At 70.2% G+C, this 57,370-nt stretch carries 52 protein-coding genes, 1 tRNA gene and 1 pseudogene (1 of these 54 cut by a window edge); 19 read left to right on the top strand and 35 right to left on the bottom strand.

The annotated features are described in order from the left end of the window. Positions 1–373, bottom strand: partial view of a glycerophosphodiester phosphodiesterase family protein gene (locus tag AB0C33_RS46525; RefSeq protein ID WP_358300709.1) — the 5' portion only. 650 nt of this gene lie to the left of the window's left edge; the window shows 373 of its 1,023 coding nt (coding positions 1–373); it begins with the start codon at positions 371–373; its stop codon lies beyond the left edge, outside the window. 230 nt (positions 374–603) lie between these two features. Between AB0C33_RS46525 and AB0C33_RS46520 the strand changes: the two genes are divergently transcribed. Continuing rightward, positions 604–945: an integrase core domain-containing protein gene (locus AB0C33_RS46520; protein ID WP_358300707.1), complete on the top strand. Its 342-nt coding sequence runs from the start codon at positions 604–606 to the stop codon at positions 943–945. A gap of 137 nt (positions 946–1,082) precedes the next feature. Here AB0C33_RS46520 and AB0C33_RS46515 read toward each other — a convergent pair whose 3' ends face one another. Next, the gene (locus tag AB0C33_RS46515) at positions 1,083–2,138 is read right to left on the bottom strand and encodes an FAD-dependent monooxygenase (RefSeq protein ID WP_358300705.1); all 1,056 of its coding nucleotides are present in this window, start codon (positions 2,136–2,138) and stop codon (positions 1,083–1,085) included. A 281-nt stretch (positions 2,139–2,419) separates the two neighbouring features. Beyond that, the gene (locus AB0C33_RS46510; protein ID WP_358300702.1) at positions 2,420–2,689 is read right to left on the bottom strand and encodes a hypothetical protein; all 270 of its coding nucleotides are present in this window, start codon (positions 2,687–2,689) and stop codon (positions 2,420–2,422) included. Between AB0C33_RS46510 and AB0C33_RS46505 the strand changes: the two genes are divergently transcribed. After that, a complete protein-coding gene (locus AB0C33_RS46505) occupies positions 2,676–3,299 on the top strand; it encodes a hypothetical protein (RefSeq protein ID WP_358300699.1) in 624 nt (207 codons plus the stop codon). The genes AB0C33_RS46510 and AB0C33_RS46505 overlap by 14 nt on opposite strands. A 74-nt stretch (positions 3,300–3,373) precedes the next feature. On the opposite strand, the gene AB0C33_RS46500 is transcribed toward AB0C33_RS46505, so the two are convergent. Then, a tRNA-Arg gene (locus tag AB0C33_RS46500) sits at positions 3,374–3,441 on the bottom strand. Between the two features lie 89 nt (positions 3,442–3,530). Between AB0C33_RS46500 and AB0C33_RS46495 the strand changes: the two genes are divergently transcribed. The 3 genes from AB0C33_RS46495 (at position 3,531) to AB0C33_RS46485 (ending at position 8,590) form a co-directional block, all read left to right on the top strand. Further along, positions 3,531–4,925, top strand: coding sequence for a DUF4241 domain-containing protein (locus tag AB0C33_RS46495; protein WP_358300697.1), 1,395 nt, complete (start codon positions 3,531–3,533; stop codon positions 4,923–4,925). Positions 4,926–5,885: 960 nt separating this feature from the next. Further along, entirely contained in the window at positions 5,886–7,016 is a 1,131-nt protein-coding gene (locus AB0C33_RS46490; RefSeq protein WP_358300694.1) for a serine hydrolase domain-containing protein, read from the top strand. 275 nt (positions 7,017–7,291) lie between these two features. Then, positions 7,292–8,590, top strand: a complete 1,299-nt coding sequence (locus AB0C33_RS46485; RefSeq protein ID WP_358300691.1) for a serine hydrolase domain-containing protein — start codon at positions 7,292–7,294, stop codon at positions 8,588–8,590. A 73-nt stretch (positions 8,591–8,663) separates the two neighbouring features. On the opposite strand, the gene AB0C33_RS46480 is transcribed toward AB0C33_RS46485, so the two are convergent. The 4 genes from AB0C33_RS46480 to AB0C33_RS46465 all read right to left on the bottom strand — a co-directional run bounded on the left by AB0C33_RS46480 (position 8,664) and on the right by AB0C33_RS46465 (position 12,020). After that, positions 8,664–9,935 carry a GAF domain-containing SpoIIE family protein phosphatase gene (locus AB0C33_RS46480; protein WP_358300688.1) on the bottom strand — a complete coding sequence of 424 codons (1,272 nt, stop codon included), beginning with the start codon at positions 9,933–9,935 and terminating at the stop codon, positions 8,664–8,666. An 85-nt stretch (positions 9,936–10,020) separates the two neighbouring features. Further along, the gene (locus AB0C33_RS46475) at positions 10,021–10,884 is read right to left on the bottom strand and encodes an acyl-CoA desaturase (protein WP_358300685.1); all 864 of its coding nucleotides are present in this window, start codon (positions 10,882–10,884) and stop codon (positions 10,021–10,023) included. 166 nt (positions 10,885–11,050) lie between these two features. Next, positions 11,051–11,374, bottom strand: a complete 324-nt coding sequence (locus AB0C33_RS46470) for an STAS domain-containing protein (protein ID WP_358300683.1) — start codon at positions 11,372–11,374, stop codon at positions 11,051–11,053. Positions 11,375–11,492: 118 nt separating this feature from the next. Then, on the bottom strand, positions 11,493–12,020 hold the full coding sequence (locus AB0C33_RS46465; protein WP_358300840.1) for a DUF5994 family protein: 528 nt from the start codon (positions 12,018–12,020) through the stop codon (positions 11,493–11,495). A 209-nt stretch (positions 12,021–12,229) separates the two neighbouring features. Between AB0C33_RS46465 and AB0C33_RS46460 the strand changes: the two genes are divergently transcribed. Together AB0C33_RS46460 and AB0C33_RS46455 are read left to right on the top strand one after the other, a co-directional pair. After that, entirely contained in the window at positions 12,230–13,234 is a 1,005-nt protein-coding gene (locus AB0C33_RS46460) for a tyrosine-type recombinase/integrase (RefSeq protein WP_358300680.1), read from the top strand. 2 nt (positions 13,235–13,236) lie between these two features. Continuing rightward, positions 13,237–13,512: a hypothetical protein gene (locus AB0C33_RS46455; protein WP_358300677.1), complete on the top strand. Its 276-nt coding sequence runs from the start codon at positions 13,237–13,239 to the stop codon at positions 13,510–13,512. Between the two features lie 118 nt (positions 13,513–13,630). Here the strand turns inward: AB0C33_RS46455 and AB0C33_RS46450 are convergent, their stop codons facing one another. Beyond that, positions 13,631–14,071, bottom strand: a complete 441-nt coding sequence (locus AB0C33_RS46450; RefSeq protein WP_358300837.1) for an ATP-binding protein — start codon at positions 14,069–14,071, stop codon at positions 13,631–13,633. An 892-nt stretch (positions 14,072–14,963) separates the two neighbouring features. Continuing rightward, entirely contained in the window at positions 14,964–15,911 is a 948-nt protein-coding gene (locus AB0C33_RS46445) for a phosphotransferase (protein WP_358300674.1), read from the bottom strand. A 364-nt stretch (positions 15,912–16,275) separates the two neighbouring features. On the opposite strand from AB0C33_RS46445, the gene AB0C33_RS46440 reads away from it, so the two are divergent. Next, positions 16,276–16,416: a hypothetical protein gene (locus AB0C33_RS46440; RefSeq protein ID WP_358300671.1), complete on the top strand. Its 141-nt coding sequence runs from the start codon at positions 16,276–16,278 to the stop codon at positions 16,414–16,416. Between the two features lie 159 nt (positions 16,417–16,575). Next, positions 16,576–17,034: a calmodulin-binding protein gene (locus tag AB0C33_RS46435; protein ID WP_358300668.1), complete on the top strand. Its 459-nt coding sequence runs from the start codon at positions 16,576–16,578 to the stop codon at positions 17,032–17,034. 232 nt (positions 17,035–17,266) lie between these two features. Here AB0C33_RS46435 and AB0C33_RS46430 read toward each other — a convergent pair whose 3' ends face one another. The 8 genes from AB0C33_RS46430 to AB0C33_RS46395 form a co-directional block, all read right to left on the bottom strand. Continuing rightward, a complete protein-coding gene (locus AB0C33_RS46430; RefSeq protein WP_358300665.1) occupies positions 17,267–17,689 on the bottom strand; it encodes a hypothetical protein in 423 nt (140 codons plus the stop codon). A gap of 89 nt (positions 17,690–17,778) precedes the next feature. After that, on the bottom strand, positions 17,779–18,369 hold the full coding sequence (locus tag AB0C33_RS46425; protein WP_358300661.1) for a hypothetical protein: 591 nt from the start codon (positions 18,367–18,369) through the stop codon (positions 17,779–17,781). Between the two features lie 17 nt (positions 18,370–18,386). Then, a complete protein-coding gene (locus AB0C33_RS46420; protein WP_358300833.1) occupies positions 18,387–19,235 on the bottom strand; it encodes an aldo/keto reductase in 849 nt (282 codons plus the stop codon). Positions 19,236–19,285: 50 nt separating this feature from the next. Beyond that, entirely contained in the window at positions 19,286–19,417 is a 132-nt protein-coding gene (locus AB0C33_RS46415; protein WP_358300658.1) for a hypothetical protein, read from the bottom strand. Positions 19,418–20,563: 1,146 nt separating this feature from the next. Continuing rightward, positions 20,564–21,313, bottom strand: a complete 750-nt coding sequence (locus tag AB0C33_RS46410) for an ATP-binding cassette domain-containing protein (protein WP_358300655.1) — start codon at positions 21,311–21,313, stop codon at positions 20,564–20,566. A gap of 1 nt (position 21,314) precedes the next feature. Further along, complete coding sequence (locus AB0C33_RS46405) at positions 21,315–23,198, bottom strand: dipeptide/oligopeptide/nickel ABC transporter permease/ATP-binding protein (protein WP_358300652.1); 1,884 nt, start codon at positions 23,196–23,198, stop codon at positions 21,315–21,317. 1 nt (position 23,199) lies between these two features. Further along, positions 23,200–24,180, bottom strand: coding sequence for an ABC transporter permease (locus AB0C33_RS46400; protein ID WP_358300649.1), 981 nt, complete (start codon positions 24,178–24,180; stop codon positions 23,200–23,202). A 14-nt stretch (positions 24,181–24,194) separates the two neighbouring features. After that, positions 24,195–25,754 (bottom strand): ABC transporter substrate-binding protein, encoded by a 1,560-nt coding sequence (locus AB0C33_RS46395; RefSeq protein ID WP_358300646.1) that lies wholly within the window; start codon positions 25,752–25,754, stop codon positions 24,195–24,197. A 239-nt stretch (positions 25,755–25,993) separates the two neighbouring features. Here AB0C33_RS46395 and AB0C33_RS46390 point away from each other — a divergent pair, with 239 nt between their 5' ends. Then, positions 25,994–27,661, top strand: coding sequence for a DUF885 domain-containing protein (locus tag AB0C33_RS46390; protein WP_358300644.1), 1,668 nt, complete (start codon positions 25,994–25,996; stop codon positions 27,659–27,661). Here AB0C33_RS46390 and AB0C33_RS46385 read toward each other — a convergent pair. The 11 genes from AB0C33_RS46385 to AB0C33_RS46335 all read right to left on the bottom strand — a co-directional run bounded on the left by AB0C33_RS46385 (position 27,641) and on the right by AB0C33_RS46335 (position 42,511). Further along, on the bottom strand, positions 27,641–28,891 hold the full coding sequence (locus AB0C33_RS46385) for an amidase (RefSeq protein ID WP_358300641.1): 1,251 nt from the start codon (positions 28,889–28,891) through the stop codon (positions 27,641–27,643). The two genes, AB0C33_RS46390 and AB0C33_RS46385, sit on opposite strands and share 21 nt — an antisense overlap. Next, positions 28,888–30,090, bottom strand: a complete 1,203-nt coding sequence (locus tag AB0C33_RS46380) for a CoA transferase (protein WP_358300638.1) — start codon at positions 30,088–30,090, stop codon at positions 28,888–28,890. Before AB0C33_RS46380 ends, AB0C33_RS46385 begins: the two co-directional genes overlap by 4 nt. After that, entirely contained in the window at positions 30,074–31,303 is a 1,230-nt protein-coding gene (locus AB0C33_RS46375) for a methylaspartate ammonia-lyase (protein ID WP_358300636.1), read from the bottom strand. The genes AB0C33_RS46380 and AB0C33_RS46375 overlap by 17 nt, the downstream gene beginning before the upstream one ends. Further along, positions 31,303–33,243, bottom strand: a complete 1,941-nt coding sequence (locus AB0C33_RS46370; RefSeq protein WP_358300633.1) for a S9 family peptidase — start codon at positions 33,241–33,243, stop codon at positions 31,303–31,305. Before AB0C33_RS46370 ends, AB0C33_RS46375 begins: the two co-directional genes overlap by 1 nt. A 126-nt stretch (positions 33,244–33,369) precedes the next feature. Beyond that, positions 33,370–35,016: a helix-turn-helix domain-containing protein gene (locus AB0C33_RS46365; protein WP_358300630.1), complete on the bottom strand. Its 1,647-nt coding sequence runs from the start codon at positions 35,014–35,016 to the stop codon at positions 33,370–33,372. 429 nt (positions 35,017–35,445) lie between these two features. Further along, on the bottom strand, positions 35,446–36,561 hold the full coding sequence (gene menC / locus AB0C33_RS46360) for an o-succinylbenzoate synthase (protein ID WP_031169933.1): 1,116 nt from the start codon (positions 36,559–36,561) through the stop codon (positions 35,446–35,448). A 10-nt stretch (positions 36,562–36,571) separates the two neighbouring features. Then, on the bottom strand, positions 36,572–38,086 hold the full coding sequence (locus AB0C33_RS46355) for a serine hydrolase domain-containing protein (protein ID WP_358300627.1): 1,515 nt from the start codon (positions 38,084–38,086) through the stop codon (positions 36,572–36,574). Further along, positions 38,070–39,275, bottom strand: a complete 1,206-nt coding sequence (locus tag AB0C33_RS46350) for a pyridoxal-phosphate dependent enzyme (RefSeq protein ID WP_358300624.1) — start codon at positions 39,273–39,275, stop codon at positions 38,070–38,072. Before AB0C33_RS46350 ends, AB0C33_RS46355 begins: the two co-directional genes overlap by 17 nt. A 1-nt stretch (position 39,276) precedes the next feature. Then, positions 39,277–40,095, bottom strand: a complete 819-nt coding sequence (locus AB0C33_RS46345; RefSeq protein ID WP_357700131.1) for a CoA ester lyase — start codon at positions 40,093–40,095, stop codon at positions 39,277–39,279. Beyond that, positions 40,092–41,072, bottom strand: coding sequence for a MaoC family dehydratase (locus AB0C33_RS46340; protein WP_358300621.1), 981 nt, complete (start codon positions 41,070–41,072; stop codon positions 40,092–40,094). Before AB0C33_RS46340 ends, AB0C33_RS46345 begins: the two co-directional genes overlap by 4 nt. Further along, positions 41,069–42,511, bottom strand: a complete 1,443-nt coding sequence (locus AB0C33_RS46335) for a leucyl aminopeptidase family protein (protein ID WP_358300619.1) — start codon at positions 42,509–42,511, stop codon at positions 41,069–41,071. Before AB0C33_RS46335 ends, AB0C33_RS46340 begins: the two co-directional genes overlap by 4 nt. Before the next feature lie 186 nt (positions 42,512–42,697). On the opposite strand from AB0C33_RS46335, the gene AB0C33_RS46330 reads away from it, so the two are divergent. The 3 genes from AB0C33_RS46330 to AB0C33_RS46320 are packed head-to-tail and all read left to right on the top strand — an operon-like array spanning position 42,698 to position 45,920. Next, on the top strand, positions 42,698–43,825 hold the full coding sequence (locus tag AB0C33_RS46330; protein ID WP_358300616.1) for a M20/M25/M40 family metallo-hydrolase: 1,128 nt from the start codon (positions 42,698–42,700) through the stop codon (positions 43,823–43,825). A 14-nt stretch (positions 43,826–43,839) separates the two neighbouring features. Then, a complete protein-coding gene (locus tag AB0C33_RS46325) occupies positions 43,840–44,604 on the top strand; it encodes a GNAT family N-acetyltransferase (RefSeq protein ID WP_358300613.1) in 765 nt (254 codons plus the stop codon). Then, entirely contained in the window at positions 44,601–45,920 is a 1,320-nt protein-coding gene (locus AB0C33_RS46320; RefSeq protein ID WP_358300610.1) for a M20/M25/M40 family metallo-hydrolase, read from the top strand. Before AB0C33_RS46325 ends, AB0C33_RS46320 begins: the two co-directional genes overlap by 4 nt. Positions 45,921–46,133: 213 nt before the next feature. Here AB0C33_RS46320 and AB0C33_RS46315 read toward each other — a convergent pair whose 3' ends face one another. Continuing rightward, positions 46,134–46,496 (bottom strand): recombinase family protein, encoded by a 363-nt coding sequence (locus AB0C33_RS46315; protein ID WP_358300607.1) that lies wholly within the window; start codon positions 46,494–46,496, stop codon positions 46,134–46,136. A 352-nt stretch (positions 46,497–46,848) separates the two neighbouring features. Here AB0C33_RS46315 and AB0C33_RS46310 point away from each other — a divergent pair, with 352 nt between their 5' ends. Further along, positions 46,849–47,337 (top strand): hypothetical protein, encoded by a 489-nt coding sequence (locus AB0C33_RS46310; RefSeq protein ID WP_358300604.1) that lies wholly within the window; start codon positions 46,849–46,851, stop codon positions 47,335–47,337. A gap of 56 nt (positions 47,338–47,393) precedes the next feature. Continuing rightward, positions 47,394–47,558 carry a LuxR C-terminal-related transcriptional regulator gene (locus AB0C33_RS46305; RefSeq protein WP_358300830.1) on the top strand — a complete coding sequence of 55 codons (165 nt, stop codon included), beginning with the start codon at positions 47,394–47,396 and terminating at the stop codon, positions 47,556–47,558. Here AB0C33_RS46305 and AB0C33_RS46300 read toward each other — a convergent pair. After that, complete coding sequence (locus AB0C33_RS46300; RefSeq protein ID WP_358300601.1) at positions 47,555–49,534, bottom strand: histidine kinase; 1,980 nt, start codon at positions 49,532–49,534, stop codon at positions 47,555–47,557. The two genes, AB0C33_RS46305 and AB0C33_RS46300, sit on opposite strands and share 4 nt — an antisense overlap. Before the next feature lie 35 nt (positions 49,535–49,569). Continuing rightward, the gene (locus AB0C33_RS46295) at positions 49,570–50,154 is read right to left on the bottom strand and encodes a helix-turn-helix domain-containing protein (protein ID WP_358300598.1); all 585 of its coding nucleotides are present in this window, start codon (positions 50,152–50,154) and stop codon (positions 49,570–49,572) included. Between the two features lie 44 nt (positions 50,155–50,198). Between AB0C33_RS46295 and AB0C33_RS46290 the strand changes: the two genes are divergently transcribed. The 3 genes from AB0C33_RS46290 (at position 50,199) to AB0C33_RS46280 (ending at position 53,392) form a co-directional block, all read left to right on the top strand. Further along, the gene (locus AB0C33_RS46290) at positions 50,199–51,131 is read left to right on the top strand and encodes an NmrA/HSCARG family protein (RefSeq protein ID WP_358300595.1); all 933 of its coding nucleotides are present in this window, start codon (positions 50,199–50,201) and stop codon (positions 51,129–51,131) included. Between the two features lie 142 nt (positions 51,132–51,273). After that, a complete protein-coding gene (locus AB0C33_RS46285; protein WP_358300827.1) occupies positions 51,274–51,405 on the top strand; it encodes a helix-turn-helix domain-containing protein in 132 nt (43 codons plus the stop codon). 1,501 nt (positions 51,406–52,906) lie between these two features. Further along, entirely contained in the window at positions 52,907–53,392 is a 486-nt protein-coding gene (locus AB0C33_RS46280; protein ID WP_358300592.1) for a hypothetical protein, read from the top strand. Between the two features lie 133 nt (positions 53,393–53,525). On the opposite strand, the gene AB0C33_RS46275 is transcribed toward AB0C33_RS46280, so the two are convergent. Next, the gene (locus AB0C33_RS46275; protein WP_358300590.1) at positions 53,526–53,987 is read right to left on the bottom strand and encodes a GNAT family N-acetyltransferase; all 462 of its coding nucleotides are present in this window, start codon (positions 53,985–53,987) and stop codon (positions 53,526–53,528) included. Positions 53,988–54,147: 160 nt separating this feature from the next. Between AB0C33_RS46275 and AB0C33_RS46270 the strand changes: the two are divergent. After that, positions 54,148–54,342, top strand: a pseudogene (locus AB0C33_RS46270) (transposase); the annotation flags it as partial. Positions 54,343–54,491: 149 nt separating this feature from the next. On the opposite strand, the gene AB0C33_RS46265 reads toward AB0C33_RS46270, so the two are convergent. Both AB0C33_RS46265 and AB0C33_RS46260 read right to left on the bottom strand, forming a co-directional pair. Continuing rightward, positions 54,492–55,829, bottom strand: coding sequence for a multicopper oxidase domain-containing protein (locus tag AB0C33_RS46265; protein WP_358300588.1), 1,338 nt, complete (start codon positions 55,827–55,829; stop codon positions 54,492–54,494). An 869-nt stretch (positions 55,830–56,698) separates the two neighbouring features. Beyond that, positions 56,699–57,310 (bottom strand): hypothetical protein, encoded by a 612-nt coding sequence (locus tag AB0C33_RS46260; RefSeq protein WP_358300585.1) that lies wholly within the window; start codon positions 57,308–57,310, stop codon positions 56,699–56,701. Positions 57,311–57,370 lie beyond the last annotated feature (60 nt).

The following is a 57,370-nucleotide window of genomic DNA, read 5'->3' as shown; positions in this document are numbered from 1 at the left end:
GCTCGGGGAAGCCGGGCAGCTGTTTGTAGCCGCAGTTCATGGTCTTGATCTGGGCCAGGGTCAGGTCCTTGATGAACTTGCCGACGTACGGGAACATCGGGTCCCCGGGGGTGACGGGAGCGGTGTCCTGGCACTTTTGGGCGCTGATCTGCCGGTCGTGGTTGACCACCACCTTCAGGTCCTTGGTCACATGGGTGTCCAGCTCAAGGGTGGTGACCCCGAGGCGCAACGCCTTGGCGAACCCCTCCAGCGACTCCTCGGTCGTCATACCGAGGCCGCCGCGGTGGGCCTGCAGGTCGAAGTGGGTCTTCTGGGGCAGCACGCCGGGGCCGTCGGCCGTCGACGCGTGGGCGACCGCCGGCGCGGCGAGCACGCAAACGAATGCCAGACTTGCCAGGGCATGGTGATGACGCACGGGGCACTCCGCTGTTAAGGGTCTGAAATGACCTTGGCGAGGCTAAAGGCCCGTCCGCACCCTCGTCTCGGCGCTGGCGTGATGAGGTCATGAACGTTCGCAGAACGCTTCGGACGAGCAGGTCTCCTCCCCGAATGTGACCCCAGCCCCAAATAATCTTTGGATGGTCCCCGTGACGTTGCGCGGCGATGCGAGTGGAGGTCGCCGACGCCGGGCAGCCGGATCCCAAGACGGTGCTCACCGGCATCCGGATGCCGCGAATGAACTCGATCATGGAGCGGCGGGTGCAGTCATGCCGCCACGAGCTTCTCGACCGCTGCCTGATCTGGAACGAACACCGCCTGCGGCACGCCCTGCACGAGTACGAACACTTCTACAACCAGCACCGAGCACATCAAGCCCTGAACCAAGCAGCCCCGCTGCGCACCGTCCCCGATCCGATCACGGCCCCAGAGCGAATCATCGACGCGAACGTACGCCGACGCGACCGGCTCGGCGGCGTACCCCGTGACTACTCACAAGCGGCTTGACCTGCGTGGATGGAATTTTCGGCAGGCGCAGTGTCCGCGGCGGCGGGCTGTGACCCCGCTGATCGGCTCGGATTCGTTCGACGACGGCAGGGTCCACTCCGTCATCGGCCACCTCGTCCGCGACCTGCGCCGCCCCCTCAGCGCGACAACGACTGCAGGGACCCGGCGATCCAGTGCCCGGCCCAGCGCTTGATCTTGCGCAGCGCCTCCGGCCGGCTCGCCGCCCGGTCGAGCCGGTAGTACAGCCGCGGTGGCATGTACGACAGCAGCGGCGAGTGCCGCTGGCCGAGCAGCGCGAACATCTGCGCGGGCTCCAGGCGCAGGTAGCGCGGCAGGTCCTCGTAGAACCGCGCGCTGTAGCGGGCGGCGCTCTGGACCGGCAACAGCGCGGCCTTGCGCTCCCGCTCGTAGGCCGCGAGCGCGGGCGCCAGGGCGGGATGGCGCTCGATCGCGCCGGCCAGCGCGATGGCGTCCTCGATCGCGAGCGTGGTCCCGGCGCCGATGGAGTAGTGCGTGGTGTGCGCCGCGTCGCCGAGCAGGACGAGGTTGCCGCGGTGCCAGGAGCGGTTCCTCACGGTCTGGAAGCGCAGCCACTGCGCGGCGCCCTGCCCGCGCCCGACGAGCCGATGCCCGTCGAGCAGGTCGGCGAACAGCTTGTCCAGCAGCTCCAGGTTGCCCGCCTCGTCGGCGCGGTCGAGCCCGAGCCCGCGCCACGTGGCGGGCGCGCACTCGATCACGCAGGTGCTGCGTTCGTCGTCGAAGGGGTACCCGTAGCACCAGATCCAGCCGTGCTCGGTCTCCACGAAAGCGAAGGTGAAGGCGTCGAAGACCCTGGTGGTCCCGAGCCAGATGTAGGTGTTGCCCCCAGTGGCGACCTCGGTGCCGAAGTCGTGGCGGCCGCGCAGTGGGCTGTTCACCCCGTCGGCGGCCACCACCAGGTCGGCGTCCGGGACCTCGCCGAGGATCTCGCGCTCGAACTCCACCCGCACGCCGAGGGCGATCGCCCGGTCGGCCAGGATGCCGAGCAGCCGGTGGCGGCCGATGCCGAAGCCCTCGTCGCCGCGGTGCGTGGTGGTGCGGCCGCCGACGAGGGCCATCCCGTCATGCCACCGCACGGACGCCTCGCCGATGGCGCGGGCCGACTCGGGATCGCTCTCGTACAGCCGGTCGAGCAGGCTGCCCCAGTACGTCACGCCCCAGCCGTACGTCGAACCCGCCGGATCGCGCTCGAAAACGGATATGTCACACGAAGGATCGCGTAGCTTCATCAGGATCGCGAAATACAGGCCGGCGGGTCCGCCGCCGACACAAACCACCTTCTGTACTTCATTTTGCACAGAGTAGTTATACGCACACAGTGCGCTACCGCGCGCGCTACGCCACGCCGGACCCGAGCCAGCTGTTCGCACGCATCGACGACGCATCAGTCGGGGTGGTGGCGCTCTACGCCTGCCGAAAATCGCATCCATGCAGTTCAGGCGGCATGTGAGTACTCGCGAAGGACGCCGCCGAGCCGGCCTCGTCGCCGTATGTCGAGGTCGATGATTTGCCCTGGGTCCGTGATCGGATCGGGGACAGCGCGCAGCGGCGCCGCTTGGTCCAGGACTTGGCGGGCACGATGGTGGTTGTAGAAGTGTTCATGTTCCCGTAGGGCCTGCCGCAGGTGGTGTTCGTTCCATGCGAGGCAGCGGTCGAGAAGTTCGCGGCGGCACGACTGCACCCACCGCTTCTTGGGCGAGTTCATGCGCGGCATCGGGATACCGGCGAGCACCGTTTTGATGCCGGCCTCCGGCGAGAATCTCGTCCATGAGGGCTGGGAACTTCCCATCCCGATCGCGAAGCACAAGGCGCGCCCGACGGCCCGCATTGTCCAGATCCATCACCAGATTCCTGATCGCCTGGACAAACCAGCTCGCGCTTGGATGAGCGGTGGTACCCAGCACACGGACACGCCTGGCGGCATGCTCGATGACCGCCAGGATGTACTCGCGCTGCCCGTTCAAGTGATGGTGTCTCGCTCGGAAGCGCGGTTTCGTACTGTGAGCTCGGGTTGTGCTGCACGATGGGCGGAAGTCTTCCACGTCACCCCAGCAACGATCTTGCGCTGGCGCCGCAACCTGGTTGCGCGTAAGTGGACCTTCACCGACAGGCGACGCCCGCGGCGGCCCGGCACCCACCAGCTCGCGCACACCGACCTGAAGGTGGTGAAGGCCATGTTGGGGCACGCCAGCATCGTGCTCACCGCCGACACCTACGTCTCGGTGCTGCCGGAAGCGGCCCACGAAGCCGCCCGGGAGACAGCCCGGCTGGTGCTGAACGCGGCGTCCGCACTGGGACGACAGCTCGGCGGCTGACTCAGGATTGCCTCATGTGTGCCCCATGCCGCCGACGGATGCGACAGCGCCTGGAGTTTCCGCAGGCGGAGAAGCGCGCCCTACAGGATTCGAACCTGCGACCGTCGGATCAGAAGTCCGAACACTCCGTCAAGTGAACCGCAGCCTGAGCCCGGGCCGTCCGTTGTCGGTGCCGGTTGCTAGCGTGACGCGCGCAAAGGTCCGATCACGCTGATGCGGGCAGGAGATGGCATGACGACGGCGAACGTCGGCACGGTTGACGTCACGTACTGCGAGGGGTGGGACCCGCAGGCTCGTGCCGCCGTCGCTCCGATTTCGGAGCCAGAGGCCCGTGACAGAGACGCATCAGGTGCGCAATACGCCGTTCTGCTGTCTGTCCAAGGGAGGCCGAAGGCCCTGTTCCAGGTCGACTGGGACCACGGTCATCTCGGGTTGTTCCTGTTCGACGCCTACGAACGGCGCAACAAGGAGCTGGAATACCGGCAACTGGAGCCGGGACGGCTGCACCTGGTGCGCTACCAGGAGTGGCGCCACACCTCCGACACCGACCCGGAGTTCCCTGAGCACGGCTGGCGCTTCACGATGACGATCGCCCCGGACGGACGGGCCAGGCGAGTCCTGAGCAATGCCGACGGCTCCAGTCATGCCTGGGAGAGTGTCCCGGTTGAGCACCGTACGGTGGCAAAGGCGGAGTTCGGCGCGTGGACGGCGTACGTCGATGCGCAGATGCTCGGGCTGAGCGGCCCCATCACCCTGGTGCCGGCCGAAGATCTCGTGAACGGACCGGCCTCGGGCATGATGCCCGCCTGGTCGGCCCCGCTGCCGCTGCGTCCCCGGCATCTCGAAACGCTCTTCATTCCCGGAAGCCGCCTGGCCTCCGGCGAGGGACGCGTCGCACTGATCACCGAGCCTTCGCACGCGGGGTGGATTCACCTGCCCACCGGCTCGATGATCGCCGCCGATCCCTTCCTCCTGGACGATGCCGTTCCCTTCACCGTCACCGTGGCGCCTGGTGACTACGCCGTACTGATCGCCTCGATGCGGTGGGAGGGGACGGACTGGAAGGGCGAGACCCCGGCCGTGATGGTGCGGATCCTGGACAAGCCGACCGCCAGCTGGGAGCCTGCGCTTCTGCCCGGGCAGGACGTCCGGCTGCTCAGCGCCGGTGAGTTCTTCGGGTTCGGTGTGGATGCGGGTATGGGCTGCTTCCTCGACGCCTCGGGCCGCGAGGAGCTCGGGAGGCTCGTCGAGGAGTTGGAGGAGGAGTACAACGAGATGGACCTCTCGGATTCCGAGCTCCGCGCCCCGGAGACCGGCACCAATCTGATCGCCTACCAGAGCGGGTTGGGCGACGGCAGCTACCCGGTGTGGATAGGCCGCGATGCCGACGGGGAAGTCACCGCGTTCGTGGCGGACATGCTCATCCTGCACGACGCCGACTCGCTGCCGCCCACGGTGCCGTCGACAGCCGTCTACCTGCCCCTGACCACCCCGGTGACCGACGACCGACGCGAGGCGCCCTTCACCAGTCCCGGCGCCACAGCCACGTTCATGACGACCCGGGTCAACCACGTCATTGACGGCTGGGCCGAGCATCGTCGCTCTTCAGGGTTCGACGTGGTCTAGACTGCGTGCGGCCCCAGATGATGGGCTCCTGTTCGGCCTGGGGGTCCAGGCCGCGACGTCACGCAGGGCGATCTGCGCCTCCCACGAGCGATCCGAGCCCTGGCGCAAGACACCGCCTGCGGAGCAACTCCATATGGGTCGCTGACTCCCACCTCCGTCGAGTGGATCCGACCCGGCCCTCCGTCCGGCCGTCTCCGACCCGAGCACGATTAGGTAGACACCCCACCCAGCCACATTCACCGCTCCGAAACGATCACGAACCGCCATGGCGATCGATCACTCCGCTACCTGGCGGCTGGGGACACGTTCGGGAGCGGAAGGCCCGCGCCGCCCGCCGACGCCGCGACCAAGCGATCCGCTGACGACAAACCGCTCAGGGCCATCGCCCCTCTTGCACCATCAGCACAGTTCAAAGATGGGTTCGTTGGATTATCCGCGATTGCCAGCGGGATCCTGGCCACGCCCACGACCAGGGCCGAGCAGGACACGGTGAGCGGCCGCGTCCTGTGGGCGACGACGCCGAGGGCCGCCAGGAGGTTGCTGGAGGTCCTGCCCGCCCATCGTCTTCTGGCGCCCGCCACGTGCCCCCTTCGGACGACCGCATCGGCTCGGCCCGCCCGTGCCTCCGCCGTCTCAGGCCGGATCCGGCTTTGGGCCGACGTTGTCATCCCTACGGCAGGCGGAAGTACAGATCGGCCTGCGGGCGGCCGGAAGCAGACCGATCTGCCGGCCGCCCAGAGGCTGGGCAGCGGAGTGAGCGCGCGTCGCCGGCGCCTGGGGCGCCCGGCGCGGCCCGCCCTGGCGCGCGGCGCGTGCTGGTGGGGTAGGCCCTACCAGGATGTAGCCGTCCATGCCAGTGAGCATTGGGCAGCTGGCGGGATCGTTTACTGTGATCGCCGCCCATAACGTGATGACCAGCGCCGATACGGCGCTGGATCGCCATTCGGGAGAAGTCACTTCATGCGCATCACGTCCAAGTCCCTCGCCCTCGCTCTCGCCGCCGCCACCGCCGGCACAGTCCTTGCCACCGTCCCGGCGCACGCCGCCCAGGCCACGACGCCGAGCACAACCGCCTCGCTGCAGAAGGCGATGGACGCACTGGTGGATACCGGCAACGTGGCAGGAGTGCAGGCCAGGCTCACCGAGGCCGGCAACCAGCGCGTGCTGCGCGCCGGGACCGCCCGGATCGGCGACAGCCGCCCCGTCCCGGCTGACGGGCTGTTCCGCATGGGCAGCGCCACCAAGGTCTTCACCGCGGCCACCGTGCTGCACCTGGCCGGCGAGGGACGCATCAAGTTGGACGAGCCCATCGCCACCTACCTGCCCGGGCTGCTGCCACGCGAGAACGACATCACGGTGCGGATGATCCTGCAGCACACCGCCGGGATCCCCAGCTACACCGACATGCCGGAGTTTCCCACCGTCGGCGAGCCGTACCTGAAGCTGCGTTTCACCCGGTTCACCGACGAGCAGCTGGTGGCGGCCGCGCTGGCCAAGCCGCTGAACTTCGAGCCCGGCACGCGCTTTTCCTACTCCAACACCGGCTATCTGGTGGCCGGGACGCTGATCAAGGCGGTGACCGGCAACAGCTGGCAGAGCGAGGTCACCAAGCGCATCATCAAGCCGCTGGGCCTGCGCGACACCTCCGCTCCCACCTACTCCACCTCCATCCCCGGGCCGCACGCCCACGGCTACATCAAGAAGAGCACCGGCCAATACGTCGACATCAGCAGACGCAACCCGAGCATCGCCAGCGCCGGCGGCGCGATGATCACCACCGCCAAGGACCTGACGACCTTCCTCCACAGCCTGGCCACCGGCAAGGTCCTCAAGCCCGCCCAACTCACCGAGATGAAGAAGGGCCTGTTCGTCAACCCCCAGATCGGCGCGTACGGCCTGGGCCTGAGGGTGCAGTCCACCAGCTGCGGCAAGCAGATCATCGGCCACACCGGAGGCATCCCCGGCTACCTCACCGCGGCCTACACGACCCCCGACGGCCGCACCACGCTGGCCCTGTCGGTCAACGAGAAGCAGCCGCAAACCGACCAGGCTCCCTTCGAGAAGGCGATCGACGCCGCCTTCTGCGCCTGAGACCGCCCCTGCCCCGAGGGTTCGACCTCGGGGCAGGGCAGGTGCGCGTCTGACGGCATCCAGGGCGGAGGAACCTGCGGGCAGCCGTCAGCACGAGCAGGATCTTGCGGCGACACAGGCTCATGGCCACGTCCCGCCCCCGCCGTCAGCCCGTGCCCGGGAGAGGTTCCCCAAGAGCAGGCGCAGCCGCCATCTCTTCCCCACCAGCCCTGCACATCGCGATCGCAGGTTCCTCACCCCCTCCCGTCACACCACACCGTCACCGCGGAGAACCGATGTCGCCGTCCCACCCCACCAGAGCCGCCCTCACGCCCCCGCCGGCCACCCCCCGATGGCGCCGCGCCCTGGCCCCGGCCACCGCGGCCGCCGTCGCCCTCAGCGCCCTGGGCCTGGCCGCCGCCCCGGCCCCCGCCGAGGCCGGCGCGCGGGCCCGCCCGCCCGACGCCGTACAGACGGCTCTGGAAGACCTGGTCGGCACCGGCGGCTTCCCGGGCGCTCTGGCCTCGACGCGGGACCGCGGCGGGCGCGTGCGCGACTACACCGCAGGCGTGGCGGACCTGGCCACCCGGGCGAAGGTCCCCCGCAACGGGAAGGTACGCATCGGCAGCACCACCAAGACCTTCCTCGCCACGCTCGTCCTGCAACTGGCCGGAGAGGGCAAGATCGACCTCGACGCCCCGGTCGAGACCCATCTGCCCGGCCTGATCCGCGCCAACGGCAACGACGGCCGCCGCTTCACCGTCCGCCAGGCGCTCCAGCACACCGCCGGCCTGCCCGACTACGAACACGATCTGCTCGGCTCCTGGCAATCGTGGACCCAGGCCCGCCACCGCTACTTCGAACCCCGCGACGTGCTCGACGTGGGCCTGACCCGCCAGCCCGCCTTCGCCCCCGGCACCGGCTGGGCCTACAGCAACACCGGATACATCGCGCTCGGCCTGTTGGTGCAGAAGATCACCGGCCGGCCCCTCGGCGAGGAGATCACCAACCGGATCATCACTCCACTCCGGCTGCGCGACACCTACTGGCCAGGCGTCGGCGAGCAGAACATCCGCGGCCCCCACCCCAAGGGCTACCGGGCCAAGGCCAACGAGCCGGGCGCCGAACTGGCCGAGGTCACACAGCTGGACCCGTCCTGGGCATGGGCGGCCGGACAGATGATCAGCACCCCCCGCGACGTCAACCGTTTCCTGGGCGCACTGCTCGACGGCCGGCTCCTCAAGCCCGACCTGCTGCAGCAGATGAAGCAGACCATCGCCGCGCCCGGATTCCCGAAAGGCTGGAGCTACGGGCTCGGCCTGATGAAGATCGAACTGAGCTGCGGCGGCCACGCCTGGGCCCACGGCGGCGACATCTCCGGCTACGAGGTTCGCAACGGCGCCACCGAGGACGGACGCGCGGCCACCGTCGCCGTCACCGCGATGCCCTACACCAAACCCGCCGCCGACCAGGTCAACGCCGCTCTGGACACCGCCCTGTGCGCCGAGCGACAGGAGGCGCCGCAACGCTCGAAGCCCTCTGGTGGCAAGGGCGGGAAGAGGCCGGGCCACAAGTTCGACCGGCAGGTGATCTGAGCCGCCGAACCGATGTCGACCCGGCCACCTGGTCGTCGGCGTGCAGCCGGTTCGGTGCCCATGCTGTTGCGCCCTACGGTCCCGGCACCTTGATCTTTCCCAGGACGAGTTGCTGTTGCCGCCCGGTGCGCCACTCGACCATCAGCACGGTGGCATCGTCTTGGAGTCGGCCGTGCTGGTGCTGCAGGATGCTGTGGATCAGCCGTCGGAGTGTTTCCGGGGCGGACGTGCCGTCGGCCTCGTGACGGACGATGAAGTCGATGAAGCGCTCCAGCCCGAAGGGTTGCCCGTCCGGGCTCTGGGCCTCGATGACGCCGTCGGTGTAGAAGAGCAGCCGGTCCCCGGGTTCCAACTGGTAGCGCAGCAATCCGGTGGACAGGCGCAGGCAGATGCCCATCGGCGGATCGGGCACGCTGTCCAGGGTGGCGACCTGCTGGCTCTTGCGGATCACCAGGGGCGGATGGTGCCCTCGGTTGACCCAGCTCAGCCAACCGGTCCGCAGGTCCAGATCGGCCAGGACTCCTGTGGCGAAGCGGTCGATGAACTGCTCGTCGATCGCCGCGTCGATCGCCTCGCTCGTCGCGGGCAGGTCCTTGCCCTGGCGGCGGCTGGTGCGACCGGCCCCCATGGCGATGGTGGCGGTCAGGCCGGCCGCGGTGTCGTGTCCCATCGCGTCGAAGATCGACACGCGCAGTGTGCCGCTGTCGATCGCGTAGTCGTAGGCGTCGCCGCCCACCTCGTAGGCAGGTTCCAGCGCGGCGCTGACCACCACGTTGTCATCGGCGAAGGCTCGCGGTGGGAGCAGGTTCCACAACACCTCGGCCGACAGCGTCATCGGCCGAGCGCGTACCAGGCGCGCATAGGAGTCGCTGTGCGGGCGTTTGCTGATCACCAGCAGCGAGACGAGCGAGGCCAGTCGGCCGGCCAGCGACCCCACGCTCTCCGAGCCCTGCGCCACGGTCACTCCCAGGACGCCGACCCGCTCGGTGTCATTCAGCAACGGCACCCACAGGCGCTGAGGCCCATCGCCCGCCGGCGACGTCGGCGCGGTCTCGGGCGCGGCGGGATCCAGCACGTGCCGAGCCTCGACGATCTCCATGTTGCGGAAGGCGCGTCCTGCGATGGTGGCGTCGATCCGGATCGTTTCGAGCGGGTCGCCGTACACATCACGCTGCCCGGTCAGCGGGACCAGCACCTGCTGCTGCAGGTCGGCTACGTAGATCATGGTCTGGGAGAAGCCCACCGACCGTCCGTACTCGGCGACCAGGTCAGGCAGATCCTCCAGGGAGGAGAGCTGGCTGGCGCTCAGCAAGCCGCCCAGCATCTGCTCGCCATCACCGGTCACCGCGACGCCTTCCCCGGAGTCCCTTCCCCTTGCACTAGTTCTTCTTCCCAGCCGTACGAGCTTCTCCCGCAGGCGCTGACCAGGGCTAACGCCTCGCGATTCCGTCCTGGCGCGGTGCGCTGGTGCGCAGCGTGTGCTTGCCGGCCACTGTGCGATGGTGGCCCAGGACGTCGGGGGGTTGCCAGTGCACATCGCTGGCCCAGTTCAGGCGTTCGAAGAGGCTGATGAGTGCGGCTGAGGGATCGATCTGGCGGCCGCTGCGCCCGTGCCGGGCGCAACTGGGCTGGCTGTGGTGGCCGTTGTGCCAGCTTTCTCCGAAGGACAGCAGGGCCAGCGGCCACAGGTCGGTGGAGCGGTCATGGCGGCGGGCCTTGTGCGGACGCTCACCGATCATGTGGCACAGGGAGTTGACGCTCCAGGTCACGTGCTGCAGCAGGGCGATACGGATCAGGCCGGCCCAGATGAACGCGGTCAGCCCGCCGTAGAGGCCGCCGCTGATCGCCCAGCCCGCCGCGAACGGCAGGAGGAGGGAGGCGGCGCACAGGGCAGGGTAGGCGCGGGAGATCCGCAGCATGGCCGGGTCGTTGCGCAGCAGGTCGGGAGCATACGTGGTGGCCGAGGTGGGTTCGCTGGAGAACAGCCGGCCCAGGTGGGCGTGGGCCAGGCCGCGCAGTCGTCCGCCGAGACCGGTGCCGTACCGGTAGGGGGAGTGCGGGTCGCCGGGCCGGTCGGTGAAGGCGTGGTGGCGGCGGTGTACGGCCACCCAGTCGATCAGGTTGCCCTGGAAGCTCATCGACCCGGCCACGGCCAGGACGGCGCGGAGCCACGGACGGGCGGTGAAGGAGCGGTGGGCCAGCAGGCGATGGAAGCCGACCGTCACCCCCAGCCCGGTCACGACGTAGAAGACGACGGCCAGGAGCAGGTCGGTGAGGCTGACACCGCCCCCCACGCCAGCCAGATGCCGGCGCCCAGCGCGAGGAACGGCGCGATCACGATCGCGGCGGTCAGTGTCGCCGGGGTGATACCGGCCCGCACCGGTGTCGCAGGCCGAGGGAAAGGCGAACTGCCGTCATAGCCGGCCGTCGCGGCGAGCTGGCGGGTGGGTGGCGTGCCGGTCATGCGATGATCCGGAATCGGTGCCCCAGACCGGTGATGTGCAGCAGCCGGGCCATACGCGGCGGAACGCCGGTCAGGGCGAGCGTGATGCCCCGTGACCGGGCCCGGCCTTGGGCGCCGACCAGCACGCCCAGGCCGCCGGCGCCGCAGAAGGTCACCTGGGACAGGTCCAGGACGAGCAGGCCGGTGCTGTGGGCGAGAGCGTCGATCAGCCGCCTGCGCAGCTGAGCTGTGGTGAAGATGTCGATGTCCCCCGCCAGGTGCACGAGGGTCGGCGCCGAGGCGCTCGCCTCGCCGAGTGGGGCGGTGTCGATGACGGTCATGGAGGTCTCCTGTGGAGAAGCTGGAAGGGATGAGAGGCCTGCCGGCCGAAGATCGGCCCGCCGCCGGAAAAGGGGCGGTACCCGGACCGCTCAATCCGGCCGGCAGGCGGCACGTGGGTCACGCCAGGATTGGCTCTGCCGTGAACGAGGCCGCCTTCTGCCCGTTGACCGACCCGCCCTCGTCCTCCCAGCGGGCTGAGCCGGTCGTCGCACGCGGACCGGGGCCCGCCGGCAGGTTCGCCAGAGTGAGAATGGCGTCGGCCGTCAAGCCGGCGGTGTCCTGGGCGGTGAGCTTGAGCACGGCCTCGGCGGCGCCGGCGGCGGTTCCTGACGGGATGATCAGCAGGACGACGGGCTCGCCGGACGCGAAGCTGAGAGTGATCACGCGCGGGTCGGTGTGGCGGAACCAGCCGACGCGGACCTGCCGCCCGCGGGCCGGGATGCGGCGCGGGACGTTCTGCCACGCGTCGCAATGCACGCCGACGCGGAGCGTGACCCGATCAAGCAGCCGGTCGACGGCGGCGATGAGACCGGGCAACTCCGCGGCACCGTCACTGGAGTAGGGCCACCAGGCCCCGTCCACCACCGATCGCCGATTCGGCACCGGGTGGAGACTGAGCCGTAGTGCGGAATCGGCCCGAGGCATCGCGGATGAGGTGGGGCTGAGCGGTGCGGGCTGCTGAGAAAGGAGTGTCGGCGTCATGGTCGCTGACCTATCCGGGCCCCTTCGAAAGGGGCCTGTGGTAGTTCGCCGGGGGCGACGCAGACCTGAGTGCCAACGCTCGAGAAGTCCTCGGTACCTTCATTCTACCTCCTACTTCCGGAATCACATAATTCCGGAAGTAGACTTTGTGGATGACTTCGGGAAACTCGCCCTCGGGATTCACGGAGCCGGCCGGGGTCGCTTCCGGAAACCCGCGCCGGTCACGGGCCGTCCCGCTCCCCGCTCCCCACGCCGCCGTCCTGGCCGACTACACCGCCGCACTCGAGCGCGCCCCGCTGGCCGACTCCACCAAGACCAAGTACGCCTCCCGGCTGCGCGGCTACCTGGCGTGGCTGGCCGTCCAAGCCGACGCCGCCGCCCTGGACGGCGATCCGCTCACCGATGCGGTCGTGGCCGCCGGCGCGGTACGCGACTTCCGCCGCCACCTCAAGGACGGCCGCCGCGCTCCCAACACCATCGACGCCTACCTGTCGGCCATCGACGACTTCTACGCCCGCCGCGGGCTCGGCAAGCCCCGGACGCGCCGCGAACGCGACTCCCGCCGCACCGCCCCCCGAGTCCTGGACGCCCGGCGCACCCGCCGCTACATCCGCCACGTCCAGCTCACCGCGTCCCCGCGCGACAAAGCCGTCGCCCTGCTGCCCTACTACGCCGGCCTGCGAATCTCCGAAGTCGTCGGCCTCGACCTGACCGACGTGCGCCTCTCAGTCCGCAAGGGCGAACTGCGCATCCGCGGACAGGGCCGCGACGGCGGCAAGATCCGCCTGCTGCCCGTCCACCCCGACCTGCGCCAGGCCCTGGCCGACTGGCTGGCAACCCGCGCCGGCTGGAAGGGAGCCGGCACCCACGCCGCGCTGTTCCTCAACCAGCGCGGCGGTCGTCTGAGCGACCGCGCTGCCCGCGACATCATCACCGGCCTCGGCGACGCCGTCGGTCTGGGCGACGACCCCACCGAGCCCTTCAGCTCGCACGTCCTGCGCCACACCTTCGCCACCCAGCTCGTCCGCCACGGCACGGACCCCGTCCTGGTCGCCGAACTCCTCGGCCATGGCTCGTTGGACACCACCCGCCGATACGGACTGCCGACCGAAGCGGACAAGGCAGCCGCCTTGAACGCCCTGATCAGCGACCATTAGCCGTGCCAAGCGGCGAGATCGCCCTGCTTGCCCTGCACCTCATCATCCGGGGGATCGAACACATCAACCTGCTCGTGATCCCACCCGACACCACACCCGCAGCCGCCGACAAGGCACTCGACCTGGCCACCCGATGCCGAGGCCGCACCCGCTCCGGCGACATCCTCGCCGCCGCGGACCACGACGGTCCCGCCGCCGAGGAGGAGCAGCGCCTGGCCGGTTGGGACAACGAAGGCGGCCGGACCCGACAGCCCGCCCGCGAGGACCCCACACTCTGATCACGCGTTCGGTGGCGCAGTTCAGCGGTGACGCCGCCTACTGCTCCGCGGGTGGTCGTGCGGCGGTCCTGGTGGTCCTCCCTCGCGTTCACGACGGTGCCGCACCTGACGCGGGAAGTCAGTCCTGCAGACGGACGACGATGACTACGGTCGTGCCGGCCGGGCCGGTGGTCACCGTGAGCGAGTCGCTGAGCTCGGCCATCAGCCACAGCCCGCGGCCGTGGTCACGGTCGCGGGCAGGCATCGATGCCCGCTGCCGGTAGTGGCGGACCGGGATCCCGGGGCCATGATCGCTGATCTCGCAGCACAGCAAGCCATCGGCCTGCCACAGGCGGACCAGCCCGGCTCCACCACCATGATCAAACACGTTGGCCACACCTTCGTGCACCGCCAGTTCAAGATCTTCCCGCCGAGCCGACGACAGCCCCTGCTGGGTGGCATGGGCGCTCACGCCCTTCCGCAATGCGCTCTGATCGTACGCGGCCGCACCACCCGGCCCGGACGTACTCAGTGCCCAGGTCAGCAGCGGGTCTCGGCATTCCGGCGGCGGCCCGGACATCCCGCTCACCGGTCACGCCTACTCATCGCCGATCACCGGGACCGTCGGCTGCGGTCCGAGGGAGCTGCCACCTGGACGCGCCGCACGCCCGCCCTCGTCGCGACATGCCGACAGCGGCCGGGACATCAGCCGATGGAGGGGCCACGCCGGTCGGCACGGGCAATGGGACGGCCAACGGCGCCTTGGACATCATGGTCCCTTCGATGGCGCGATCAGCGTGACTTGCGGGAGCGACGACGACCGCAGTGCAATCAGAGTCTGACTCGGGACACCTCTACCCCTGTGGCGAAGGAGGAAACGCCCAAGAAGTCCGGCTGCTGGCGAGGCCCTTGCTCTCCATCGACAAGCCTCCTCCATCCACGAGATCGCCAAGCCGACTCGAAGAGGCTCCTTGTGGCGGATGAAGTGACAGATGTCCGGACGACCGTACAACCCAGCAAGATCGGTAACGGACGGGGCCGGGCCTGATGTCGCGGGGACGGGTCTGCAACGGGGCGCGGGGTGGTCATGTCCAGCAGGAGTAGCGCGCCGAAGTCGGGGGTGCCGGGCCCGGCGCGCCTGGCTCGCCGCGCCTCACCCACCGCCGGGAACGCCACCAGGGCAAGCCCGGCCTCATGGCCTCACAGCCGAGCAACCGGCGACTCCCATGTCTGGTGACCAGCGGCCACACCAGCGGATTTACGTAGTCACACTGCCCGGGCGGGAGCGGTGAAGTCCCGCCGGATCAGGTCGGGCACCTTCTGCTGCGAGGGTTCCGCCACGGTGGTGCGCACCTTCTTGCGCAGGTGCGGCCCTCGCGACATGACAACCGCTGTCCATCCCTCGGAGCGGACGCCCGGCGGGAGCGGGAGCGCGCGTCACGCCGCGCCCCCAGCACAGACGCCGGTCACTGTCACACGAGCAGCGCCTCGAGCTCCGGAAGTCGGCCGAACATGTCGGGGAGACCGCGTACGCCGTTGCGCACGGACTCGTGCGACAGCGCGAGGGCAGGGCCGGTGCTCGCCTCGACACCGGCCAGGCAGCGCAGGATGTTCCACCTCGTGAACCCCAGCCAGCCGCCGATCATGAACACGAACCAGCTTGGACCCGACGGCGGCAGGGCTCCGCCCCCCGCGACGTAGCCGTCGAGGACCGAGCGGAAGATGCTGGGCTCGATGTTGTCGAAGCCAGATCCCTTCGCGAGGCTCAGCGCGGTCGAGCCGAGCTCACTGGCCAGGTCGAGCATCCCCGAGAGCTCCCAGTCGAGCACCACCGGTCGACCGTCTCGAGCGAGCAGGTTCCACGGTTGGATGTCCTTATGGGTCAGCACGACGGGGCCTGGCCGTTCGCAGGTGTCGACGAAGTGGGCAATCGCGAGGAACGTCTCGACGTGAGAGGCGAGTTCGTCGGCCCACGGCTGTCCCGTCGCCGCCGCCCGCGCGGCGAGCTCGGGCCAGTCCCGTGACGTCGGCTCCTCGATCGGCACATGGGTCCACGCGACGTCGAGCGCGTGGATGCGCGCGAGGATCTCACCGATCTCGAACGCGTATGCCGCCGACACCGGTGCTTCGGGCACCTTCTCTCCCTCGACCCACCGGTGGACGAGCGTGTGGTGGCCGGCCGAGATCGGCTCTGGCATCGGGATGCCGGCAGCGAAGGCCGCCCGCTCGAACCTGAACACGTCCTCGACGCGATAGGTCCAGCGGCGGTCGACGAGGTTCAACTCCTTCACCGCGAACGACCCCTGGTCGGTGTCGAGCCGGTACATCCGGTTGGCCAACCCGCCCTGGACGCGGATCATCGGCCCGACCGGGGCGCCGAGATGCGAGAGGTTGGAGGGCACGTCGTCGTCCGCGGTCACCCCACGCAATCTAGTCGTTGTCTGGGCGCACAGTGAAGGTACGGCAATCTATCCCTGCCATACCGGACGAATACGGCACAAACGTAGCGGAGATTTCTCTCTTCCGGGCCTCCATCGGGCCAGAGCCATATGCGCCCGATTTGCGCGAGTACTCCGGAACCCCCGAAATCTCAAAGTTCAGACGATGTGAAGGGCCTTCAGGATGAACCCGAGGGTCTTCAGCTTTCATGAGATGTTCAGACCCTTGGGTTGGTCGCGTCTGGCGGGGTCTTGCTCCTCGGCCAGCGTGATGAGGGTGCGGGCACCGTCCGCCCCGTCGTCCACCAGGGGGCCTCCACACCGCCCGGCAGGGAGGCCCTTCTCTATGCCCGGAGGAAGTGCACGCCTGCTCGCCGCCGCGCGTGCCCGGCGCGGGCGCGGCCAGTCGGTCACCCAGATCGCCCGCGAGCTCGACGTCGGGCTGGCGACGCCGTACCAGGCACTGGAGGACGCCGACGTCCGGTAGGTCCATTTCCCGCCAAGATCGTGGCCGGCTCGATATGTGGCGTTTGTGCGGTCCTGTTTACCCGCCTCTCTCCGGTGATGGCGGTGTCACCATGACGTCAGTGGCTGTTCCCTTGCCATTGCGATTACTCAACGTAGAAGATCGTAACGTTCGGTAATCATGCGAGGTGAAGGGATCTCCATGCGCAGCATCCTGACCAAGACGCTCACCGCCCTCGCGGCCATCGTGGCGCTCGGCGTCGTCGCTCCCGCCCCTGCCCAGGCAGCAGACGAGGCCTACTTCGTGATGACGGACGTCACCAGAGAGGAGTTCGTCGTCAAGCTCACCGACCCTGCCAAGATTCAACACGCCCGCGACCTGGTCAACGGCGAGACCACAGACCGGCCACACATTCTCGGCCGCATTCTCCCGCGGACGGCCCCCTACAACCCCCGCTGGAGCTACCACCTGAACCCCGGCACCGTCGACTTCTTCGACGTCGCGATCGAGGTCTGCGACGCAACGATCCCCTACGTCGAGGACCACCTGGACGAGGCCGGCGGGGCCTTCCTCCCGGGCTATGTCTGGTGCGGCTGGAGCACCCGGCTCGTACGCGAACTCGCGCCCCGCGGCGTCTGATCAACCTGTCATCGCGGCCCCCGGAACGGTCTTCCGGGGGCCGCACGCATGGGAGCCCGAGGAGTGACGGCGGAAGCAACGGACGACGTGCCGGGCAACCCCTCGGCCCGATCCCCGCTTCCCGTTCGGTTCACCAGGGCCTCCCATGCCGCCCGACGCCGACGACACGACTCCCGTCATGTCGCCGGGTCCGGGTCCCGGCTGCGCGCCGGGCGCCGGCGCTCGGGGCCGCTCAGGGGCTGAGCAGGAAGAACGGTTCGTCGGCGGCCGCGCCGTTCTTGCCGGTGTAGACGAAGACGGAGTTGGGGTGACCGGAGCAGCTGGAGCTCTCGAGGTTGGCGTAGATCTCACTGCGCCAGTCTGCGCTGGAGCGCAGCGTGGCGATGGGGACGGCGCGGGCGGCGGAGATGTCGGACTGGAGCTGGACGCAGTACTTGCCGATGCCGACCTTGGCGACCTTGGCGACCTCGGCGATCTGGGTGACGTTCTTGGAGTTGGTGATGGTGCCGTTGGCGTTGACCTGGGCGGCGGCCTGGGCGTAGGGGGCGATGGGCGTGTCGGCGGCCAGGGCCGGGGGGCCCAGGGTGGCCAGGGCCAGGCCGCCGACGCCCAGGGTGGAGACTGCGAGGGCAAGGATCTTGCGGGCGAGGCGCATGTGCGCCGCTTTCTGTAAGGCTCCTGCTGATCATCTGTGATTCTGCACCACCCGTTGATTACTGTCGTATTCGCATTGGCCACGATGAGCTACATTTCTTGATCTGGACGCCTCGCTGTGGGGCCGGGGCGAATTCCAACGGATTTGCCGTGTGATCTGCGGACGCGCTCGGTCATGCCCTGGAGGACCTCACCGTCCGCCATCTGCCGCCGGCCGACGCTGAACGCCTCGCAGGCGTTCAGCTCGACGGCGAGATGAAGGCAGAGCGGGCCACCGAGGTGGTCGGGCCTGGTTGCCGCCAGGCCCGGCGTCGAGAACCTCGCGTCCTCGCCCCTGACCCGGTCACGGCAGGCGTCAACGGTTCCGCCTGTAGGCCGAGCCTGACTGCCCCTTCCCACTGCTTGGTCGAGGGTCTTGGCGACGTCCGCGGGGGTCTTGAGGGTGCGGCGGCCGCCGTAGTGGTAGTTCTCGCCGGGCCGGGAGAAGTAGACCAGCAGGACCGTGCGGCCCGCCGCTGCGGAGGGCGGCGCGCTCACCGGCTGCGAGGCCGGCTCGGCGGCCGACGTGGGCGCCGGTGACGGGCCGCCGCCGCAGGCGGCCGCGGTGATCACGGTGCCTCCCGCAAGCAGCGCGCCGCGCAGGACCTGGCGACGGTCGAGGGCTCGGGGGATGCCGTCCATCGTCTGTCCTCTCCATGTCAGCCGGTGCGGCGGTTGCCGAGCCAGGTGACCATGGCGGGGTCGCGGTGGTCGAAGTACAGGGAGCTACCGGTGTCCAGGGCGGCGATGCGGTCCATCGCCTGTGTGGCGAGTTCGAAGTCGAACACCTCCAAGTTGGCCTTCATCCGCTCGGGGTTGACGGACTTGGCGTTGACCGGGATGCCCCGCTGGATCAGCCAGCGCAGCACGACCTGCGCCACGCTCTTGCCGTGCGTGGCGCCGATCTCGGTGAGGACCGGGTCGGTGAACAGGTTGTTCTTGCCCGCGGCGAACGGCCCCCACGATTCGATGAGGATGCCGCGCTCGCTGTTGATCTGCTGGTCGGCAGTGCGCTGGAAGAAGGGGTGGACCTCGATCTGATTGACCGCCGGGGTGATGTCGTTGTGGTCAACGATGTCCACGACGCGGTCGGGGTAGAAGTTGGAGATCCCGATCGCCTTGATCCGCCCCTCGCGGTGCAGGGCCTGCATCGCCCGCCACTGGCCGTACACGTCGCCGAAGGGCCGGTGCATCAGGTACAGGTCGAGGTAGTCCAGGCCGAGCTTCTTGGCCGAGGTCTCGAACGCCCGCCGGGTGTGGGTTTCGGCGGGGTTGTCCTGCACCCACAGCGTGGTGGTGACGAACAGTTCCTCGCGGGGGATGCCGCTGGCGGCCAGGGCCCGGCCGACGGCCTCTTCGTTCTCGTAGGAGGCGGCGGTGTCGAATTTGCGGTAGCCGGCGGCCAGGGCGTCGGTGACGGCCTGCTCGGTCTGCTCTGCCGGGCTCTGGAAGACGCCGAAGCCGAGGATCGGCATCTCGACGCCGTTGTTCAGGGTGACGGTCCGCACCGGGGTGTCTCGCACGTGGTATTGGGTCTGCGTCGGGCCCTGCCCGTTCTTCAGGGTCGGAGGAGGACCTTGAGCGCCTGGCGCTCGGCCATGGCGCGGTAGGCGTCGGGGACGTTGTCCGGGCCGGCGGTGCGGTCGAAGACGCGGTCGGGGTCGATGACGCCGTTCAGGATGTCGGGCATGAGCTCTTCGATGTAGGCGCGGGCGGGGGCGGCGCCTCGCGGAGTGTCGCTTGACGGTGGTTCGTACCGCCTGCGCGCACATTGCGTGTCAAGCGGTGCCGGGCCCTGACGGCGAGTGACGGGGCGTAAGAGCACGCACCGAGCACGGTGGACACCCGATTTGATCACCGTGGGTCGCCCACATCATCAAGCTTGTACCTAGAGCCCGCCGTCACGCCACATAGGTCCTGGTCCCTGTGCTCGGCACGTGCTCCCGCGAAGGCGGCCACGCTGCCTCGCCGCCTTCGAGATGGCGTCGGCAAGCTGACGGCCGGCGAACGGTACGCCGCTCGTACCCTACCCTGGCCATCACCAAGACCCCTCGGAAACCTGACAGAGACCCTGAGATGAGGCGAACCGGTCCTCATCGAGAAGCGCCCCAGTGATCCGGTTGACAACGCAGCCAGCCCGTGGCCGTTCGAATGACCACCTGCGCTCCATCCGCCTCCCCATCGTCAGCGGCGCGATCAGCGAATACCACCGCGATGGGTAACCACAGCTCAGACCACGTAGCTCAATATTCGAGCGGCACACCATCTACGCCATGCCCTGCGCGAGTACCAGCGTTCTACAACGAGCACCGAGCTCACCAAGCCCTTGGCCAGGCAGCTCCACTGCGCACCGGCCCCGATCCAGCATGAATCGTCGACCTGAACGTACACCGACGCGACCGGCTCAGGGGCATCCTCCACAAGTACTCAAATGCCACTTGAGATGCACTGACCTACTTTTCGGCAGGCGCAGGGCTGCGGTGTGGGCCACCGCCGTGGAGCTTGGCGGACCAAGGCGGGCCAGCCGAAGGTCTCCACCGGCTGGGGGTTGATCGAGCGGAGCGCGTTGTCCGGCACCGGCCCGCTGGCTGCGGATTTCGTCCGGCGGGACAATACGCCGCACCTCACCGAGGTCATGCAGATGCGCAAGCTCGGTGTCGCGGTGGCGGCGGCTACGCCGGCGGGCTGCTTACCGACGGCCCCGCCGAGGATGACCCGGTGGTCGTGGTACGACGCCCGGCGGCGCAGGATCAGCGCCCGCCGCCACCCGGTCGAGCGTCGCGTAGGTGTCGATGAGGAACGGCTTGGACGCCTCGAGTCCGGCATCGACTCTCGGCTATGAGCGGCCATTACCCATCGTCATGGTCGGGACGGCTTCGAGGAGCTGTTTCGTGTACGGGTGCGCGGAACGCTCGATGACGTCCTCCGTCGTACCGTGCTCGACGAGCCGGCCGGACTTCATGACCGCGATCGAGTCGGCCACATAGCGGACCACGGCGAGGTTGTGCGAGATGAACAGGATCCCGACACCGGTCCGGGTCTGGATCTCCTTGAGCAGGTTGAGCACGGCACCCTGGACCGAGACGTCGAGCGCCGACGTGATCTCGTCGGCGATCAGGACCTCGGGCTCGGCGGCGAGGGCGCGGGCGATGGCGACGCGCTGCCGCTGTCCGCCGGAGAGCTGCCGGGGGCGCTTGTGGACGTCGCCAGGATCGAGCCGGACCATCTCGAGCAGCTCGGTGACCCGGGCCGACCGCTCCCGCCGTCCGCTCGCCCGGGGCAGGCCCTCGGCGATCGACGCGCCGACGCTCATCCGCGGGTTGAGGGACGCGTACGGGTCCTGGAACACGTACTGCAACGGCGGGCGGTCGCGCGGGTCGAGCACCGTCCCCTTCCAGAGGATCGTGCCCGAGGTGAGCGGGGCTAGGCTGACCGCCGCCCGGGCGAGGGTCGACTTGCCGGACCCCGACTCGCCGACGAGCCCGACGACCGAGCCGGCCGCCACGGTCAGGCTGACCTCGTCGACGGCCGTCACGGCTCCCTGATTGTGGCCGTACCGGACAACGATGTCGCGGAGCTCGAGCACGTCACGCCTCGCTTTCCAGGGCCGGCAGCAGCGGATACCAGCAGGCGACGGCGCCGCCGCCGCCCGAGTCGGCCAGTTCGGGACGCGCCTGCCGGCATCGGTCGTCCGCACGGCCGCACCGGGGCGCGAACGCGCAGCCCGGCGGCAGGTCAGAGGCGTGCGGCGGGCGGCCGGGAATGTTCGCGAGCGGCCGCGACCGGTCCGTCGACATGTCCGGGATGCTCGCGATCAACGCGCGGGTGTACGGATGCGCGGCCTCGGCGAGCCCGCTGACCGGCAGTTCCTCGACCACCCGGCCGGCGTACATGACCAGGACCCGGGACGCGTTCTCAGCCACCACCGCGATGTCGTGGCTGATCAGCAGGACGGCGGCGTCGCTCTCCCGGGAGATGCGCCGCAGCAGGCCGAGCACCTCCTTCTGGACGGTCACGTCGAGGGCGGTGGTCGGCTCGTCGGCGACGATCAGCGCCGGCTGGGCCATGAGGCCCATCGCGATCGACGCGCGCTGGCGCATGCCGCCGGAGAACGCCATCGGGTACTGCCTCGCCCGCGCCTGCGGGTCGGTGATCAGCACTGCGCTGAGGCGGTCGACGGCTCGTCGCCACGCGTCCCGGCGGCTGAGGCGTTCGTGGGTCTCCGCGACCTCGGCGAGCTGACGTCCGACCTTGAGCGTCGGGTTCAGCGACGACATCGGGTCCTGGAACACCATTGCGAGCGAGGTGCCGAGCAGCCGCTCGCGGTCGCGGGGGCGCATCCGCCGCAGCTCGTTGCCCTTGATCTGGTGCACGTCGGCCTCAGCGACGTTCGGGTACGAGGTGAGCTGCGCGGCCGCCATGGCGGTGAGGCTCTTGCCCGAGCCCGACTCGCCGACCAGCCCGACGATCTCGCCGCGGCGAAGGCGCATGCTGACGTCGACGACCGGGGAGAAGGGCGCGGTCTCGCCGGGTACGGTGACGGTCAGGCGCTCGATCCGGAGCACCTCGTCGCCCGGTGGCGGCGTCTCGGCCGGGGCCGTGTCCCGGCGCTGGGACCTGAGGGACGGGAGCCGGAGGTGACCGTGCTGGCTGCCGCCGAGGACCTGGGTCAGCAGCTCGCCGGCGAGCACGAATGCGAGACCCGCGACGACGATCATGATGGACGGCGCGAGCGCGGCCGCCGGGTTGGTGTAGATGGCCGGCAGCCCGTCGGCGAGCATGCGTCCCCAGTCGTACTGCGGCGGTTGCACGCCGAAGCCGATGTAGGACAGCGCCGATATGCTGAGCAGCGCCGCCCCGACCTGGCTGGTCGCGTTGATGACGAGGGGTTCGGAGATGTTCGGGATGACGTGGCGAATCAGGATCCGCCACCGCGGGACCCGGAGCAGTCGCGCGGCGGAGACGTAGTCGGCGTTCGCGACGCCGCTGGCGGTGGTGTGGGTCAGCCGCGCGAACGAGGGCGCGAAGGCGATCGCCATCGACAGCACGGCGCCGCGCGCCCCCACTCCGAAGATCATGGCGAGGAACAGGGCGAGCAGCAGCCCGGGAAAGGCGACCATCAGGTTCAGGACGGCGACCACCACTCGGCCGGCGCGCCGGCCGAGCACGACGGGGACGGTGCCGATGATCAGCCCGCAGGCCACGCCGATGCCGACGACGAGCAGAGCGAGGACGAGGGACAGCCGGGTGGCCACCAGCGTCCGCGTGAGGACGTCGCGTCCGAGGGCGTCCGTGCCGAACGGGTGCGCCGCCGACGGTCCCGCCTGGAGCGCGCCGCCCGCGATCTCCGTGGCCCGGTCGCCGAGCAGCAGCGGCGCCACGACGGCGGTCGCGACCAGGAGCAGTAGCAGGGCGACCGTGACCACGCCGAGCGGCGACGACAGGTGATGGCGGGTACGTGACCAGGACACGTCAGCTCTCCTTGATCGTCGAGCGCGGGTCGATGACGGCGATCGCGATGTCGACCGCGAGGTTGATCAGCAGGATGCCGGCGCCGAAGAAGAGCGCGACCGCCTGGACGACCGGGTAGTCCTTGGCGAGCACCGAATGCACGAGCTCGGCGCCGACACCGGGCCAGGCGAACACGTTCTCCACGAGCACGGTGCCGGCCACCATCGACGCGAGGATCATGCCGGAGACGGTCAGCGTCGGGGTCAGCGTGTTCGGCAGCGCGTGCCGCAGGTAGATCAGCCGCGCCGGGAGGCGCTTCGCGCGCGCCGCCCGGATGTAGTCCTCGCCGAGCACCCGCTGGGTCTCGGCCCGGACGATCCGCGCCAGGTAGGCGGCCGGCCCCACGACGAGGGCGGTCACCGGCAGCACGAACGACGCGGGACCGGACAGGCCCGCGACCGGCAGCGCGTTGAGGGAGACGGCGAAGACGAACACGAGTCCGACCGACACCAGGTAGTCCGGCACGGAGAGGGCGAGCCCGGTCACGCCGCCGAAGCTGAAGTGCAGGCCGCGGCCCCGGCCGTCCCGGGTGGCGATACCGAGGAGCAGACCCACCGGTATCGCCACCGCGAGGCAGACCACGAACGCGGTCAGGCCGAGCTGGAGGGTCGCGGGCACCAACTGTGCCATCTTCTCCCGCACCGGCGTCTGGGTGTCCAGGGACGTACCGAGGTCGAGGTGGAGCAGGTTCCAGAGATAGTCCAGGTACTGCCGCCACAGCGGGTCGTTGAGCCCGAGACGCTCCCGGGTGGCCGCGATGGTCTCCGGCTGCGCCATCAGGCCCAGGGCTCCGCGTACCGGGTCGCCCGGCAGCGCGTGGACCATGGCGAACGATGCGGTGACGACGACCGCCAGTGAGACGACGAACCTCCCCAGCCGCCGGATCAGGAAGACCGGCCACGGGTGCCTGGCGCGCAGCGACGACTTCACAGAACCTCCCATCCTCCCCGCCGTACCTAGCGCAGAACCCGGAGCGAGGTGGGCTCCAGCACGCGGGCGACGACGTCGAACTTGGCCCCGTTGCCCCAGTAGAGGTAGGGCGAGACGGCGATCGGGGTGATGTCCGCGTCCTTGATCAGAGCGCCCTCACCCGCGTTCCAGTCGGCGCAGCCGCCGGTGCCGGACTTCGCCTGCGCCGCCTTGATCGAGCTGTCGAAGACGTCGTTGTGCATCGAGCCGTAGTTGATGCCGCCATCCGACGGGGTGGCACCGGAGAAGAACGGCACGAGCGTGGCCGGGTTGGACACGCCGAGGCCGATGAGGGTCGCGGTCCACGGGCCCTTGCCGCCGAAGACGACATCGGACCGCGCGTTGAACGACTGTCCCTTGAGGTCCACCTTGACGCCCAGCGCCGTCCACTTCTGGCCGATGTACTCGGCCGCCGCCGCGGTCGTGGTGTCCTCGTTGTCGTAGACGAACGCGACCTCGAGCGGCTTGCCGTCCTTGGCCCGGGCTCCGCCGCCGGCGGCCGTCCAGCCTGCCCGGTCGAGCAGCGCCGCCGCGGCGGCCGCGTCGTACGCCGGCTTGTTCGGGGTGACGGTGTCACCGCTGCAGATCTTCGGGTCGGTCAGCAGCCCGTTGGCCTCCTGTCCGAGGCCGCCGGTGGCGACCTGGGCCAGTTCCTTCATGTTGAGAGCGCCGACGAGCGCGCGCCGGACGTTGACGTCGGCGGTCGGCAGACCGGCGGCCTGGTTGAAGGTGAGCTCGTCGTCGATGATGCTGCCGCCGTCCGAGAACACCTTGGCGGCCTTGAGCCGCCGGGTGTCGGCACCGGAGAGGAGCGAGATGTTGACGCCCTTACTCAGCAGGAGGTTGGCCGTCGTGGTCACGCTCGTCACGAGCTTGAAGGTCACCTTCGCCGGCATGCCCTTCTCGGCGGTCGAGGCGCCGTTCGGCCCCCAGGCGTACCCGTCGCGGCGGGTGTACGTGTACTGGTTGCCGGCCTGCACGCTGGAGAGGACGAACGGACCCGAGCCGGCGGAGGCGGCCTTCAGGGAGTCGCGGTTCTTGATGGCGCTCGAGCAGACCAGCGGCAGCTCGGCCAGGTTCTGGAGGAAGAAGGGCGCGCCCTCCTTGAGCTTGACCGCGACGGTGCCGGCGGCCTTGTCGGCCGTTGCCGTGGCGCCGGCAGGAACGGCGGCGCCGCGCATGGGCGAGCCGTTGCCCTCGGCGGCCACGTAGTTGATGTTGTCGGCCACCGTCTGCGCGTCCATCGGCGAGCCGTCCGAGCAGGTGACGCCCTCGCGGACGGTCAGCGTGTAGGAGGTTCCCTCGCCGGTCCACGACTTGACGACGCTGGGCGCCACCTCGCCGGAGTCCAGCAGCTTGACGGGCGTGTCGTAGGCGAAGACGGCCATCATCTTGTTGACGCCGTTGACCGAGCGCTGCGGGTCGAGCGCACCGGGGTCGCTGTCGATCGCGATGGTGAGCGAGCCGCCGTCGGCATAGTCGTCGCCGGACGAGCTGCCGGTGCTCCCACCGTTGGAGCAGGCAGCCAGCGCGACCGTCGAGCACAATACGGAAATCGAGACACGAAAAGGGCGATTTCGGACCATTGGCGTGTGACTTCCTCTGCGGCCGGCGGGACGAGCCAGCTCGGCGCTGGGTGATGTAACCCACGATTGAAGCCACAGCGCGGCAGCGATTCTTGTCCAAGCCCACAAAGGTGCCCGTGCTCGATCGTGGCCAGACCCAAGCCCCACGGTCGCCCCTCACTTTAACGTCGTCCGTCAGACCGTACCCGACTAGGTAAAACATGGATGAAGTGACGGAGGGGTTCGGGTTGGTGGACGTCGAAAGCCTCGGCAAGCGGTACCAGGAGCTCCGGTACCGCACGGCGCCCACCTGGGCGCACCTGATCGGTGAGTACTCGGTGGCAGGGCACTTCGAGGACGTCAGCGCGACGGCCGAGGCGGCCGAGCTCCGCGAGCTGCGCGAGGTGGCACACGCCGCCGCCGCGCTCGCCCGTACGCCGGACGGCACACCCGTCTCGCTCGACGGCGCGGTCCTCGCCTGGCAGGCCGCGACCAGAGCCGACGTGCTCGAACACCGGTTCGCCGAGCTCGACGTCGACCCGCTCTTCGGGCCGGTGACCCAGTTCCCGGGCCAGGTCGCCAAGCTGGCGCTCCCGTCCGCCATGGTGGCAGGCGCCCTGCCGAAGAAGTACCGCGGCCTCGCGCGCAATCTGCGCGACAGGCTGGAGCGTCTCGCTGCGGGCCGCGCGGCCGGCCGTACCCCGGTCGCCTTCGCCGTGGCGGACACCGTCGACAGGGTGCGGAAGTGGCTGCACACCCCCCTCGAGGACGACCCGCTGCTGGCCGTCGACCGCGCCGCACGCACGGATCACCTGCGCGCAGTGGTCGGCGAGGTGGTGCGCCCCGCGCTGGCCGACTATGCCGACGCGTTGACATGGGAGGTCGCGCCGTCCGCGCGGCCCGACGAGCGGTGCGGACTGTGCTGGCTCGACGACGGCGATCGCGTCTACGCCGCCCTGGTCCGCTCGCACACCACCACCGACCTCCACCCTGACCGCATCCACGAGATCGGGCTCGCCCAGGTCGCGGCCCTGGACGAGGAGTACGCCGCCCTCGGCCGGGAGGTCTTCGGCACCTCGGACGTGCCCGCCGTCATGGCCAGGATGCGCGACGACCCGGCCCTGCACTTCGACGACGCCGCCGACCTCGTACGCGCTGCGGAGGTCGCCCTGGCCCGGGCGACCGACCGCGCCCCGGACTGGTTCGGGCGGCTGCCCCGCGCCACGTGCGCGGTCGAGGCGGCGACGAGCGGATCGCTCGGCCAGTACATGCTTGCGCCGAAGGACGGCTCGCGGGGCGGGACGTTCGTCATCAACGTCTCCGATCCGCGCGCCTGGGCCCGGTACGAGGTTGAGGCCCTCGCCTTCCACGAGGGCGTTCCCGGGCACCACCTGCAGATGGGCCTCGCCGCCGAATTCACCGAGCTGTCGGAGTTCCGCCGCACCACCACGGTCACCGGCTTTCTCGAAGGCTGGGGGCTGTACGCCGAACGGCTCGCCGACGAGATGGGCCTCTACAGCAGCCCGCTGGACCGGCTGGGCATGCTGTCGTTCGACTCGCTGCGGGCCTGCCGCCTGGTCATCGACACCGGCCTGCACGCCAAGGGCTGGAGCCGGCAGCGAGCCAAGCGCTTCCTGGCCGAGCACTCCCCGCTGAGCCCGGGGCACATCGACGCGGAGGTCGACCGGTACATCGTGACGCCGGGCCAGGCCCTGGCCTACCTGGTCGGCCGGCTAGAGATCGTGCGCATCCGGCGGGAGGCGGAGCGCCGGCAGGGTGCCGGCTTCGACCTGGCCCGGTTCCACGACGTGGTGCTCGGCGCGGGGCAGCTGCCTCTGCCCTTGCTGGAGGCGCACGTCGCCGCGGCACTACCAGGCGTCGTCGGGTAGCGCGCCGGGCGGGCGGCGGCGATGCCAGTCGCTGACCGCCTGCACGGCTTCGCCCACCATGACCAGGGCCCGGTCGGCGCCGCGCCGGCCGACCAGCTGTGCGCCGACCGGCAGCCCGGCCGGTGAGGGCGACACCGGCAGGCCGAGGACGGGCAGGCCGGTGATCGACCAGCAGCCGGTGAGCTGGTTGATCCGCCGGCTGGCGAGGGTGAGATCGCCGTCCCCGGCAACGGGCGCGACGAAGGGCGTGGCCGGCACGGCGATGACGTCGGCCTCGGCGAGCACCTCGTCGACCCGGGCCCGCCAGACGAAGGCCACCGCGAGCGCGCTCTCGATCTCCTCGGCGGTGACCCGGCGGCCCGCCTCGATCCGCCCCTTGATTCCGGCGCAGACGCGGGCGTCGTGCCAGTACGGCCGGAGGTGGCGGATCGCCTCGGAGTTCTGCAGCGCGGCCATCGCCTGGTGCACCCGATCCACCTCGCGCAGTGCCACCCGCCGGATCTTCGCGCCGTGCGCGCCCAGCAGGTCGAGCAGGTCGCGGAAGCCGGCGGCGACCGCGGGCTCCAGGTCGTCGAGGAAGTACTGCTCGGGTACGGCCACGGTCAGGCTGGACAGGTCCCGCGGCGGAAGGGGCCGCGAGCCCGTGCCGGCCATGACCTCCAGGGCGATGCGGGCCTCGGCCGCACTACGCGCGAGCGGCCCGACGACGTCCATGCTGGGGCTCAGCGGCGTCACTCCCAGCGTCGGCACCAGCCCATGGCTCGGGCGCAGCGTGGTCACCCCGCAGAACGCGGCCGGGTTGCGCAGCGAGCCGCCGGTGTCCGTGCCGATCGCGAGCCGGACCAGGCCCGCGGCGACCGCGACGGCCGACCCGCCGCTCGAGCCGCCGGGGATCCGGTCCGGGTGCCACGGGTTGCGGCAGGCGCCCCACGTGTCGTTCTGCGTGGTCGCCCCGAAGCTGATCTCCTCGAGGTTCGCCTTGGCGACGATCCGCGCGCCGGCGGCCCGCAGCCGGCGCACCACCTCCGCGTCGATCGCCGCCGCGGGCGGATGCGGGGCGCGGAGCCCGTCGGTGCGCACCGTCCCGGCGACGTCGATGTTGTCCTTGACCGCGATGGTCCAGCCCGCCATCGGGCCGTTCTTCTCGGCCGCGACGTCGTCCTCGATCAGCTGGGTGAAAGCGTTCAGCCGGGCGGCGAGCGCCACCACGGCGGCGGGAGCGCCGCTCACCGTTCACCGCCGAAGGCGCCGCCCCGTGCAAGATCGGCCAGTTCCGCGGCGCTCATGCCGAGTTCCTCCCGCAGGATCTGCTCGCGGTGCTCGCCGAGGCCCGGCGCTCGGTCCGGCGCCGGGTTCTCCCACCAGGCGCGTCCCGCCGTGCGCACGTGCCGTACCGTACCGAAGGTGGGGTGGTCGGTGTCGACGACCAGGCCGCGCTGCGCGGCCTGCGGCTCCTCGAAGGCCTCGCGCAGCCCGTTGACCGGGCCGCACGGCACGCCCGCCGCCGACAGCAGGCCGACCCAGTGGTCGGTGCCGTGCCGGGACAGAGCGGAGTCCAGCACCGCGTCCAGCTCGGCCTGGTGCGCCTGGCGGCCGGCGAGCGTCGCGAACCGGGGATCAGCGGCGACCTCGGCGACGCCCAGCACCTTGGTCAGGCGCTCGAAGAACACCGGCTTGACGCAGGCGAGCATCAACCAACCGTCCGCGGTGGGGTAGGCGCCGAACGGCACTACCGAGGGGTGCGCCGACCGGGTCTTGCGGCGGGTCTCGTGCCCCCGGGTGAGGAACCAGGTCGCCGGGTAGGAGAGCATCGCCATCGCCGTGTCGAAGAGGCTGACGTCGCACTCGCCGCCGACGCCGTCGCGCCGGGCGACGTGGACCCCAGCCAGCAACGACATCGCCGCGACGACTCCGCCGCAGTAGTCGACCAGCGAAAGGCCGCTCTTGGTCGGCGGTCCGGCCGGGTCGCCGGTCAGGTCCATCCACGCGGCGAGACCCTGGACGACGTAGTCGTACGCCGGCTCCGCCCGCCGCGGCCCGGTCATCCCGTAACCGGACAGTGAGCAGACCACCAGCCGCGGATTGAGGTGGCTCAGGTCGGCGTACCGGAGGCCGAGCTTGTCCGGCACGTCCCCGCGCAGGTTGTACATGAGCGCGTCGGCGCCCTCGACGAGGCGGTGCAGCACCGCCACGCCGGCCGGAACCGAGAGGTCGAGGCAGATGCTGCGCTTGTTCCGGTTGAAGCTCTGGAAGAAGAGGCTGTCGTCGTCCTCGGCGAACGGCGGGACATGCCGCCCGATGTCGCCGCCCGTACGCGCGTCCTCGATCTTGATCACGTCGGCGCCGAGCTCGGCGAGGTGCAACGATCCGAATGGGCCGGCGCCGTACTGCTCGACGGCGATGATCCTGATGTCACTGAGTCCCGTCACGTCTGCTCCTGTGCTCGATGACCGCGTGGGTGCGTGCCATCTCGTTCCTGGTCACCATCACTGCCTCGTCGACGCCCATGCCGGGCCGGGCCAGCAGCACGTCCGCGCCCGCGCCCATCGCGACGTGGGTGGCGATGCGGGCCGACAGGTCGGTCTCGGTGCACGACCCTCCGAGGTACGCCGCGACGCCCGCGGCCCGGCAGGCGAGAACGGACCGCACGGCGTCGTCGAGGCTGCCGACGTCGGGCATCTTGATCTGGATCATGTCGGCCGCCCGCGCGTCGAGGAAGGCCAGCACGTCCTCGTGGGTGTTGCACCACTCGTCGGCGACGATCTGGACGCCGGTTTCGTGTTCGCGCAGGCGCAGGAGGACGTCGATCTGGGCCTCCCGCGACGCCGCGCGCATCGGCTGCTCGACGCGCAGCGGGAACGGCGCGCACTTCTCGGCCAGCCGGGCGAGGAAGCCGGCCACCTCGGCCGTGGAGGGGAAGACGTCGCCGAGGGTGCCGTAGCAGTCGATGTGGATCACTGGCCGGTAGTCGTCGTCCGGGCGCCGCGCCAGCACCCGGTCGCGTACCCAGCCGACATACTCCAGCAGCAGGTGGCCGCCGGGCCCGACGAGCAGATCGGCGTTGTTGATCAGCCCGTGCGGCAGGCTCTCGACCCGGCGCAGCACCATCCGGTCGACCGCGCCCCGCCGGTCCTCGCCGGACTGGGCGAGCAGCGGGACTGGACCGATCGGATCGGCGCCGCCGTACTCGGCGGCGACCACCTCGGCCATCGTGCGCCGGGAGGCGTTCGCGGCCGCGTCGAGCAGGGCCTGGCTGACCCCGTACGCGACCGCTCGCGGCAGCCCGAGCGGCGCGATCAGGGCGGAGGTCTCCCGGAAGGAGTCCACGGTCGCGTCCAGCAGGACGTCGCGCAGCACCGGCAGCCAGCGGTCGCGGGCCGCCTCCGCCAGCAGGACGGGCTCGCGTCCGGAGCCGCCGGAGTACTGCACCGACACCCCGGCCCCGGTGGCCACGCGGTCGTCGTCGAGGACGAGCAGAATCTGCAGCGACTCGCTGGGCTGGCGGATCGCGCGGTAGCCCGGGGTGAGCGCGGGGCCGTCGTAGAAGTAGCCGTCGCGTACCGCCCCGGCCTTGATCGCCGCCTGGTCGTCGTTGCTGTAGGTGCCGATGCCGGGCACCGCCAGAATCTCCGAGATGCGCATCAGCCGGCGTACCTTGTCACCCAGTCCACGACCCGGGCGTTGTAGTCGCGCCGGAACCGGGGCGGGCTGTTGAACAGCATGTTGTGCGACGCCTCCGGGTAGATCACGATCTCGGTCTGCACGCCGAGCTCGCGCAGCGCCGTGTGCCACTGCCTGGCCTGGTCGAGCGGGCAGCGGACGTCCGCACCGCCGTGCAGGAGCAGCGTGGGAGTGCGTACGTCGGCCACGTGGGTGATGGGCGACATCGCCGCGTAGTTCTCGGCGTCCGCCCAGAACGCGCCGCCCCACTCGCTCGTCGACAGGGCGCGCCGGTTGTCGGTCGTGCCGGCGGCGCTGCGTAGATCGCTGATGACGCCCCCGCCGACGGCCGCGGCGAACCGGTCGCTGCGGCTGGTGAGGTAGCAGGTCATGTAGCCGCCATAGCTGTAACCGGTCACCGCGATGCGGTTGTTGTCGACGAGCCCCTCGGCGACGAGCTCTTCGAGGGGCTCGAGGAAGTCCGCGGTGTCCGAGGTTCCCCACCGGCCGCTCACGGCGCGGGCGAACTCCTCGCCGTAGCCGTCGCTTCCCCGCGGGTTGAGCAGCAGTACGGTCCAGCCGCGCGCGACGAGCTCGTGGTGGTAGAGGTGCACGGCCTCCGCGGCGCCGTTCCAGGCGTTGTGCGGGCCGCCGTGGATGTCCAGCAGCAGCGGCTGCGGGCCGGTGGCGTCGGGGTCGCGCATGACCCATCCGGTGACGGCCGTCCCGTCGGAGATGGTGAACGTACGCTCGGCGCGCGGGGCCGGACGCCGGTCGCCGAGCCGCTCGCGATGGTTGGTCAGCTGGGTCGACGTGCCGGTCGTGAGGTCCAGGACGTAGATCTCGCCGAACGTGTCCGGCCCGTTGCCGAGGAACGCGACCAGTGTGCCGGCCACGCTCAGGCTCGAGACGTTCTGGTCGGGCGCCGCGAGCAGCGCGGTGGGGGTGCCGCCGGTCTCGGGCATGGTGTACGGCACGACGTAGCCGCCCTCGCGCACGCAGAACAGGACCGTCCCGAGCTGCGGCACCACGCGCGGCGTCGAGCCGGGATAGCCGGGCGCGCCGTACATGACCTGCCGGTCCATCTGCTCGGTGAGGTGCCGGGCCGTGCCGTCCGCCGGATCGACGAGGAGCAGGCCGGTGAAGCGCGCGGGCCCCTCCGGGTGGCCGCAGACCAGCAGCCGGGTGCCGTCGCCCGTCCAGGTGAGCGGCCCGGCGCTGCCGGATTCCGGGCCCGCCGGCCGCGGGACCCGTCCGGGGTCGCCTAAGTCGATGGTGTACGCGGCGGATTTCCGGGTGAGGTCGGCGTCCGCGGACATGGCGGCGGAGAAGGCGATCCGGGTGCCGTCCGCCGACCAGGCCGCCCCGGATGCGCTCCACTCGCCGGCGGTGATCTGCTCGCATCCGCCCGTGCTGACGTCGGCGATGTGAATGTGCTGCCGCGGGGCGCTCAGCACGCCGGCGCCGTCAGCGTAGTAGTCGAGGCGACGGCTCACGACCGGCGCGCCCCACGCCCACGTGCCCTCGGACTCCGGGGGATCGGCCGGCGCGGTGAACAGCAGCCGCGAGCCGTCCGGGCTGAACGCCGGGGCGCTCGCTCCGCCGGGCCGGCGGGTGAGCTGCCGCGCCTCGGACGTCCCGACGTCGAGCAGCCAGATCTGGGGCCGGCCGTCGGTGGTGCGCAGGAAGGCGAGCAGCCGGCCGTCCGGCGACCAGGCCGGGGCGCAGTCGCCGACGCCGTCGGTCAGGCGGCGCGGATTCCCGCCGCCGGTGGGCACCAGCCACAGGGTCTGCTCGACGCGGTCCGCGTCGAGGTCGTCGGTCTGGACGACATAGGCGACCGCGCTGCCGTCCGGGCTGATCGCCGGTTGCTTGGGGACGTCGATCCGCCGGATGTCGTCGACAGTCAGATAGCGGTTCACACCGGTCCTCTCGTCGGTTGCCTGGATGCCGGACACCGCTGATCGTCACAAGTCCTGGGGCGACGGCGCTGGTGTCGCGGCACGAAATTGCGGGTGCCGGGTAGCGCCGCGCGACGAGGCTGCCGGTCAGGAGCGCATGAAGAGCCGGAACTGGAGCATCAGCGACAGCCGCTCGTCGTGGTTGTCCAGGCTTATCCCGGAGACCTCCGCGACCCGCTTCAGGCGGTAGCGGAACGTGTTGGGGTGGACGTGCAGCGACGCCGACGCGGCGATGTTGTCGCCGAAGTGGTCCAGCCACGCGCGCAGTGTCGGCACCAGGTACCCGTGGCGCTCGTCCTGCTCGACGAGGCGGGCGAGCGGCCCGCTGAGGCCCATCCCCCGCGCCGACACCAGGTCGGCCATCTCCATCATGAGCAGTTCGTACGCGTGCTCGACCGTGGAGCAGACGCGGTCGCCCTGCTGCGCGCTGCGGGCCAGCCTCAGCGCGCGGTCGGCCTCCTCCCGGGCCCGCGGGAGGGCGTAGGCGTCGGGCGCGACGGCGCTGACCCCGATCACCGCGGCGGACCGCCGCCCTACCCGGGCGAGGAAGTCCTTCGCCATCCGCTGACCGCGGTCCGAGTGCGGGTCGGCGGCCGGGGGCAGCGGAACGATCCCGTACACGATGTCGCCGACCAGCGCGGCGGAGGCGCCCGGCTGGACGGTGCCGAGGTGCATGTCGAACGCGTCACCGATGCGCAGCAGCTCGGCCGCGCGGTCGCCGCGCAGGCGTGCGGGCTCGTCCTCGCCGTCCGGGAGCGCGACCGCGAGCACCAGCATCGGGCGGTGGGGCAGGCCCAGCCGGGCCGCGACCTCCTCCGCCTCCGGGCCGCCGGCCAGGACCTGGGCGGTAAGGTCCGAACGCATTCGGCGCTCCACGTTGGCGTTCGCGCGGTGGCTCAGCAGGTGCACGGCGACCGTGCCCTGCAGCTCGCGGAAGGCCTGCATCCGCTCGTCCGAGAGCGGACCGGGGACCGCGGCCCACACCGAGCCCAGGATCTCGTCGTCGGCCCGGATGCCCAGCACGACGCGGGGCATCGTGAAACCGCCGTACCCGCTCTCGGGCGGATCGACGAAGAGCGGCTCCTGGGTGCGGTACAACTGGCGGAAGATGCCGCGCTCGGTGAGATCCTGCGTGGCCCAGGGCGTGACCTGGCGGTTGAGGATCGCGCCGATGCGCGACGGGTCCGCCTCCTCCTGCCGGATCGAGAAGGCGAGCACCCGGGAGTCCCGGTCCTCGACCGTGACCGGCGCGTCGAGGATCTCGGCGATGGCGTTCGCCAGGGCGAACAGGTCGCCGGTCGGGACGCCACTGAGCGGCGCCGCGAGCGCGGGGCCGGACGAGCCGTTCACCAGCGGCGCGAGGGTCGCGGCGAGCTGGATCCAGGAGTTCTCGTTGCCAAGCGCGAGCACCGGCACGACAGTCCGCGGGCCGGTCAGCGAGGCGACGACGCTTTCGTGGACGATGAGCGCGCCGCCCTGGCGTGCCACCCGCTCGCTGAGGGCGGTGAGCTGTGCACCAGCCTGGACCCCGACGGCAAGAACCAGGGGGCGCCGCGACCAGGCGACCTGGTCGGCCGGGTCGAAGATCACCAGGCCGTCGACGATCCGGTCGAGGTCCTGGCCGTCGAACGCCGGGCGGAGCAGGGTGTGGCCGGCGTCCTCCAGGATCCGGGCCAGCGTGATCGACGGTCCGTCCACCACGACGGATGCTTCCGGCTGTTCCGGGCGCTCCACAACCGTGATTCTAGCCACGGCCGTTTGGCCCGATCTTGTTCCACGGCACTATCGGCCTGCTCGATCTGGTGCGGCAGCACCATCTTCACGGGGCTTCGGGGTCACTGCGGGATGGGCGGTAGCGGTCGCCGCTGTCTATGAGGACGCTGAACATCAGCGTTTCATCGGTCTGCTCAGCCCGAGGTTGGTGGGTGGTCCGGGTACGCCGAGTCGGTCGAATGCGTGGGTAGGCCGGTGGGGTGTGTCTGGGCCGGCCGGGACCCGGGGTAGGCCAGAAAACGCGAACATACTGCCCTCGGGCACCAGATGACCCACCAGCGCGGCGGCGTCGAGAAGCTCCCGGCATGCACGCTCCACACCCCGTACCCAGAAATCATCGCATATCGGCATAAATCACGACAGACGATACGCCGATTCTTCAGCGGCGTCCTATAGAGGTAGCCACTCGGTGTGAACTGTCGCTGCGGCGAGGGCTTCGGGGTCGGGGGTGACACCCAGGCCCGGGCCTTCTGGGACTGACATGTAGCCGTCGCTGAGTTCGAGGGGTGGGGTGATGTCCTGGTGGTAGAAGCGCGACGAGGCGGAGATGTCGCCTGGTAGCCGCATGCCGGGCAGGGCGGCCAGGGCGGCGTTCGCGGCGCGGCCCAGGCCGGTCTCGACCATGCCGCCGCACCAGACGGGGACGTCGTGAGCTTGGCAGAGGTCGTGCACGCGCCGGGCCTCGAGGTAGCCGCCCACCCGGCCGGCCTTGATGTTGACGACACGGCACGCGCCCAGTCTGATCGCGTCGGCTGCGGCCCGGGCGGAGGTGATCGACTCGTCCAGGCAGATAGGGGTTCGCAGGTGGCGGGCCAGCTCGGCGTGGCCCAGCACGTTCTCCTCGGCCATCGGCTGCTCGATGAGCAGCAGGTCGAAATCGTCCAGTTTCCGGAGTTGGTCAACGTCGGCGAGCGTGTACGCCGCGTTCGCGTCGACCTGCAACGGGATGTCGCCGAACGCGTCCCGGATCGCGCGCACCGCCGCGACGTCCCAGCCTGGCTCGATCTTGAGTTTGATCCGCCGGTATCCGTCGGCCAGGTAGGCGCCGACCGCGGTGACCAGCTCGTCGAGGGTGTCCATGATGCCGACCGAGACGCCCGCCGGCACCGACGTGTGGACGGCGCCGAGCGCGCGGCTCAGCGGCATCCCCAGACCCCGTAGCTCGGCGTCCCAGACCGCCATCTCGAGCGCCGCTTTGCTCATCCGGTGCCCGCGGAAGCGATCCAGCGCGGCGCTGACGAGGTTGACGTCGATGGCGGGCAGGTCGCGCAGCGCGGGCACGAGGAAGTCGCGCAGCGTGATCATCGCCGCGCCGACGTACTCCGAGGCGTACAGCGGGTGCTGGGCGGCGACACACTCGCCCCAGCCCTCGGCGTCGGCGGTGACGGCACGGAGGATGAGCACGTCTTTGGTCGTCTGGGTGCCGAAGGAGGTGCGGAACGGCGACACCAGAGGCAGCCGGAGCCGCCGCATCTCGATGCCTTCCAGCGCGGATACCTTACCCATCAGGGTCACCTCAGTCCTCGGTCCGGGTCAGGGGGATGTTGGCGTACGCCGGGCCGGCGTCGCCGACCGTCAGCACCTCGCCGGTCGCGGACAGGTAGCGTCCCGGGCCGGCTTCGGTGAGCTGCAGGGTGATCGGGTCGTCGAGGGAGCCCCCTCTGGGCAGGTCGATCACGGCGTGGTCCCCGTCCTGCCGCAGGCGGTACGGCGCCATCGGCACCTCCCCGACCCGGGATTCGTAGTCGCCGGCCAGGCCGGGTTCGAGCGTCGACGGGCCGAGCTCGGGCACGGCGGTCCGGTACCGCACATCGCCGGTGACGGCGTCGAGCTGGTAACGGACGTGCCCGGCCGCGTCGCGCAGGAACACGGACCGGCCGTCGACGCCGTGAAGCTCGCCGTCGCGGGCGACGACGTCACGGATGTCGCCAAGGCGCCCGACGTACCGGCCGGCCGCGTCCTGCGGGTGAGGCGAAACCACCGCCGGGGGTGGGGTGGCCTGCGAGCCGTGGCCGTCCGCGAGCCGCCGGACGATGTCGGCCGCCAGCTCGTTCTGCAGGTCGTGGTCCACGGAGTTGGTGAGCACCGCACCGCCGATGCCGAGGTCCGGCAGCCAGAACACCTGGCAGAGGAAGCCGAAGCCGGACCCGCCGTGGTGCAGCACCCGGACCCCGGGCGCCCAGCGGTCGACGTAGAGCCCCAGCCCGTACCCCTGGGTCTGCTGCTCGGTCAGCCTCGGGAAGTCCAGGTGTTGCCGGGCCAACTCGGGCCGTAGGACGCCGTCGCCCTCGCGCAACTGGAATCGCAGGTAGCGCAGTACATCCGCCACGCTGGTGTAGAGACCGCCCGACGGCACCATCGGCACTCGCCGGGGCACGTCGCGACCCGCGCGGGCGAACGTGCGGGAGTGCCCGAGCGCCCGGTCCTCCTCGCCGTCGAAGGCGCCGAAGTCGAACGTTGACCGGGTGAGACCGAGCGGCTCGAACAGCCGCCCGCGCATGAACTCGGCGAACGTCTCCCCCGCCGCAGTGGCCACCACCTGGCCGGCGAGGTCGATCCCGAGGTTGGAGTACTCGTGGTGGTGGCCGACGGGGAACCGCAGCCAGGTCTCGGAGATGCTGGCGAGGTGCTCCTCGAACGTGGCGTCGCCGACCTCGTAGTTGGACCCGACCGGCGCCTCGTGGGTGAAGCCGGCGGTGTGGGTCAGCAGGTGGCGCAGGGTGATCCGGCGTTCGGGCCGCTCCTCGAAGTCGCTGTGTACGGTGAAGTCCGGCAGGTGGCGCAGGATCGGCTGGTCGAGGTCGACCAGGCCCTCCTGCACGGCCAGCAGCACGCCGGTCGCGGTGACCAGCTTCGACGTCGACTGGACGCTGAACATGGTGCGGACGCCGATGCCGCTGCCGAATCCCTCGGCCCACAGGACGCCGTCGGCATCACACAACCCTACGGCGACCCCCGGAATCCCCCGCGACCTCGCTTCGCGGGGAACGGCTTCGGAGAGGTACGCGATGAGCTCATCGACCCGCGACATGACCCGTCCCTTCTTCGGTACGACCCCACGCCGTCGACGATCCGGCCAGGACCGCCTCGTATCCGGCCGGATCGGTGACCCCCTCGGTGTCGAAGAGGACGAGCGTGGATCTGGGCCGCAGCAGCGAACCCGCCCGCGAGTCGAGCCGCAGCCGCCGGAGACCGGCCAGGCCGGCCGCGCCGCTCTCGCTGGTCGCGACGCCGAGCGCGGCGAGGTCGCGGACGGCCGCGGCCACTTCGAGGTCGGAGACCCGGGTGGCGGCACGGACGCCCCGCTGCAGCGCCGGCCATGCCACCAGCGAGACCTCGCCGCAGTTGAGTCCCGCCATCGTGGACTCGTGCGGTCCCGGCACCGTCACTCGTTCCCGGGCCGCCAGGGACTGCCATAGGCAGTCGGCCGCCGCCGGCTCGGCGGTGACGACGCTGCACGACCCGCTCGCGAGGCTGCGGACCGCGGCCGAGGCGAACGCGCCCACGCCCACCGGGACGAGCGCCAGGTCGATCGACGCGTCCGAGCCGAGCGCCGCGGCGAGCTGGCGCCGGGTCTCGGCGAAGATCGTCGAGTAGCCGGCGGCCACGGCCTCGGGGATCCGGGTGTACCCGGGCCACGACGTGTCCGAGACGAGCAGCTCGTGCCGACCGTCGGGCCGGTCCCGATCCGCGCTCTCGGCCGACCGGCGAACGGCGTCGTCGTACGATCCGGCGACCACCTCGACCTCGGCGCCCTCACCGCGGATCGCATCGACGCGTGCCTCGGCCATGTCCGCGGGCACGAAGATCCGGCTGTTCAGGCCCAGCCGGCGCGCCAGGTACGCGACGGCGCGGCCGTGGTTGCCGTCCGTGGCGGTCGACAGGACGATCGAGGCGCGCAGGGCGCCGGCCGCCTCGGTGAGCGCGTCGAACGTCGGGAAGGGCACGCGGCCGATGTGACCGGCGATCGCCACGCTGACGGCCCAGCTCGCACCGACGACCTTGAACGACGGCAGGCCGAGGCGCTCGACCTCGTGCTTGACGAGCACATGCGCGACGCCGACCTGGTCGGCGATCGCCGGCGCCGGCACCAGCGCGGACTCGGCGAATCCCGGGATCGATCGGTGAAAGTGCTCGATCGCGTCCGGAGGGCGTTCCGCCCAGCCGCCGAGGGCCGACCACGCCGGATTCCACAGGACGTTACTCTCGAAGTGCGCCATCTCAGTCCCCAGTTCCCCTTTTCTCATCGATGGCCGAGCCAGCCACAATCCGGCGCGCGCGCTCGACGACCGGGGCGTCGACCATGACGCCCCCGACGGCGACCGCACCCTGCCCGGCCGCCGCGATCACCTCGCGCGCCCAGGACACCTCCTCCGGCGACGGCGCGAAGGCGGCCCGGATCGCGCCGGCCTGGACCGGATGGACTGCGAGCTTGCCCGCGTAGCCCTCGCGGCGCGCTCGCCCGGCGTCGGCGAACGTGGCGTCGTAGTCCCGCAGCGCCATGGTCACCCCGTCCACCGGCGCGGGCTTCCCGGCCGCGCGGGACTCCAGAGCCAGCCGGCTCCGGACCTGCCTGACGACGTCGGACTCCTGCTCGCAGCCGAGATCGAGGGCGAGGTCGACAGTGCCCAGCATGAGCCGCTCCACCCGCTCGACGGCGAGCATCTCGGCGACTCGCCCGACGCCGACGGCGGACTCGACAAGGGCCGCCGACGGCACCGGGAGCAGGTCGCACACGCGTTGCAGGTCCGCCGCCGACTCGGCCTTGGGCACGACCACGCCCCGCAGGCCCGCGCAGCCGACCAGCGCGCGCAGATCGTCCGCGTGCCACGGTGATCCTGCCGGGTTCACCCGTACCCAGGCGGATCCGCCGGCGGCGAGCCAGCCCGCGACGTGGTCCCGGGCCGCCGGCTTGGCAGTCAGCGCCACGGCGTCCTCCAGGTCGCAGATGATCTGGTCGGCGGCGCTCGCGGCCTTCGCGAAGCGCTCAGGGCGGTCGCCCGGGACGAAGAGCCAGGCCGGGCCTCGTACGGTGCTCATGCGACCAGCGCCGCGAAGGTCCAGTCGAGGACGGCTCCGCGACCGGCCACCGAGGTCTGGGCGTTGAGCACGGCGATCGCGGTGCCGTCCCGGTAGGGCGTGACGCCCCGCACCGTGACGCGGCTGCGCACCGTGTCGCCTTCGAAGACGGGCGCGAGGTGGTCGCACGCGAACCACTCGGTCACGATCACCAGCCCCGGGACCATCCGGCAGGTCTGGCTGAGCGCGAGCCCGATCGTGTGCCCGCCGTAGACGAGCCGGCGGCCGCCGGCGGCCTCCGCGTCGTGGTGCACGGCCGCGATGTTGACGGTGAGCCGCGCCAGTTCCGGCGCGCTCGAGACGACGTCGCCGGCCGCCAGCTCGAAGGTGTCGCCGGCCGCAGGCAGACCGCCGGGCGAGGGCGCCAGCAGCTTGAGCGACCACTGCGCGAGCCAGTCGGGGGCCGTCGCCACGTCCGGCACGGACGGCGCGGTGAAAAGGCCGTCGACGTGGGGGCCCGTCTCCGGGGCCGGTCCGGACCCCTCGCGGCAGGGCAGCAGCGCGCACCGGTCGAAAGCGAGGATGACACGTCCGGTCTGGTCCCGGGTCACGATGCTCAGCACCGCCTTGCCGCGCTCGGGCCGGTCGGGCCGGGACCGGACCCGGCGGAGAGCGACGACCTCGGTCGAGGTGACGAGGGTGTCGCCGAGGTACGGCGTCGCCCGCGGCCGCAGCCCCCGGTAGAAGAGGTTCGCCACCACCTGGCGGGTCACGACGCTCGACTGGCCGACGGCCACGTCCCAGACCACGCCGGGATACGCGAGGCCGGGACGTCCGGTGACCCGCTCGGCGAGCGTCTCGTCGAGGCAGAGCCGGAGCCGGTCGCCGAGGATCGCCCGGTGCTGGGCATGGAGCCCGGCATCCAGCGTGACGGCCGGCGCGGTGAAGGTGTCGCCGACCGCGAGGTCGTCGAACCAGGGACCGTCCACGACGCTCATGCGTTCTCCTCCAGTGCCGGCACGCCGGCGGTCAGGTAGCGGGTGAGCAGGCGCACCCCGCGGCCGTTGGCGCCTGCGGCCCACCGGGCGTCGGCGGCCGGGCGCATCACCGTGAGCCCGAGGTCGAGGTGCGCCCACGGCACACCGGACGCGAACGGCTCGAGGTACAGCGCCGCGGTGATGGCGCCGTACGGCTGGGGCGCGTCCGGGTCGAAGTTCCGGGTGTCCGCCACGTCGGAGGCGAGGGTGGCCCGGTAGGGCTCCCACATCGGCATCGCCCACCCGGGCTCACCGGCCGAGCCGCCGGCGGCCAGCACCCGCGCCAGCAGGGCGTCGTCGGTGCCGAAACCGGCCCACATGTCGGGGCCGAGGCCGGTGACCGAGGTCAGCGTCGCCAGGTCGACGATCGCGGCAGGGCCGGCCTCCACGGCGTACGCCATGGCGTCCGCGACCACGAGCCGTCCCTCGCAGTCGGCGTTGGTCACCTCGACGGTCCGGCCACCGCGATGGCGCAGGACGTCCCCGATCCGGACCGCGTACGGGCCCGGCATGTTCTCGGCGCACGGCAGATAGGCCCGCACCGGCGCGTCGGAGCCCAGGCGAGCCAGCGCGACGAGGGCGCCGAGAACGGCGGCGGCGCCGGCCATGTCCGCCTTCATGGTGAGCATGCCCCGGGTGGGCTTGAGCGACAGGCCGCCCGCGTCGAAGGTGATGCCCTTGCCGACGAGCGCCGTGTGCGGGCCGTCGCCTCCGCGTCGCAGCTCGATCAGGCACGGCGGATGCACGCTTCCCCGGCCCACGCCGGCGATGCCGCCGAATTGCTCGCGCTCCAGCGTCGCGGCGTCGTGTACGCGTACCTCGAACCCGAGCGCCTCGCCGAGTTCCTGGCACACGGTCGCCAGGCGCGCCGGGACGAGTTGGCCGGGCGGCGTGTTGATCAAGTCCCGAGCGAGGTTGGCGGCCGCGCCGAGCGCGACCCCTTCCCGTACGGCATGCTCCGGCCCCCCGTGCCTACGCGGACCGGGGTCGAGCCGGGCGAGCAGGTCGGCGACGGTCCAGTCAGGGCGGTATCGGTACGTGCCGAGGGTCCAGCCCTCCGCCGCGGCGACCGCGCAATCCGGGTCGGCCTCCCAGCACCCGATCGCGTCGAGCACCGCCGGCGCGGATCCGCAGTGCCGGGCCGCCGCCATCGCGGCCGCCCGCACGTGGTCGAACGCCAGACCCGGCCGGGGATCACCGACGGTCACGTAGACGAGGTCGGGGCCGTCGAGGATGGGGACCCGGGCCACGTCGCCGGGCTCGGCCGGGCCGAGGCGAGCCCCGATCGCGTGCACGTCAACATCAACGCCGGCCTCCGCGAGGAAGCCGGCGACCGGGGCCGGCACCGCCCCATCGGTCCCGACCGGCACGACGACCACGTCCGCCACCCGTTCCGTCACCTGGTCCTCCTGAACACGCGGGCCGCCCGCTGCGACCCGTCTCGTTGAGCAAGCTAACCGGCGGCGCCGGCCGCCGTCGGTGTCGAACACCCAACCTCGGGACCGCCTTTCATGTCGGGCCACAAGAGTCGCCACCGCACCCGATGAAACGTTGGCGGCGCCGTCCAAAGCGCCGGAGGAAAACCCATGAACGCACTGTCCGTCGGCTCCCGCTCCCAGGTCGCCGGCGTCGTCGCGGCGTCGGTCCGGATGATCCGCTGCGAGTCACCCTCCACCGACCTCGCCGCGGTCGCCCGCAGCGCCGACTGCGTCGCGCGGGTCGGCGAAGAGATCCTGGGCCGCCCCGCCGAGCCGATCGTCACCGCCGGCCGCACCCACCTGCGCTGGCGGTGGGGAAAGGAACCACCTCGCGTGCTCGTGCTGGGGCACCACGACACCGTCTGGCCGCTGGGCACGATCGACACGATCCCCTGCACAGCCGGCGACCGGATCCGCGGGCCCGGGTGCCTGGACATGAAGGTGGGCCTCGCCCTCGCCTTCCACGCCATCGCCGCGCTCGACGACCCATCCGGGGTCACCCTGCTGGTCACCGGCGACGAGGAGCTCGGCTCTCCGACCTCCCGCGAGCTGATCGAGGATGAGGCCAGGGGCTGCGCTGCGGCCCTGGTGCTGGAGGCCGGCGACGACTCCGGTGCCCTGAAGACCGAGCGCAAGGGCCGTGCCCACTACGAGCTGACCTTCGCCGGACGCGCGGCCCACGCCGGCCTGGAACCGCACCTGGGCGCGAACGCGCTGATCACACTGGGCGCCGCCGTCGGCGCCGTCGCCGCGCTGGCCGACGAGGCGGCGGGGACCAGCGTGACGCCGACGATGGCTTCCGCCGGTACGGCCGTCAACACGGTGCCGGACCGGGCCACGCTGACGATCGACGTTCGCGCCCGGACCACCGGGGAGCTGCGGCGGGTCGATGCCGCGATCCGCGGCCTGGCGCCGGCGAACGGTGACGTCACCGTCGAGATGGAGGGTGGCATCGACCGTCCGCCGCTCGATGCCACGATGACGGCCGGGCTGTTCGAGCGGGCCCGCGCCGTGGCGGATCGGCTGGGCATCGGCCCGCTCGCCGGCGTCGCGGTCGGCGGCGGATCGGACGGCAACCTCACGGCCGCTGCCGGGGTGCCGACCCTGGACGGCCTGGGCGCGGTGGGCGGCGGGGCGCATGCCCGCCACGAGTGGGTCGAAGTGGCTCGGCTCGGCGACCGTCTCGCCCTGCTGACCGGGCTGCTCGCCGACCTGCTCGGCGAGGCCAGGCGATGACGCCGGAGCACGGAGTGTCAGTCCGCGAGGCGGCCGGGCTCGCCGACCTCGAGGCGATCGCCGCCCTCTTCAACCGGGTCTGGGACGGCGCGCCCGACTCCAGCCAGATCACCGTCGCGTTGCTGCGCGCCTTCAGCATGACCGGCAACTACGTCGCCGTCGCATTCGTCGGGGAGCATCTGGCCGGCGCCGCCGTCGGGTTCCTCGCGCCGCACAACGGATCCCTGCACAGCCACATCACCGGGGTCGAGGTGAAGTACCGCACCCAGCAGATCGGCTACCTGCTCAAGTGCCACCAGCGCGACTGGGCGCTGGGCCGCGGCATCGGCTCGATCACCTGGACGTTCGACCCCCTGGTCCGGCGCAACGCGTACTTCAACCTGGTCAAGCTCGGCGCCCGGGCGACGGACTACCTGCCCGACTGCTACGGCCCGATGCACGACGGGCTCAACCGCGGCGAGGCCAGCGACCGGCTGTTCGTCGAGTGGGACCTGCTCTCCCCCGCCGCCGCCGGGCCGCCCGAGGGCGACCATCGGCCGCTGATCACGGTCCGCGACGACGCGCTCCGGGCGGTGCCGTGGACCGGCGGGCCCGCCTTCGTCCCGGTCCCCGAGGACATCGAACGGGTCCGGGTCGAGAACCCCCTCCTCGCGCGGGCCTGGCGTGCCCACGTACGGGACGTGCTGGCCGGGGCCCTGGCCGGCGGCGCCGAGATCGCCGCCTTCGACCGGCGGCACGGCTATCTGATCACCAACCCAGCCAAGACAGGAGAACGATGAAAGACCACCCGGACGTCGTGACGATCTGCTCCGACCTCATCGCGATCGACACCAGCAACTACGGCAAGGCGGGCAGCAAGGGCGAGCTGGCCGCGGCCGAGTACGTCGCCAGTCTCCTACGCGGGGCGGGGTACGACCCCGAAATCATCGAGTCCGCGCCGACCCGGGCCAACGTCGTTCTCCGGGTTCCGGGCGCCGACCGGTTGCTGCCCGGCCTGCTCGTCCACGGGCATCTCGACGTCGTCCCCGCCGAGCCGGAGCGGTGGACGGTGGCGCCGTTCGAGGGCCGGGTGGCGGACGGGTACGTGTGGGGCCGCGGCGCGACCGACATGAAGGATACGGTGGCGATGATGCTCGCCACCCTGCTGCGGTGGGCGGCCGACGCGACCGGACCACGGCGCGACGTGGTCTTCGCCTTCGTCGCGGACGAGGAGGAGGACGGTGCCCTCGGCGCCGAGTGGCTGGTACGCAACCGACCCGAGCTCTTCGCCGGGGTCACCACCGCCGTCGGCGAGTCGGGCGGGCGGCCCGTGCCGGTACGGGCGCCCGACGGGACGGTACGGCGGTTCTACCCGATCGCTGTCGCCGAGCGTGGCTCCCTCCACATGCGCGTCCGCGCGACCGGTACGGAGGGCCACGGGTCACGCCCGAACCCGGACAACCCCGTCGCCCGCCTGGTGACCGGCCTGGCCCGGATCTCGGCGCACCGGTGGCCGCTGGCGCTGACGCCACCGGTGCGCCAACTGCTCGACACCGCCGTGCGGACCCTCGGCCTCGACGCCGACCTCTCCTCCGACGAGGGCGTCGAGGCCGTCCTCGACCGGATCGGGCCGCTGCGCGAGTACGTCGAGCCGTCGCTGCGCTGCTCGACGAACGTCACCGTGCTCGACGCGGGCTACAAGTTCAACGTGGTACCAGGCGAGGCGCACGCCGAGATCGACGTGCGCTCGCTGCCCGGCACCGAGGACGAACAGCTCGCCATCATCGACGAGTTGCTGGGACCGTCCGTCACCCGGTCATTCCTGTCCTACCGCCCCGCGATCGGGGCCGGCTGGGACAACGCCTGGTACGACGCGATGGCCGCGGCGGTCCTGCGCCACGACCCGGACGGCGTGATCGTCCCGTTCTGCATGGGCGGTGGCACCGACGCCAAGCCTTTCGCCGAGCTGGGGCTGGCGGGCTTCGGCTTCGCCCCGCTCGGTGAGGACCCCGACGGCCGCACACCAGCCGGCATGCACGGCGTCGACGAACGCGTGCCGATCGCGTCCCTGCGCAGCGGCCTCGACGTGCTGGACGACTTCCTGCGCACGGTATGACCCGCTACGGCGCCGCGAACGACCTGGCGTGGGACCGGTTGCACCCCCGCCTGACAGTGAGGATGGAGATGAGCGCTTCCCGCCAGGGTCTGACCCATCGCCTGACCGACCTTGGGTCCTCAACGGGATCTGTCTACCCCGGTCGGGAAGCGCTCATGTGCACTCACCGGACGCGGCACCTGTGACTTCACAGGAGCCTGGCCAGAGGCCCCATCACTGTCTTGTCCGCTTGCCCAGCTGGTGCCTGCCGCCCTGCCCCTCGGTCGAGACGACAGGACGACGATGACCCCCGTTACACCCGACAATGTAGCGGTGTTTGCCGTCCTCGTCTTTCTCGTCGTACGTCTGGCGCGCAAGCTTCACCTGGCGGGGGCCGAGCTTCGGCTTCTGGCCGCCGGTCCGGCCCCGGGCGCGGGCGGCTTCCAGGCCGTCGAGGGTGCGTTCGGACATGAGGGCGTGCTCGAACTCGGCGATCGTGCCAAGGATCTGGAAGAACATCCGGCCAACCGCGGCGGAGGTGTCGATGCCCTGGTCGAGCACGACCAGGTCGACGTTGCGCTCCTGCAGCTCCACCATGGGCAAGAACCGGCACAAGAGCCCCCGCACCGCCATGCGCTACGTCAGACCCGGCGCCGAAGCCATCGCCAAGATCACAAAGGTCTTGGCGACGCGGCGCCGCACCCACTGATCAACTGAGTGGCGCCGACCGGAGCTGTGGGGGCCATCACGGACCGCTAACTGGCGAAGCCCCCAGATCGCTCGTTCAACGACTCTTACCGGTCTCGACGGCCCATTCGTCTTCAGCTTGGGCGAGATCTGCCTGTCACGTTTGTTAAAGGCACCTCAAGGAGCCGGGAGTCGGACGGGCGAAGACAACTCGGAGAGAATGGCTTTCGTGCTTTCTCCCCGTGCGTCCGTGCTTCGCCGAATGAAGACTCTGGCAGTTCTGGAGTCCGTCAATATTCCGCTGCTGGCCGGGGTGCTGATCGGCATACTGGGCATGCCCTTGACCGTGGCCAACTCGGCAGGGCTTGTGCTGGTCCTGCTCGTCTTGGCTGAGGGCGGCGTGTACTGGTGGTTGAAGAGCACCCAGCTCTCTTCGCGAGCTCCCGTTCCGGCAGGGATGGCGATGTATCGCGTGATCTCTCGGATTAACGTCGGCCTGCTGGTGGCGGGGGCCGTCGTGGTGGTTGCCGGCCTGGTCATGGGCGCGTCCGGCGCGCAGGTCTGGCCGGGGGCGGCGCTGTGGGTGTTCGCGCTGCTGGAGCACGTGAACTACTTCCATCTGCAGCTCATGCACGACACCCGCGCCGACCTGGGCCACCTGGTGAGGACCGGCCGCCTGCGCCGCTCGCATCTGGCTCTCGACATGGCGCGCGTTTCCAGGGGGCCACGGGTTGGAAGCCTTCGAGGGTGAGGGGCATCCCAGCCCCCGCTGTTGACAACCCTCGTGGTCAAGACGACTAGTCCGTCATCCCGCGCCTTGTTACCACCGGCGTCGAGGCCACCCAGATCGCTGCCGAAGTGTTCCTCGGCGCCAGCACCGTCCGCAACGACCTGGCCGCGATCGTCGCCAAGGTCAACGTGCTCAACCGCGCCGATGTCGCTCGCCTTGCCATCGGGTCGGGGTGGATCTAGGCGGGGACCCAGGAGCGCGTCGGCACCGTCGCGGCCAGCTCGAACCACTCGCCGTCCCGGGTCAGGTCCAGCCGCCCGTCCAGCTCGGCCAGGCGCGTGGTCAGGTTGCCCATCCCGGCCGAGCCGCGGCGGATCGGCTTGGCCTGCGCGCCGTCGTTGCGTACGGCCATTCGTACGTCGCCGTCGCGTTCGTTCGTGCTGATCGCGCAGTGGCGGGCGGAGCTGTGCCGCAGCACGTTGGTGACCGCCTCGCGCAGCACTGCGCCGAGCGTGGTCTCCACCTCGCTGCCGAGCATGCCGTGACCGAGTTCCAGCGTGACCTCGATGCCCGCGGCCGCCAGCACCGAACGCACTGAGTCGGCCTCGCCCGCCAGCGACAGCCTCCCCCGCTCGCCGGAGACGGTCCGCAGGTCGCTCATGGCCTGCTCGGTCATGGCCAGCACGTCGTCCAGTTCGGCGCGGGCGCGTTCGGGTTCCAGTCGCCTGGCCAGCTCGCTCTTGAGCAGGATCGCCGCCAGTGTGTGCCCGAGCAGGTCGTGCAGGTCACGCGCGGCCCGCAGCCGCTCCTCCACCACCACCGACCTGGCCAGCCCGTCCTTGGCCGCGCTCAGCTCCCGGTCGAGCCGTGCCAGCGTGAACAGGCCGTAGATGACCAGTCCCGTCACGAGGGTGCTGACCGTGTAGTTCACCACCAGCGGGTACGGCAGGCCGATCGCCAGCCCGGCGACGCCCACCACCGCCATGACGGCGGCCACCAGCGGCACCGCCGCCCTGAGCCGGAGGGCCAGCAGCAGCGGCCCGGTCAGGAACCCGGTCGTCACCAGCCAGGCCTGCCCGAACACCGGGATCGGGGCGAGCGTCAGCACGCCCATGACGATCAGTGCGATCGGATGCCTGCCCTCGATCGAGCGCAGGTGGATGAAAATGAGGACGGCCAGCAGCGGAAGGGGCCACCACGAACCGGCCAGCAGCAACGCCTTGGCCGAGAACCCGACCAGCACCGCCGCGAGCACCGCCGTCGACAGCTTGATGGACAGGGCAGGCGGGTCCGGCAGCGTGGTGCTGGGCAGCGCCACCACCACCAGGACCTGAGCGTTGTCGTCGACGCCGGTGGTGAGCGTGCCACCGGCCGCCGCGACCTGGGCGGGGAGATCGGCCAGGAAGTCGTCCGTGGCGCTGGGGGTGCCGTCGTGGGCGATGCTCAGCCGTACGGTGTTGTCTTGCGTGGCTGACTCGATCACGCAGCGGGAGGCGGCGCGGCGCCGGACGATCTCGGTCACGGCCTCGCGCAGGACAGTGGCCAGCAGCGCGCCGGCCGGGCCGAGTGGTTCCGCGTGCCGTATCCGCACGTCGGTGGCGACTCCCGCGGCGATCAGCATGCCCTTGGCGGTGGTGAGTTCGGGGGCCAGCGACATCGCGCGGTAGCCGACGGCGGCGGCTCTGGCCTCGCTCAGCGAATGCCGGGCCGATTCCACGTCAGGCGTGCCCTTCCGGGCGCTGGCCGCGATCGTGTCGAGCGCGGCGCCCAGGCTCTGGTTGAGTTCCGCCGCGATGCGGAGCTGTTCCTCGGCCGCCGCGGTCATCGCCAGCGACAGGCGAGCGGCGGTCACTTCCTGGATCCGGTCCAGCATCGTGGCCAGACCGTAGACGATCAGGGCGATCAGGACCATGCTGATCACCGGGTCTGCCGGTCCCAGCAGCAGCGCGCTGCCCGTCACCACGAGGGCGAGCGGCCAGGACGTGGTCAGCAGCAGTGAACCGGCGATGAAGCCGAGGATGCCGACCGAAGTGTCGAAGGCGAACACGGAACCGTAGGCGGCGGCGGCCTGCAGCGCGATCAACCACCAGGATCGGCGCCGGGTGAAGAGCACCTGTAAGCCGAGGACTGCCAGGGCCAGGGGTGACCCGGCCAGCGCGTAGACGCCTGCTAACCCGGCCAGCACCAGGAGGACGGTCCACTTTGCCCACGTTTGCACCCACGTACCGTTCCGATCCTCCTCAAGTGTCGTCATCACGAGTCGGTTGCGGGGCGCATCCCGTCGATGCCGAAAGACAACAGGCGCTCGCCCTGTGCGGGCGATGTCTGTTCCCCGGCCCAGGCGACCGCGTTGATCAGGGCGTAAAGGTCTGAGGCGGTGGTATCGCCGCGCACGGTTCCGGCGGCCTGTGCGCGATTGAGAAGCTGCTCGCCGGCGGCGAGCACCGCCTGGCAGGCGGCATGCAGTTGCGAGGTCTCATCTTCGATGCTGCGCATCAGCGAGGTCGCCAGCCCTCGGTAGACCATGGTGTGCACCATCGCCGCGCGCGCCCAGATGATCAACGCCTCCCCCGCGGACGGGTGATCGAGGAGATCCCGGGCGGTGTTGGACAACGTTCGCATGCGGTCGCGCAGCAACGCCTCCAGAAGAGCCTGCCGGGTGGGGAAGTGGCTGTAGAGCGTGCCGTTCGCCACTCCGGCGCGCCGGGCGATCTCCTCCAGCGAGGCTTCGACGCCATGTTCGGTGAAGACCGTGGCCGCTTCAGCGAGCAGACGTTCGTAGTTGCGGCGCGCGTCAGCGCGCATCTTGCGCTGCGGCGCCGGGCCGGTGGTCGTCATGGGCGCTCCCGAATTGCCAAGTTGAGACTGTCTCAATATATTTCTTGAGACAGTCTCAGCTTACCGCTGCCTGCTTACCCGTCGAAAGGTCCCTGGTGAACACTGCCGATAAGCCCATCCTCGTGACCGGTGCGACCGGACGCCAAGGCGGCGCCACCGCCGCTCATCTCCTGACCGCCGGCCGGCCGGTACGCGCCCTCGTCCGCGACCCGGACTCTCCGGCCGCCCAGACGCTGAGAGCCCAAGGCGCCGAACTGCACGCCGGAGACCTCGACGACCCCGGCTCGCTCGCGGCGGCCGCTGCCGGCGCCCACGGCATCTTCGGCGTCACGCCCGACGACGATGACGTCGAACGCGAGATCCGCCGTGGCCGTGATCTCGCCGACGCCGCGGCGGCAGCCGGCGTCTCCCATTTCGTGTTCGCCTCGGTCGGCGGGGCCGACCGGGGCACCGGCATCCCCTACTGGGAGAGCAAATGGCAGATCGAGCAGCACATACGCGCGCTCGGCCTGCCCGCGACGATCCTGCGGCCGGTCCGATTCATGGAGAACCACACCATTCCCGGACTGCCCCTCGGCGGCATCGTCAACGGCGAGCTCACGCACCTGTTCGACCCGGAGACACCGGTGCAGCTCATCGCCGCCACCGACATCGGCGCCCTGGCCCGCCTCGCCTTCACCCGCCCGCAGGAGTACATCGGACAGGCGATCGAGATTGCCGGCGATGAGCTGACCCCCAACCGGACGGTGGAACTCATCAGCCGCAGCATCGGGCGCGAGATCACCTACCGGCAGGTCTCCATCGGCGGCATCGGACTGGGCCAGGAGGCGGAGCGCGCTTTCGCGGACGAGCGCGGTCTGTGGAGAGCCGACATCACGGCGCTCCGCGAACGCCACCCCGACCTGCTGAACTTCCAGGCATGGCTCCAACACGGCGGGGCCGAACAGATCCAAGCCCTGTTCGCCGGGGCTCACTAGCGCCGCCCTCCGCGCCACCACTCCGCCTGAGTCGGCCGCAGCGCGGGCGTCAACTCGCGCTGCGGCTCACTGTCACCGACTTCTAGCCAGCACCCAACGAGCAGTTCTCCGCCGAAAAAACTGTCATCGACGTGTCCGATGACTGCCTGTCGCCCTGCAGAGTCGTTCAAGCCAGACGAGATCAACTTTCAGCTCCGAGACCGTCCAGCAGATCGCCGACGAGTTCGGCGTCACCCGCCCCACCATCTACCGACACCTCACCAAGGACACGTAACCCCAGCTCAGGGGCGTATCCGACGGAAATTCCTACAGGACTACCGGGACCCCCTGAAGGGTGCCGTCATCCATGTGCTCGACGTACGCACTGGCGGTGGCCATGGTGGTGTGTGACAGCGAGGAGAGGTGCGAGTACGCCGGGTAAACCTCGGCGACGTCGTACCGCTCGAGGAGTCCACGCGGAGGCGGCACTTTCCTCCCCCCGAAGCGGCGCCCATCCTGGACGTACACGCCCTACGGTGTCCAGAAATCCGCGAAGTGCCGATGCCATGTGGCAAGTCGGCACTTCGGCCGGAGCAGGATGAGTTCGCGCCCGAGTCGGTCTCTCTCCAAGCGGGCGTGTCCCTTCGCATTCAGGCGGAGCTGCGACTGCTCAGGGCTAGGGAGCGGTTGCCGGCTTGCTTCGGCCATCGGCTCCATGTACAGCGGTCTGCCGCGGGCCGTTGGCCCGAGACGGCAGTAGCACGACGATGATCACAGCGCCGAGCGCCACGCAGACCGCGCCCGCCGTGAGCCCTGTACCGCTTCAAAAGTCGTCGTAGGGGGCTTCACCTGCAGGTCGGGCTGATGCAGCGGTGTGGGCAAGATTGGCTCTTATGTCTGTCCGTCTCCTGTATCTGATCATGATCCGGGTGTTCGGCTGGCTGGCGCTGCGGGGCCGGAGCGAGGCGGCCAAGGACGTCGAGATCATGGTGCTGCGGCATGAGGTGGCGATACTGCGAAGGCAAGTCACCCGGCCGAAGCCGGACTGGGCCGATCGAGCGCTCCTATCCGCGCTGACACGACTCCTGCCGCCCGGGCTGCGGGCTCATCGGCTGGTGACGCCGGGCACGCTGCTGGCCTGGCATCGGCATCTGATCCGACGCCGATGGACGTATCCGAGCCGCTCCGGCCGCCCAAGGACGAGCGACGAGATCCGAGAGTTGGTGGTGCGCCTGACGGGGAGAATCCGGCCTGGGGGTATCGCCGGGTGCACGGTGAACTCATCCGGCTCGGCTACCAGGTCAGCGAAGCGACCGTACGCCGGATCGTTCGCAGCCGGCGGGTCGGCCCGGCTCCGCGAAGCACTGACACCTCGTGGAGGACCTTTCAGCGGGCTCAGGCGCACGGTTGGCCGGCCGTCGACTTCTTCCATGTTGACACGGTCTCCTTGAAGCGCCTGTACGTGCTGTTCGTGATGGAAGTCGCCACCCGGCGCGTGCACCTCCTGGGTGTGACCGCCCACCCGACCGGAGCCTGGACGGTTCAGCAGGCCCGCAACCTGCTCATGGACCTCGGGGACCGGGTCAGATCCTTTCGCTTCCTCATCCGCGACCGAGACGCCAAGTTCACCGGTGCCTTCGACGCGGTCTTCGCCGGCGCGGGCGTGACGGTGCTGTCTGGACGGCGGCCGGGACCTGGTCGAGGCGAGCGAGGCGATCCTGCGCCGCCGCGCGCCGGCCTCCGGTCTGTTCACCTGCGTTCAGCAGGCCGATCCGAGCGATACGGCGGGCGAGTCCGTGCTGGCCCGTTACGGCGGCGACCCTCTGCCCGGCGAGGCCCTGTTCGAGAAGCTCTTCGGCGGCTGGACCCGTGTCGACCGCGAGGACGGCCTGGGTTTCCTGATGTTCCTGCCGCTGGTGCCGTTCGACGGAGCTGCGCTGGCCGGCGCGTTCGCGCTGGTGCGCAAGGTGCAAGCCGACACCGGTATCGCCTGGGCCGTCACGGTGAACGCCCTGTCGGCCGACGTGGTGGACTTTGTCACCTGCGCCGCCTTCCCGCCCGAGCAGGCCGCCGCCGCGCACCGCGGTCTCGGCCTGCTGCACGAGCTCTTCGCCGCGGCGGGCTGGCGTCCGTACCGGCTGGACATCGACCACATGCACCTGACCGGCGCCCTGAACGGCTGCGCCGGCCGTGAGCGGCTGGTGCGCCGGCTAAAGGACGTGCTGGACCCGGCTGGCATCCTGGCGCCGGGCCGCTACGAGAGCCAGGCTCACAGCGATTAAGACGTTAGTGGGTGTTGAACAACCTCTGATCTTGGCTAGTACTCCAGTGACACTTCGCGATCATGGTAAGGATCTGCGCTGGTAGTGACAGTGGATGGTTTGACGGGCGGTCGCTCTCTCAGACCCTTAAACATCACGGTCGCGCGGGACACTCTCCGGGAGTACCAAAGATCTGGTCCACACCGTTGGCGTCATCGTAGAGGTGAACGAAGCCCGCTCGCTCATAGAGCCGACGCGCCGCGCTACCGCGGTCGATCGCGAGCCGGAAAGGCCTGGCGTCGCGATGGGCGTCCATGACGTGCCGGAGCACCTGGCCACCTATGCCGCGGCCCTGGGCTGCGGGGTCGAGGTAGAAGTGTTCTATCCACTGCGTATCGACCTCGGCTCGCACGGCGATGACGCCCACCGGCTTCCCGTCGATCTCGATGATGTCAGTGTTGGCCGGGATGTACGTGTCCAGGAATCGACGACGTGCCCAGTCTTGATCCCATAGTCCGAGACGTTCCAGGTCTGGGCGCATAGTGAGGGCCTTGAGGTCGGCGAGCCAGTCAGCATCGGCCGGCGTTGCTGGACGAAGTCTCCATGGTCTATCCATGGGAAGAAGATATGTGTCGCACCCTTGCAATCCGTGACACATCGCGATCTCGAGGGTCGGGGTCACATGGCGACGGCCATCGCGTGATCATTCGGGGTTTGTGAAGACAACCAAAATCGTGCGGTGGCCGCGGCCCACAGCGTAGACCCCTGATGGCTGGATGGTCATCTTCAATGAGCTGATGGCCCGGATCGCCGGTCGGTTCGGCCGCGTCGAACCACGCAGGGCCGCGACCGCTTACGTGCGCGGGCTGCTTGCCGACATCGACCGCAAGAACTGCTGGAACCTGGCCGAACACGCCGCCGCAAACGGCCCGCAGGCGCTGCAGCGGCTGCTGTGCACCGCCCGCTGGGACGAAGAGGATCGCGCGCCAAATGCACGGCCGTGCCGGCTTCGATCTTCTGCGCCACCGCATCTTGCTGCGGTGAAGATCACTCAACGCCGCCACCGATTACGGGCCAGAGCCGTTGTTCTTACACTCCCGATACCCGTGGTCCGGATTGCTCAGTGTCCCGTGTGGGTGGGGATGGTGAGGTTCACCTGGCTCTCAGTACCGGGGTTGACGATCACGAATTGCCCCATCATGCCGGAGTCTTCGTGGCGGAGGATGTGGCAGTGGTACATGTACGGCGAGGCAGCGTCGGTGAAGTCGCCGAACTGGACCGCGAGCCGTACGACGCTCTTGGAGGGCACGTAGACGGTGTCCTTGTGGCCGGTGGCGTAGGCGGGCGGCGCGGCGCCGTCCACCTCCAGCACCTGGAAGGCGACCTCGTGGATGTGGAAGTTGTGGGAGTAGACGTTGTTCTCGATCTCCCAGATCTCGATGGCGCCGGCGGGCACGACCTCGTCGATGCGCGCCATGTCCATCTCTTTGCCGTTGATGGCGTCGTGACCGCTGAGCTTGAAGCGGCGCACCTTGGCGCCGGCGGGTGCGGTGATGGGAGTCAGGGAGGCCAGGCGGGCGGGGACGTCAGGACTCGGCTTGAGGTCGTTGGCGGCGGTGAGCTTCAGCAGGTCGAAGTCGCCCTTGCCGATGTCGACGCCGTTGTCGGTGGTGTGCAGTACCACCTGCTCGCCGGGTGCGAAGGCCACGATGATCTCCGCGCGCTCGCCGGGGGTGAGTGAGAACGCCTCAACCTCGGCCGGCGCCCTGAGCAGGCCGCTGTCGTTGGCGATGATGTGGAAGCGGCGTTTGTCGGCGAAGGCAAGGTTGTACATCCGGGCATTGGAGCCGTTGAGCACGCGGAAACGTACGCGCTCGGTGGTGACGGTCAGGTAGGGGTTGTAGGTGCCGTTGACGAGGATGTGGTCGCCCAGGATGCCGAAGGTGCCCTTGAGCGGGTCGCCGTCGAAGGAGCCGTCGGCGGCGAACTTCTTGTCCTGCAGGATCAGCGGGAAGTCGTCGACGCCGTAGTCGGCGGGCAGATCGAGATCGAGGTCGTCGTCGAGGATGAACATCCCGGCCAGGCCGCGGTAGACGTGCTGAGCCGTCGTGCCGTGGGGGTGCGGATGGTACCACGAGGTTGCCGCGGGCTGGTCGATTGTCCAGTGCGGCGTCCAGATGGCGCCTGGCTCGATGGGCTGGTGCGGACCGCCGTCCATCCGGGCCGGCAGGCGCATACCGTGCCAGTGCACGGTGCTGACCTCGGGTAGCTGATTGCGTACGGCCATCTCGACCTTGTCACCACGGCTGGCGCGCAGTGTCGGTCCGAGGAACGTCCCGTTGAAGCCCCAGGTGGGCGTCTGTTTGCCGGCTAGGATCTGCGTCCGGCTGGCCTGCATGGACAGTTCGAAGCGCCGTACGCCGTGCCTGTCGGGCTTGGGGTGAAGCAGCGGGGGCACCCGCAGGGCATTGCCGAAATCGAGTGCGGCCGCCGGAGACGAGGAACTGGCGTCGGAACCCGAGCTACAGGCCGCTGCCAGGCCGGACAGAGCTGCGACCGTGAGGAACTTACGTCGATGCACGGTCGAAACTGTAGCGATCTATCCCTGTTCGCTATGAATCACGGGGTTTGGCGACGGCCGACGCGGCGAGGGTCGTGATCCACGCCGCCGTCCGGCACGCACCTCCGCAATAGATCGTCCCGACCGGGTGATCCACATCCTCCAGCCACGATCCCCGGCACTCCGGACACGTCACCTCCGGCGCCGCGCCATCCTTGATGGGTGTGGCTCTTCTGCAGTGACTGGCTTGATCAGGCTGTGAAGGTGTATCTGTCCTGCTGACGGCTTTGGCGAACGCGATGGTTCTCGCGGTCGATGTGGAAGGCCCAGTATTGATCGAGATCGTTGTTGGCGATCACGGCGCGAAGCTACAAAATGGCCTCGGCTCCGGCCAGTCCCCATCTGGCTCCGATTATCTCCAAGCGGTCGCCGACCAGATTGCGGCGGTTCCCTTCACGACACCGATGGCTATCGGCCAGCCCCGCCCCAGCGCCTGGTCGTAGTGGATGAATTCGCGGCGGCTCCTCAGGCAGCGAACGGCGGCCGTGAGGCTCGGTCATGTGGGGCCCGATCGGCCGGAGTGATCGCGAGCGCCGTGCTGACCTACTGCCCGACGGTCGTGGCCGCACGGGAGCACGATGGGCCCATGTACGCATGTGCATCATCTCGATCGTCATGCCGTTTGCGATCGCCGCCATCGCCGTGGTCGCCTTCATCATCAACGAATCCAACATGCGCGCCGGCTTCCCCAAGGCACGCTGGCCTCCTCACCGCTCATCGCGTGAACCCGGTGCGGCATCTGGCGGGCCGGACATCCAGGCGATCAGGCCTATGAGGGTCAGGACGGGGATGGCGATCAACGCGGGAGAATGCCACTCAGGGGCCATCATTTCAAGATCGCGATCGTCGTTGAGCAGCCAAAACCGTGTCAGGGGAGAGAGCAGCACACCCACGACCAGAGTCAGTTCGTACAGGATGAACCAGACGCCGGTCGGCACGGTGGACCTGGAGGGCGATCGATGGTTCAGCCGGTCGAGCACGGCGATGAGAACCGCCTCGGCGGCCAGGATGAGGGTGATGCCGAACGTCACATTCCGCGCATGCGCAACCTCCTGCTCCAACTGTTCCAGCAACGCGTCATCCCATGGCTCTTCGTACCAAGGATTGAGCTCCCCCGTCGGATGGGCGATCAACTCGAGCGCGATCAGGTTGACCGCGGCGTACAGGACAGGGGCTGCCAGAGCGGTCGAATATATGAGGCGACGTACGTTCATGCGTTGTTGGATGCCGATGTCGGCGTGCAGGTTCCGCTGGGTGCCCAGCCGGACATGAGGACCCGAATCGGGGACTGTAAAACTAACGGCGGATCTGATGATCAAGGAAGAGACGCTTGATGTCCGAGACCGCCGTGGAGTCGCTGTCCATGAACGAACTGCCTG

This window comes from Nonomuraea sp. NPDC048881, assembly GCF_040649795.1.
Classification (GTDB): Bacteria; Actinomycetota; Actinomycetes; order Streptosporangiales; family Streptosporangiaceae; genus Nonomuraea.
The sequence above is the reverse complement of the archived record's forward strand: the minus strand, read 5'-3'. Positions and strand labels throughout refer to the sequence as shown.

Excerpts from the sequence above, each read along its gene's own strand:
- AB0C33_RS46430 (WP_358300665.1), bottom strand. The coding sequence starts at position 17,689 with ATGCGCCTCGCCCGCAAGATCCTTGCCCTCGCAGTCTCCACCCTGGGC.
- AB0C33_RS46350 (WP_358300624.1), bottom strand. The coding sequence starts at position 39,275 with ATGGCGCACTTCGAGAGTAACGTCCTGTGGAATCCGGCGTGGTCGGCC.
- AB0C33_RS46330 (WP_358300616.1), top strand. The coding sequence starts at position 42,698 with ATGAACGCACTGTCCGTCGGCTCCCGCTCCCAGGTCGCCGGCGTCGTC.
- AB0C33_RS46315 (WP_358300607.1), bottom strand. The coding sequence starts at position 46,496 with ATGGTGGAGCTGCAGGAGCGCAACGTCGACCTGGTCGTGCTCGACCAG.
- AB0C33_RS46485 (WP_358300691.1), top strand. The coding sequence starts at position 7,292 with ATGTCGCCGTCCCACCCCACCAGAGCCGCCCTCACGCCCCCGCCGGCC.
- AB0C33_RS46470 (WP_358300683.1), bottom strand. The coding sequence starts at position 11,374 with ATGACCGTCATCGACACCGCCCCACTCGGCGAGGCGAGCGCCTCGGCG.
- AB0C33_RS46320 (WP_358300610.1), top strand. The coding sequence starts at position 44,601 with ATGAAAGACCACCCGGACGTCGTGACGATCTGCTCCGACCTCATCGCG.
- AB0C33_RS46415 (WP_358300658.1), bottom strand. The coding sequence starts at position 19,417 with ATGCCCGACATCCTGAACGGCGTCATCGACCCCGACCGCGTCTTCGAC.
- AB0C33_RS46400 (WP_358300649.1), bottom strand. The coding sequence starts at position 24,180 with ATGGGAGGTTCTGTGAAGTCGTCGCTGCGCGCCAGGCACCCGTGGCCG.
- AB0C33_RS46450 (WP_358300837.1), bottom strand. The coding sequence starts at position 14,071 with ATGTCCGGGCCGCCGCCGGAATGCCGAGACCCGCTGCTGACCTGGGCA.
- AB0C33_RS46490 (WP_358300694.1), top strand. The coding sequence starts at position 5,886 with ATGCGCATCACGTCCAAGTCCCTCGCCCTCGCTCTCGCCGCCGCCACC.
- AB0C33_RS46340 (WP_358300621.1), bottom strand. The coding sequence starts at position 41,072 with ATGAGCGTCGTGGACGGTCCCTGGTTCGACGACCTCGCGGTCGGCGAC.
- menC (WP_031169933.1), bottom strand. The coding sequence starts at position 36,561 with ATGGGTAAGGTATCCGCGCTGGAAGGCATCGAGATGCGGCGGCTCCGG.
- AB0C33_RS46460 (WP_358300680.1), top strand. The coding sequence starts at position 12,230 with ATGACTTCGGGAAACTCGCCCTCGGGATTCACGGAGCCGGCCGGGGTC.
- AB0C33_RS46345 (WP_357700131.1), bottom strand. The coding sequence starts at position 40,095 with ATGAGCACCGTACGAGGCCCGGCCTGGCTCTTCGTCCCGGGCGACCGC.
- AB0C33_RS46510 (WP_358300702.1), bottom strand. The coding sequence starts at position 2,689 with ATGAACTCGCCCAAGAAGCGGTGGGTGCAGTCGTGCCGCCGCGAACTT.
- AB0C33_RS46310 (WP_358300604.1), top strand. The coding sequence starts at position 46,849 with ATGAAGACTCTGGCAGTTCTGGAGTCCGTCAATATTCCGCTGCTGGCC.
- AB0C33_RS46390 (WP_358300644.1), top strand. The coding sequence starts at position 25,994 with ATGGATGAAGTGACGGAGGGGTTCGGGTTGGTGGACGTCGAAAGCCTC.
- AB0C33_RS46355 (WP_358300627.1), bottom strand. The coding sequence starts at position 38,086 with ATGTCGCGGGTCGATGAGCTCATCGCGTACCTCTCCGAAGCCGTTCCC.
- AB0C33_RS46275 (WP_358300590.1), bottom strand. The coding sequence starts at position 53,987 with ATGGATAGACCATGGAGACTTCGTCCAGCAACGCCGGCCGATGCTGAC.
- AB0C33_RS46435 (WP_358300668.1), top strand. The coding sequence starts at position 16,576 with ATGCGAGGTGAAGGGATCTCCATGCGCAGCATCCTGACCAAGACGCTC.
- AB0C33_RS46425 (WP_358300661.1), bottom strand. The coding sequence starts at position 18,369 with ATGGACGGCATCCCCCGAGCCCTCGACCGTCGCCAGGTCCTGCGCGGC.
- AB0C33_RS46440 (WP_358300671.1), top strand. The coding sequence starts at position 16,276 with ATGCCCGGAGGAAGTGCACGCCTGCTCGCCGCCGCGCGTGCCCGGCGC.
- AB0C33_RS46495 (WP_358300697.1), top strand. The coding sequence starts at position 3,531 with ATGACGACGGCGAACGTCGGCACGGTTGACGTCACGTACTGCGAGGGG.
- AB0C33_RS46295 (WP_358300598.1), bottom strand. The coding sequence starts at position 50,154 with ATGACGACCACCGGCCCGGCGCCGCAGCGCAAGATGCGCGCTGACGCG.
- AB0C33_RS46375 (WP_358300636.1), bottom strand. The coding sequence starts at position 31,303 with ATGCGCATCTCGGAGATTCTGGCGGTGCCCGGCATCGGCACCTACAGC.
- AB0C33_RS46520 (WP_358300707.1), top strand. The coding sequence starts at position 604 with ATGCGAGTGGAGGTCGCCGACGCCGGGCAGCCGGATCCCAAGACGGTG.
- AB0C33_RS46465 (WP_358300840.1), bottom strand. The coding sequence starts at position 12,020 with ATGCCTCGGGCCGATTCCGCACTACGGCTCAGTCTCCACCCGGTGCCG.